This is a genomic window from Streptomyces sp. NPDC025793, from assembly GCF_055558375.1.
In genome coordinates, this window is sequence record NZ_JBVHMR010000032.1 from 1 (window position 1) to 56,364 (window position 56,364).

A 56,364-nucleotide genomic window follows, 5' to 3' on the forward strand; every position below is an offset into this window, starting at 1 on the left:
AACCGAAGAGACAGCCCTGCCCGCCGAACTCAGCGCATAGCCTCAAAGCGAGATCACCGAGTGGCCGTCGATACACCACTCCCGCGGACATGACCACAGGCTGATCGTGATGTCCATGCTGGGAGGTCTGCGAAATGCAGGACACTGAAACAGTCCTGGGCGTCATCCGGGAACGCGGCAGGCGTGGCCTGCCGCTGGAGAGGTTGTATCGGCAGTTGTTCAACCCGCAGTTGTTTCTCCTTGCCTACGGGCGCATCTACTCCAACAAGGGTGCGATGACGCCCGGGGTGACCAGGGAGACCGTGGACGACATGTCCCTGGCAGCCGATCTTTTCGAACATCTACCTGGACCGGCTTGACCGGTTCGTCGAGGAGTATCTGCTGCGCGAGTACAACCGGGGTGGCCCCCGTCGCAAGAACCCCGCTTGCCTGGCCAACAAGTCCCAGATTGAGAAGGCCGAACGGCGCGGCGACCTGGAAACCGTGCGACTGCTGAAGCAGCAGCGCCGCAGGCTGCCAAGCGACGACCCCAACAATCCGGGCTTCCGTCGGCTGAAGTACGTGCGATATTGCGACGACTGGCTGCTCGGCTTTGCCGGACCCAAGCGAGAGGCCGAGGAGATCAAGGCGAGGATTCGACAATTCCTACGCGAGAAACTCAAGTTGGAGCTGTCCGAGTCCAAGACACTGATCACGCATGCCACCAGCCAGGCGGCACGCTTCCTCGGCTACGACATACGGGTCCAGCGCCGTGACACGAAGATCACTCGCGGACGCCGGTCGGTCAACGGCGTCATGGGTCTATTCGTGCCCAATGCAGTGATCCGGGAGCGATGCGCCTGCCGGGCGATGTCACGCAGGGTCAGCTCGGGTCGGCGCAGCAACTGCTCGACCCGCTCGCGGCGCACTCCGTCGACGACCGCCTCGTACGTCGTGCCGCATTCGGCCAGCCGACGACGCAGCGTGCGCTCGCTGGAAGCGCGCCGACGGGCCTGTTCGACGAAGGACGGCACGTCAGGCAGGCTCTGCGCGATCGAGATCTCCAGCACCTCCAGCAGGTCCTGCTGATCGCGCCTCGACGCCACCTGATCCTCCAGCAGTTCCACGACGGTGGCATAGGTGACCTCGTCGCGTCCCGGCATCGGCCGCCCGGCCCATGCCGTGGGGAACACCAGACGGTTCCCTGTGGCGTCGAACCGCACCGGGCAGCGGAACAGGTCGGTGAACGGCCCGAAGTCTCGTGGGGCGGGGAAGACGAACTCGACGCTCCGCGGGGCGAACTCCTCCCCCGAACTCAGCCGGGTGAGGGTGACGACGCTGGCGAACGCCTCCTCGGCCAGGAAGACTGCGACCGGCGGATAGAGGGCCGGATCGGGCAGTTCGGCCCGCGACACATAGCCGGCCTCCTCCGGGCCGGCCGACCAGACCACCATCGCCCCGGACAGGTTCTGGAAGCGCACGCCCGTCTCGATGGCCTCCCGCAGCGTGTCGGCAGGGTGCTGCGCCGCACCCACGCGCAGGCCCAGGTGAGCGTCTCCGGTGAGCTCCAGCGCACGCCGGATGACGGCGCTGCCCTGACGGTAGGAGACGCGCAGCGCCGCCGAGCACATCATCGCCTCGTCCAGCCCCACGTGGCTCAGCTCGGGCCGGAGGTCGACTCCGTACCCGTCGGTGACCAGGGTGAGGTAGCGCAGGATGTTCGGCGGGATGGTCGCCGAGGTGCTGCGGCTGGTTCCCGGCGAGTGCGCCGGGGCCGGGCTGTCGGACATGGCGTTCCTTGTGACCGGGCGTCGCTCGCTGGGCACACAGGAGGAGGGTTCTAAATGCGTACACCTCACCTGCGGCGGCCGGAGAACCCGCCGCAGTCCGCGATGATCACGGCAGGGGGTCTGCCGCAGTAAATCCGGTATTCACCGCGACAGGCCCTGGGGTGGTGCGGAAGCCAGTCGTGCCGCTGGTGGTAGTGGTGCGTGCCGAGGGCAGGCTTCGAACGCCTGGATCACCAGCCCTGAAAAGCGTCGGGAGGCCTTGACCTGGGTGGCGGTCGATGTGGCGTGGATCCCCTTGTTGGCCATGAGTATGAGAATCAGGTCGTCCAGGACGAAGTCGGACCGCAGGTGCCCTGCTTCCTTGGCTCGCTGGGCCAGTTCGGCGACTGCTTTCACCGTGTACTCACGGCCTGCGGCAACGTCCTTCACCCCCGGATAGGCCGACAGGAAGGCTTCGGTGAAGCCCCGATCGCGGGCGTGCAGCTCACAGATCTTCTCGATCACCAGGCACAGGCCGCGCCACGGATCAGCATCTGTGCACCCCTCGTCGACAATGGCGCGGCATGCCTTCAGCTGGTCCGCGAAGGCATCGGCGACCAGCACCTGCTTGGTCGGGAAGTGACGGTACAAGGTGGCAGGTCCCACCCCGGCACGCCGCGCGACCTCACGCATCGGCACGTCCAGGCCATCGGCGGAGAACAGAGCTCGGGCTGCGTCGAGGATGCGTTCGCGATTGTCCAGCGCGTCGGAACGCAACGTATGAGGCAAACGGTCGGTCACCACTCTCACTTTACCTAAAGGGACGGGGGCGTCCGTTACCGTCCGAGACGTAGAAGCTCTCGCGCTTGAGCAGTCCGAAGACCTGGAGACCACATTGAAGGCAATCTCGATCCAGACGTTCGGAAGTCCTGACGGTCTGGCTGTTGTCGAACTGCCGGTACCCGCACCTGCTGCCGGGCAGGTGCTGATCGCCACCGAGGCGGTGGGCGTCGGTGGTGTCGACACCGTGATCCGAAGCGGGGCTCTGGCCGCCTACGGCTTCAAGGAGGGCCACATCCCGGGTGGCGAGGTGGCGGGCAGCGTGACCGCGGTCGGTGACGGCGTCGACGTGTCGTGGATCGGCCGGCGAGTGTGGGGCTTCACCGGCACCGGCGGAGGCTACGCCGAGCAGGCCGTCGCGCCGGTCGAGCAGATTCTTCCCCTGCCCGACTGCCTGTCGGCCGCCGCCGCGGTGACGCTCGGCAGCGCCGGTGCGGTGGCCCACTTCGGGCTTGGGCACGCCCATTTCGCTCCCGGCGAGACGGTCTTGGTGCGTGGCGCGGCCGGCAGTATCGGGATCATGGCAGTGCAGCTCGCGGCTCGCGGTGGTGCCGCCGCGGTGGCGGTCACGACATCATCATCCGAGCGCGGCGAGCGGCTGCGCCGTCTCGGCGCGACCCATGTGCTGGACCGCTCCGGCGGCGGAGGGGAAGCGGCTCCCGCGGGCTATGACGTCATCATCGACGTTGTGGCCGGTGAGGACATGCCGTCGTTCTTCGACAGGCTCAACCCGAACGGCCGCATGGTGGCCGTGGGCGCTGTCGCAGGTCAGCCGCCCGCGGACTTCGGCACGAAGATCATGGCGGCGTTCCAGAAGTCGATGTCCTTCGCCGCTTTCAGCACAGCTACCGTCACCCCAGCCGACCTGACTGCCGTACGCAGCGAGCAGTTCGGCGCAGCCAGCCGTGGCGAGATCGAAGCAGTGGTGCACGAACTGCTGCCGCTGGACGAAGCTGTGCTGGCACACCAGAAGATGGATGCAGGTGAAGTCTTCGGCAGGATCGTGCTGACACCGTAGCCTTCGCGCTCTCTCCTCGGTGGGGCGCCTGGGGCATCTGCACGCGGGACGGGCAGTCCCGGCCCGCGTCGAGGAGAGAGGCTTCAGGTGGACAATCGCAACCGCGCCCTTCCCCTGGTCGGGGCCGCCAGTGTCATCTCACCGGTCTTCCTGTCGCACAGCGGCGCCCCTTGGTGGGCGATTGCGCTGCTTGCCGCGCTGGCCGCCGGGTGGGCCGTGCTCAACGCCGCCTTCCCGCAGGCCTCCCACGATCGGTTGGAGTGGTGGCGGGACCGACGCCGCCACCAGCGTCTGCGAGTGGCCCGACGTGGCCCCCGCGCCCACTGAGTGTCCGGGGCGGCCGGACCTGTGTGGTCAAACTTCGCTGAGAATCGCTCAACCTTCCCTACGTTGTCTGCGGGACCGGGCAAGCCCTTCGTATGGTTAGCCCACCCAGGGGCGTCGGGTGTGGCTTTCAATCTTCTGCCGCTTGTGGCTTCCATCGATTGGCCGCCCGACGCCCCACGACGACTCGGCTGCCAATTAGGAATTGCGAATGATCGCTCCGTAGGGAATCGACAGCGAGGTCGTCCGTCGGGAGGCACCAGCACACCCCACCGCACGGAGGCACCATGGCCGCGATCTGGGCCGGCATCGACGCAGGCAAGACCCACCACCACTGCATCGCGATTGACGAGGGCGGCCGTCGGCTGCTGTCCCGACGCGTCGCCAACGACGAGCCCGAACTTCTTGAACTCCTCACCGATGTCCTGGCCCTGGGCGACGAGGGGACCTGGGGAATCGACCTGGCCGACGGCGGAGCCGCCCTGGCCATCACGATCCTTCTTAACCACGATCAGCCGGTCCACTACATCTCCGGCCGGGCCATCCACCGCGCCTCCGAGAGCTACCGCGGCGAAGGCAAGACCGACGCCAAGGACGCCACGGTCATCGCCGACCAGGTCCGCATCCGCCGAGACCTGCACCCCTTACGCGCCGGCGACGAGACCGTGACCGATCTCAAGATCCTCACTGGCCGGCGCATGGACCTGGTCGCCGACCGCACCCGCACTGTCAACCGGCTCCGTGCCCAACTCACCAGCATCTTCCCCGGCTTGGAGCGGGCCCTGGACCTCACCAATACCGGTCCACTCACCCTGCTGACCGGCTACCAGACACCGGCCGCTATTCGCAGGCTCGGCGCCAAGCGGCTGGAGACCTGGCTCCGCAACCGCAAGGTCCGCAGCGCCGGTCAGCTCGCCGAGGCAGCCGTCCAGGCCGCCGATCGCCAGCACACCAGCCTGCCTGGCGAGAAGCTGACCGCGCAGCTGGTGCATACGCTGGCGAAGGAGGTGATGGCCCTCAACCAGCAGGTCGCCGAGCTCGACAAGCTGATCGAGGTCCGGTTTCGCGACCACCACGCCTTCGAAGTGATCACCAGCATGCCCGGCCTGGGCGTCATCCTCGGCGCCGAGTTCCTGGCCGCCACCGGCGGCGACATGAGCGTCTTCGGCACCCCTGACCGCCTCGCTGGCTTCGGTGGCGTCGCTCCGGTCCCGCGCGACTCCGGCAAGATCAGCGGAAACCTGCGGCGTCCACAGCGATACAGCCGCAGGCTCCAGCGTGTCTTCTACACCTCCGCGCTGTTCAGTATCCGAAAGTGCGATGAGTCCCGTCGCTTTTACGATCGCAAGCGTGCCGAGGGCAAGCGCCACACGCAGGCCGTCCTCGCGCTCGCCCGTCGTCGCGTCAACGTCCTCTGGGCTCTTCTGCGCGATGAGCGGTGCTACGAGCTGACGCCACCCAACCCGCTCGCGGCTTGACAAACGGCATTAGGAATCGGTGAGACGGAACATTGGTGGCTGGTTCTCACGAACGTGCACCGGCCCGAGCCGCTGGTCACTACCGTCGTGACATGGCGAATGTGCCAGCCGCCCAGCGGGTGCACGCCGAACGTGCCCTTGCACGTGGCCGCGGCCCCTTCTTTCCTGGACGCGCTGGTGATGACGGTGGCGTCCAGGTCGACGACGATCCAGCCCGTCAGCCTGCGTCCGGCGACCGTGAGCCAGGAGAAGCCGCCGGGCCGCAGGTGGAGAAGCATCCACTCATGCCGGCGCACCCGCCGTCGCACCATCGCGATCCTCATCAGGGTCTTGTCGTCCAGTTCGGCCAGCAGGCGGCGCGTCGTCGAGTCCGAGGCCGCAAGGCCGAAGAGGCCCTGGTGCTGGAGCTGGAGCTGCTCGGCCTCCAGCAGGCTGCGCGCCCCGAGCGCCATCGCGACGGCGAGCTGGACGAGCACCCCCGCCCGCTCCCGCCACCCGGCATTCGTGCTGGCGGGAAGCACCCCGGCGAGCTCTCGCGTCAGCCCCACCCGGTCCGACAGCCGGCGCAGCAGCACCGCCCCCGCATGCCCGACCAGCCGCTTCCCGTCGGCTGCCACGGACAGCCCACGATCCCACCCTCTACGCTCAGTGAGGTTTTCTCAGAGGCTGAGTTCAACGTCTCTGCGGACCAGGCGTGGACCACTTCGAGTATGCGCGGCCTTCGCCGGTAGCGAGTCACACCGGGTCCGGCAGGTCCATGAGCGCGAGTTTGGCCGGGTCGACCACAGCGGTGATCTCGGTGATGTGGCCGTCGGCGACGGTGAAGAAGAGGAGGGAAAGCGGGGTGCCGTCCTCGCTCCAGGAGATAACGCCGGGGCGGCCGTTGATGCTTGCCGCATGTCCTCGTGCCGCGCTGCCGGCCACTCGCGCGCGGGTAGCGACTTCGGTGGCCCCGAGCGTGACGAACGTGCCGTTCGGGGTGTGGACGGTGAACTTCACTTCGGGGTGGAGGACCTGCAGCAGCTGCTCGAACCGGCCGTCGCGGGCGGCTGCCCGGAAGGCTTGGACCACCTCGCGTTGCTGTCGTCCGGCGCTTGCCGGCTGCTGGGCGGCTCGTACCTTCCTGCGGGCGCGGCTGGCGAGCATTTTGGTCGCGTCGGCAGATTTGCCGAGAATGGTGCCGATCTCCGCGAAGGGCACGGCGAACACGTCGTGCAGCACGAACGCCAGTCGTTCGTCAGGGCGCAGCGAGTCGAGGACCGTGAGGAGCGCGAGGCTGACGGAGTCCCCGATTGCCGCGAGATCTTCCGGAGCGGGAGCGTCGTCGAGCGTCACGGTGAATTCCGGTAGCTGGTCGTCGAAGGAGACTTCCGGGCGCGTCCGGCCCGACCTCAGGACGTCGAGGCTGATGCGGCCGACCACGGTGGTCAGCCAGCCGCCGAGGTTGTCGATGGTGTCGGTGTCCTGGCGGGACAGACGCAGCCACGCCTCTTGGACCACGTCTTCCGCGTCAGCATGTGATCCGAGCATGCGGTAGGCGACGGCGCGGAGCCGATCACGGTGGGACTCGAAGGCATCGGCGATCGGGTCCGCGGGGTGGGTGCCGGCCATGGTGTTACCTCTCTGGAAGCTGCTCCGTCATGGGGATGACGCGCACAGGCGCCGCCACGTAACCCGATGAAGGAGAGCACTCCCACATGGAAAACCGGCTCAAGAACGAGAACACGAACAACCCCGATGTGTGGACCGCGATCCAGCACCTCCAGAAGGCGATCGCCGCCGGCGGTGTCGACCCGAAGCTGCTCGCGCTGGTACACCTCCGCGCCAGCCAGATCAACAGCTGCTCGGCGTGCATCTACGCCAGTGTCGCCGGGGGGAAGAAGGCCGGTGACACCGACGAGCGGCTGCACAACGTAGCGGCGTGGCGTGAGGCGCCGTTCTACACCGACGCGGAACGGGCGGCACTTGCGCTGGCCGAGGCCGCCACCCGGCTGCAGGACGGTGCGCCGGGCGTCACCGACGAGATCTGGGAAGAGGTCAACGCCCATTTCGCCGAGGAGCAGATCGGAGCGATCAACCTGGAGATCGCGCTGACCAACTTCTTCAACCGGATCAACCGCACCATCAAGGAACCGGCCGGCAAGACCTGGGGCTGAGCCCAGCGTGGCTCTTACCCACTGAGGCGTCGCCAGCGAAATGATCTTCGGGTGAGGCCGCGAAGCAGGGCAGGCGTGAAGCCCTGGTAGGACTGGTTTACCGAGATCATGTCCGCTCGAACCAGAGGCTTCACGTTGGTTACCTGTGCTGCCGTGCTCGACGTCCCACGCCACATCGTGGAGTTCCTCGCCCGGTTGCTGGCCGCCCACCGGCGCGGGATCGGCACGCCGAAGGGCTCTCGCGCCCTGGGCCCGTTCCGCCAGGCGGTACTGGTGCTGCGCTGGTTCCGAGAACACGGCTGCGTGCACTGCCTGGCCCGGGACGCCGGGCTCTCGCAGGCCACCGGCTACCGCTACCTCCATGAGGGCATCAGCGTGCTGGCCGCCGAAGCTCCTGATCCGCACGAGGTGTTGGACCTCTGCCGCGCCCAGGGGATGACACACGTAGTGCCGGACGGCACGCTGATCGCCTGCGACCGGCTGGCCGGGGTCCGGGAGAACGGCAACGACCTGTGGTTCTCCCAGAAACACAAGAGCTTTGGCGGCAACATTCAGTTCCTGGCCGCACCAGACGTACCTCGGGCATCAACGCGTACCGGCCGAACGGGTCGAACACCATCATGGCCGCGGCCAACGGCGCGCTCGCGTCACTGGCGTGCGGGCTGGCGATCGAACTGGCGCCCGTGCGAGTGAACGTCATCTCCCCCGGCTGGGTGGACACCCCCATCCGGGACCAACTCGGCATGGACAAACAGGCAGCCTTCGCCGAGCTGGCCGCGCGACTCCCGGCCCGCCGCGTCGGCACCCCCGACGACATCGCCCAGACATTCTTGTCGGTGATACACAACGGATTCATCACCGGAACCGTCCTGCACGTCGATGGAGGACACCGCATCACCTGATCCGGTACCCAGACGCCAAGCACCCGCGCCACTCACCCGCTCCTCACGCGCAACGATCTCCACCAACGTGGGAATCCCGCCGCCGCCAAAGACCAACACCCGTAGGTGAAGGCGTTTCGTCGGTGCCCCAGAACCTGACCCGACATCGGCGCGTGGTGCGAGGTACGGGACCGATCAACGAGGTACATGTGGCGGAGCCGGGGTGCGATCGAAACATCTCGCGGGCTGCTGGTCGCGGCCCTGCGGACCGGCAACGGAAGGTGTTCGCGATCAACCCGCTGGCCGCGGCCCGGTACCGCGACCGGTACTCCGTCTCACGCAAGAAGTCCGACCCAGGAGACTGAGGTCACCCGCGGCGCCGGCTCGCGCGCCGCTGCGCTCGCGATGGTCTTCAAGCTCGTCGAGTCTGCACAGGCCCGCTGGCGGGCCGTGAACGCACCCCACCTCGTCGCCCTCGTCCGGGCCGGAGCCCGCTTCGAACGCGGCCGGCTCGTCGAACGTGCCGAGGCGGGGGCCGCATGAGCCGGCCGTCGCACGGCACGCTGCATCACGTCGAGCTGTGGGTGCCGGACCTCCATCGCGCGCTCGCCTCGCTCGGCAGGCTGCTGGAGGCGCTGACTTTGTTCTGCCTGCGCCAGTACGTGATGGAGTCGGGCACACTGGCCGGGGTCGGGTCCCGCCGTTCTATCTCCAACCTCTGTTGTTCCTAGAATGGCCGGGTGGAGGACATCGACGCGATTGCGGCGTTGCAGGATCCGGTGCGGCGCCGTCTGTACGAATACGTGGCGGCGCAGGGCCGCGAGGTCGGCCGCAACGAGGCCGCCGAGGCGGCCGGGGTGGCGCGCACGCTCGCTGCGCACCATCTGGACAGGCTGGCCGAGGCCGGGCTGCTGGAGAGCGGCAGCCGCCGCCTGACGGGCCGCTCGGGGCCGGGGGCGGGCCGTCCCGCCAAGGTGTATACGCGGGCGCGGGCCGAGCGGTCGGTTTCGCTGCCCGCCCGCGATTACCGCACCGCCGCCGAGCTGCTGGCCGAGGCCGCCGAGCAGGCCGGGCTGGACGCCGAGCTCTGCGCGGCCGCGCGGCGCCGGGGCGAGGCCCTGCGCGACTCGGCTGCGCCCTGCGGCGGCCTCGAACAGGCCGTGGAGATGCTGGCCGCCCGCGGCTACGAACCGCGCCTGGAAGGCACCGAAGGGGCGACCGGGGCAGCCGCACGCGTTGTCCGTATGCGCAACTGCCCCTTCCATGCAGTCGCCGAACGCTTCCCACCGCTCGTCTGCGGCATGAATCTCGCGCTGCTGGAAGGGTTGCTCGGCACGGACGGTCCCGTCCACGCTCGCATGGACGCCCGGCCGGGTGACTGCTGCGTGGTGGTCGAGACTTCTAAAAACAATGGCGATTGACATAGAAAAGTCGGGCGTGCTGGGATGAGGCCATGACCGCATCCACGCATGCCGCCCATCTCGCCCACCTCAACGTCGCCACGCTCCGCCACCCCCTCGACGACCCGCGCACGGCGCCGTTCGTCGAGATGCTCGGCCCGGTCAACGCCTCCGCCGACGCCGCGCCCGGCTTCGTGTGGCGACTCGTGGAGGAGGGGGCGGCCGACGCCACCGGCCTGCGCCCCGCGGGCGAGAACGTCATCGTCACCCTGTCGGTGTGGGAGACCCAGGAAGCCCTGTGGCACTTCACCTACCGCAGCGGGCACCTAGGGGCGATGCAGCGGCGCCGCGAATGGTTTGAACGGCACGTCGAGGCGCACCTGGTGCTCTGGTGGGTCCCCGCCGGTCACCTCCCGACCGTCGACGAGGCCCTGGAGCGGCTGGCCGACCTGCGGGCGCACGGGCCGTCCCCCCGCGCGTTCACCTTCGCCTCCTCCTACACCGCAGCCGAGGCCGTCCAGCACCTTCAGGCCGCGCCGCCCACGCAGCCTGAAGCAATCAACTGATCCACAGGTCTTGACGGTTACTCGCGTCGTTTGGCGGCGGCGAACAACGGGGGACGGTTGTTCGCCGGCTCACCGGTTGCGGTCATGCTCTAATCGCCGGATGACGAAGATCGAATCAGGGCTAATACGACGTTGGCTGGACGGCTGGACCGTCGCCCGCTCTCTGCCCGAGGCCGAGCCTGTCGAGCCCGCCGGGGACGGCCTGCGGTCCAAGTGCGACCAACCGGGCCGGGACGTAGAGGTGTTCGCGCTGCGTGCGGACGAGGAGCCCGAGTCCGTAGCACGGCTGGCGGCAGCCGTCGCCGCCGCACGGCAGATCACCTGGCTCACTGTGCCTACGCTGCGCCCAGACACAGTCGAAGCCATCGTCGGCGCCGCCGGACTGGAGTTGCTCAAGCGGTCAGAGTGGTTCATGACGACCGATCTGATCGGGCACCCGCAGTACGCGCCTGCCGCGCCGTACGAGCGCGAGGTGCGCACGGAGGGACCAGTCACGGTCGTCTCCCTCCATGCCCCCTCCGGAGAGGTGGCAGCGCGCGGCTCCATTGCCGTGGTCGGCGGTGATGCGATCGCCGATCGCATCGAGACGGACACAGCGCACCGTCGACGCGGCCTGGGCCGCGCGATGATGAGTGCTCTGGCGGAGGCGGCCGTGTCCCAGGGTGCCCGTACTGGTCTTCTCATTGCCAGCGAGGAAGGACAGCGTCTCTACCTTTCCCTCGGCTGGCACCACAAAGCCGACGTCCTGATCGCCCGGGGGCCGGTGGTTCCCTCCACCTGGTAGAACGTGTCTCGTTGTGCGGAGGCCCATGCATGACCGGCCGGAATTGGACCACTGAGCCTCTTCAGCGGTGACTCTCCAGGGCGAGGACCGCTTTGGTCATTGACGTGAGGCGGTTGGGGCTGCAGCGGGCGCGGCGGAAGATCCGCCAGGCCTTGAGTCGGGCGAAGGCCCGCTCGACCGGGCTGCGGAGACGGGAATGCGCTCGGTTGACGTTCTTCTGGTGCATGGTCAGCTCGCGGCCGCAGTGCCGTTTGAACGGTGTGCAGACGGTTCCGCTGGCTCCTTCGTAGGCTTTGTCCGCCAGGACGGGAACCTTCAGCCGTTCACACACGGTGATGAGTGGTGGGTGCGTGCAGCGGTGATGTCCACCGTGCGGCCCGGCAGGGCGGGCGAGCACCAGATGAGCTCGCCGGCCGGGCCTGTGACGGCCTGAATGTTCACTCCGTGCCGTCTGGCCTTGCCGGAATGGTCATGTTCACCGTCGCCGACCCGGTCGCACTCGGCGATGGTGCCGTCCAGCAGGACGTGCTCCGGCTTGGCCCGTCGCAAGGCGCGGGTAAGCGACGGGGCCTTGTCCGCCAGCAGTGAGGTCACGCTGTGTACGTATGCATGGGCGGTGGCTTCGCTGATGCGGAAGCCCGCGGCGATCTTGGCGAGGGTGGTGTGCTCGCGCAGGTACACCAAGGCCACCAGAGCCCGCTGGGAGGGGCGGAGCTTGCACCGCCTGTCACCCTCGCGGGTGACGATCAGCATCGTGACCCACTCAACGAGGGCATGCGGGAGGTCCAGTGCGCAAGGATAGGTGACCAACAGGGCTCCCTGGTCAGGTGGTTGAGACGTCAGACATCTCGCCCAACAGCCAGGGAGCCCTGCTCGTTACGGCCCCACAGCCATCCCCCGATCGGTGGCCAGGCTGAAGAAGCTCACTGAGGCGTCGGGTGGTGGGGCGGCCGTCCCAGCGGTAGCGGCTCGTTGCCCGGCGGATCAGCATGCGGAGCGTGATGAGAGCGGCGGCGAGGTAGACGTAGAAGTCCACGACGCTGCCGCTCTTCTCTGTGCGGCGCCGGAGCTTGCCGTAGCCGTTCATGAGTGCGTGCGCTCGACGACCCAGCGCCTGCTGGCCTGAATCGGGGCTGGCGCTCCCTTACGCGCGATCTCGGCCGTGAGTCCCAACTCGGCCATCAGGGCACGGGTCTTACCACTGTCGTATCCGCGGTCGAGGTTGACATTGACCGTTTCCGGCAGCGGGCCGAGCTGCGCCTTCGCCGCTTGCAGGGTTGGTGCGTGGGCCCCGGTCCGACGACCCGCGAGTCGTTCCGGTTGGCTCCGTCGGAGACGATTCCGAGCGGAACACCGTAGGCGTCGGAGGCGACGGAGCGCTTCCGTCCCCGCTTACCCCGGTCGACCGGCGATCGCCCCGCCTTCTCTCCGCCGGTGGGGGCCTTGGTGATGCAGCCATCCACCAAGATCTCATACAGTCCGAGGCCGACCAAACGGTCGTACGCTTTCAGGGCGAGGGCGTGGACCTGTTCCGAAAACCCCTGGTCAGACCACTCCTTGACACGACGTCGAATGGTCCGGTCGCGAAGTTTCGGGTGGATCATGATGCACCGCCGCCTCGCCCGTGACTACGAAACCAAACCCGAACACTCCGAGAGCATGATCCGCCTCGCAGCGATCTCCGCCCTCGCCAAACGCGCAACCGGCGAAACCACCCCAACCTGGCGAGACGCATACGCAATCACCCGCGAACTACACGAACCAGACGTCCTCTTAGAACTCCTAACGAAATGATCTTTGTGGTGGTTGGAACCCTCCAATGCTGGGTGCTGGGTCGAGGGCGCCCGGTAGCATCAGGAGCAAGCGGATTCACGTTCCAACGCTGCTCTCGATCCTCTCACCCAGAAGCCGATGAAGCGCACCGTACGCACTCCTTGAAGGCTGTCCACGAGCCCGAAGGCGGTGCGTCGATCTTTCGGGGTACCGGCGCCCAACTTCGCACTATGCCACACACACGACCATACCCAACTGAGTTCATAGGAGAACATTCCCTTGGCGGGGTACATAGAAGACCGCTGGCTCAAGAAGAAGCCCGACAAGGACACCGGTAAGCGGGAGCGAACTGCCCTCTGGGGTCAGGGCAAGCGCTATCGGGTGAAGGGCATCCCGGGCGTCCGGGACCGCTCGTTCGACACGAGCGAAGACGCGAAGCAGTGGCTCGCCAAGGCGCAGACCGACACCACACGGGGCGAATTCGTCGACCCCCGCGACGGGGCGATCTCCCTCGCCCCGTACATCGAGGAGCACTGGTGGCCAGGCCGATCGGACGAACCGTCGACCGCCGCCCCCCCATGCGCAGCAAGATCTGGAACCACATCATCCCGTTCCTGGGTACAACCGCGCTCCGGGACATCGACGCTACCGTGCTGCGCACCTGGAAGGCCCAACTGCTGACACGGGTCGAGGCGTCCACGGCCCAGGTGATCTGGATCCACCTTTCCACGATCCTCGAAGCCGCCGTCGACGACGGCCGCCTGGTCAAGAACCCCTGCAAGGCCCGCCGGACTGTCAAGGCGCCCAAACCCGCGAAGAGGAAGGCCAAGGCATGGGCGAGGCCGACCGTGGAGGCCGTCCGGGCGGGCTTCCAGGAGCGATACCGAATCGCGGTGGACCTCGGTGTCGGCCTCGGCCTGCGCCAAGGCGAGGCGTTCGGCCTCGGCGAGGAGGATGTGGACTTCGATGCCGGTGTCGTACACGTCCGCCGACAGCTGCGGTGGGACTCCAAGGGAAGGCCGTACTTCTGCCTGCCCAAGGGCAGTAAAACGCGAGATGTTCCCCTCTCCCCCAACCTCGCCAAGCGTGTCCGGGACCATCTGCGCCGCTTTCCTTCGGTCGCCTGCACGGTGCCGTGGCGCAACCCTGAGCCGTCGACGACCGAGCTGGAAGCACGACAGCGCAAACCGATCAGCGTCCGGCTGGTCCTGACCACCTCGCAGGACCATCGAATCAACTACTCGATGTGGAACAGGCTGAGCTGGCGGCCCGCACTCGCGACGGCCGGTGTCCTGAAGAAGGTCGGCGAGAAGGTCAGGACGTACGGAGGCCGCAGCCGTCGGTACCCCATCTACGAACTCTCCGGGGAGGACATGTTCCAAGTCCTCCGGCACACGTACGTCAGTACCCAGCTTGAGGCCGGCGAGTCGATCGTGAGCGTCTCGGCGCGGCTCGGGCATGCTTCGCCACAGACCACACTGACGTACTACGCCCACTTCATGCCCGGGGCGGGCAAGCGGGGCCTCGCCGCCATGGACGAGCGGTTCGGTCAAGATCCACAACCATGTCCCTGAGAAGTCCCTGGGCACCCCGCAGGCCCGCAACAGGCCCGCAACAGGCCCGCAACAGGCCCGCAACAGGCTATGAAACCGCAGGTGAGGGTAGTAGTCGCGCACACTGACAACGTGTACGCCGAGTACATGGTGTGGTGGTACCACAGTGCGACGTCGTGAAGCTGATGGTGGAGGCGGTGCCGACCTCTCGCTCCTCAGGGCATCCTCGGGTGTAAGCGGATCCCGGGGTCGGCGACCGTCGGCCCGGGAACCCGTGAAGCGGTAATGCAGGAGCGGGCGGTCATGCAGGCCGTCCCTCGACTGCTACCAGGTCTGCTCGCTGGCTCGTACGAGGACCTCGTTGACGGCGACCCGGCGGTCCCGGGTGACGATGTAGGACACGGTGTCGGCGATGTCCTCGGGGCGCAGCAGTTCCACTCGCGGTCCTTGCCCTCGCCGCAATATTCGCCGGCACACCCACCCGCCGGGCCGACGCCCGCAAGGTCCTCGGCCTTCTCCTTCGACGAGGTGCGCGGTCGACACACCAACAGGCCGCAGCAGTGATCCGCAGCCGGCACTTGGCGGTCGGGTCCTCACAGGTCGAGACGTACGAGGCCGCCAGGAACGGCATGCCGGCCTCCACAACGTCAGGTTGCCCGTCGCGAACATCGGCCGGCGGCCGAATCTCCGCCGACGACACGGCAGGCCCCATCAGGTCGAGGTCGTTGGGAAGCTGTTCGGGCAGCCGGCCGGAGAGCAACAGACGCCCTGTGCCTCAGCCCTGCGGCTGCCGATCGGGAACCTTCCCTCGCCCACCTGATCACAATTTTGTCTGACGAGCCTGCCGTAGGAGCATGTCCGCGTCACAATGGCTCCAGCAGAAAGTCAGCGGCCATATGAAACACGCTGCACGTCACAGATGGGTGGCATTCGTGCTGCCGGCCGCGGCCCTGGCCGCCGCAGTCCCGTTTGTCATCCCCTCACTCGCGGGCGCCTCTCCCACGCCGGCCACACAGGCAGCCGCGCGGATCGACGAACGCCAGCAGGTCCTCGACGCCATTGCCGGCCGGATCACCGAAGGGCTCTCCGAGTCCGGCCGGGCGCACATACCCGGCTTCGCTGAGGTGGAGGTCGACCCCGACCATAACCACCTGCGCCTGTACTGGAAAGGCGCCCCGCCCCAGCGGGTCAAGAGTATCCTCGCCCACCTCCCCCACGGAGTGACCGCCGAGGTCGACCCCGCCCGCTATTCCAGGGCCGAACTTCACGCGGCCCGCGTGAAGTTGCTGAACAGCCTGGCCGCCATGAAGCTGCGAGTCGAGGGGACGGCGGACCCTGTCCGCGTCACCAGCATCGCACCGGCGGTGGACGGCAGCGGTCTGGAGGTCGGCTACGACAACGCCGCCCACACGGCGAGTAGCCTCCTGACGAGCGGACACGGCAAGACGTTGCAGCAGGTCGCCACGGCAGCCGGCCGCCTGTCGGGAGTGCACGTCGCCGCGATCCACCGGCTGCAGAGCGTGGATCTGTCCTCCCGGCAGCATGACAGCTCCCCCTGGACCGGAGCCTCGGCGCTGAAAAACCCACTCGGCGGCATCTGCTCCGGCTCTTACGGCGTGAAGAACGCCCAGGGCCAGTACATGCTGACGTCGGCCTACCACTGCGGCCCCGGCCCTGAAGGCCGGTGGACCACCTGGTGGGGCGGCGACCTCATCGGCACCACCGACGCCACCCAGCGCTCCCCGCAAGACGACGTGGTCGGCATCAAGCTGCCCTCACAGCGCGTGAGCGGCCGGCTCTACGACGGCCCCGCAAGCCGCACCGACGGCTACGCCAAGCCCGTCATAGGCTGGGGGCACAACAACGTCGGCGACTACGTGTGCACCGACGGCGCCAACGGCGGCGTGCACTGCGGTGTGCGCATTGCCCAGACCGACATCGGCGTCACCGGGCCCAACGGCATCTACCGCCCCGACGTCGACCTCGCCTACGCCACCGCTGCCACGCCTGGCGGCGTCGCAGCCGTCAACGGCGACAGCGGCGGCCCAGTCTTCGCCAGCGTCCGCAACCACACAGCCGATGAGGCACGCGGAATCATCACCGCACTCGACCGGACCATCACCTGCCCGCCTGCGTACAACCCCGGCACCGTCCTCGACGGTCATAGCAGGACACCCTGGTGCCTGGCGGGCGTCTACTACGTACCCATCGGAAAGACCCTCAACGACATGCACTGGACCCTGGTCACCGGGTGACCCTTCACAGGCCCAGAGCCGTACCAGAGGCGTCCAGAGCCGCAGCGGGGCCGAAAACGAGACAGCCGACACCGACCGCAGCGACCGGCTGTCCGTGCCGGCCCGAGCACCGCTGAAGTCCAGTACCCCACGCGCCCGGCCCCTCGGCCGCCTTCATCAACGCGGCCTCCACCCCGAGCCGAACACCGGCGGCCCGGTGTGGAGGCCGCCCTCATCGAGGCGGGAAGCCGAGGGATGGCGGGACAGGCGAGTTCGCAGTCCGTCAAGCGAAGAGGTCGGCTCCGCCATCCGTCTGGTCAGGTCCGGTGCGGCGGCACCCACACGGTGACGTCGAACAAGATCTCGCAATAGCGCGCCGGACGCCGCACGCAGCACGGCTTTCACCCAAGGGACAGGGGAAGGCCGTGGGCACCGTCAGCGGTGGGTACGACAGCGTCTCCTGCGCCAAGAGCGGCGACCCCAATGCCACGCCCGTCTGCTGGAACCACCTCGACTTCGCCGACCTCAACTCAAACCTCAGCCGCTGGAGCGTACACCTACCCTGACTCCAAGAGCAGCCTCCGGCCCGCGGTCACCGGCCGGAGGCCCATGCCGCTGCCCGGTGCCAGAACGCGCAGTTCCTTGACGGTTTCCTGGCCGGTCTTGGTGTTGATCCGATGATCAGTTGCCTGCACAGCAGGCGCAGCTGGGTGGCGTGGGCCGGGAAGACGGGCAGCAGGTCCAGCTGTCGGGTGGCCGGCTCGTAGTGCACCGGCTTGACCTTGCCGACCAGTTCGGGGGCGATGTCGGCCCAGCGGTCGATGACGCTGCCGGCAGCGGCCGGGGCCTCCCAGGCCCGCTCGGTCACCAGGTTGTCGATCGTCGCGGCGAACGTGATCGGGTCACAGCCACCCGGTGCTCCGCGACGGCCGGGCGCGCCGGGTGGCAGCACCGCCTCCTGCCGCGTCGACGGGCCGGGCAGCGGGCCGAACTGGAGACCGCAATGGCTGCCGCAGGAGCACGGCTGATCCAGGTCGAGGCGAGGCTCCGAGCGATCGAGAGTGAGGGGCACATGCCCACGAACGACGTTGTCATCAAGAGCGTCCCTTCCGTCCGGGTGGCGGAGCTGACCGCAACGGCCGCGAGCTTCGAGCCCGAGGACATCGGCCCGGTCATCGGGCCGCTCTATGACGAGCTGTTCCGGTGCCTGGGCTCAGCGGGTATCACTCCCACGGGTCCCGGCATCGCGTACTACGAGGATGCCCGGGAGGGCGGAGGCAGGATCAGCGTCCACGCCGCCGTCCTGCGCGACTTCAGTCTTGAGAGCTTCTTGTGGCAGGTCAGGGGGGCAGCGAGGCCGAGAAGGGCGAGGAAGTGCGAGCCGGTTCGCTCGTATCGGACGGTGAGGCGGCGGGAGCCGAACAGCCAGGCGATCGACCGCTCGGTCTTCCAACGGTGCCGGCCGAGCCGTTCGCCCGATTCGATCCCCGGGCGCGCGATGCGCGGGATGAGCCCGCGTTCGCGCAGCCAGGTGAGGTGGTCGGCGGAGAAGTACGCCTTATCCGCGCGAAGCTTGCCGGGACAGCGCCGACGCGGTCCGCGGCGGGAGCGGACCGCCGGAATGCCACGGATCAGTGGCTTGAACGCCTGGCTGTCGTGCAGGTTCGCCCGGACACCGCGACGGCCAGCGGGATGCCCTGGGCGTCGGGCAGGGCGTGCAGTTTGCTGCCCTTCTCGCCGCGGTCAACCGGATTCGGCCCGGTGAGGCCCCCCCTTTTTCGCCCGGGCCGAGGCGGCGCCAATGATCGCCGAGGTCAAGTCGACTTGGCCCCTGGCGTCGAGTTCGTCCAGAACCGCCCGGTGAAGCCGGCGCGACAGGCCTGCCTCGGTCCACTCAGTGAACCGGCGATGCACCGTCGCGGGAGACGTACCGAACGTCGGCGGCAGATGCCGCCAGGCACAACCGCTGGTCAGCACGTACACCACGGCAGTGAACACGGCCCGCTCATCACGGAGCGGTCCCACCACCCGGCGGACGAGCAGTGAACGACGGCAGCAACGGGGCGACCAGCTCCCAGAGTTCATCAGGAACCAGACGCTGCGACAGATCAGCACCCACGACCGGCATCATGCCGCACAGGCTTCACACCACGTGAGACAGCCTCTATGTCGACTGCATGCCGGGTGACCACTGGAATCACTCAGACGGAGCAATGTGTACATGTCCCGTCACGTTGCGCCGTCAGCCATACGAGTGTTCCATGGCAGAGGAGCGAAGCGGCGTGAGAGCCCGGCCATGAAGGTCCTCGACCACGGAGATCAGACACATCCGACTGCCGGCCCCTGCCTCGGCGTCACGCCGTCTGTGGCCTGCCCGCGCCCTCCTCGAACAAGGAGATTCACCGATGGAAATGCGCGGACCCATGCGTAGCCGTCGTCAATTCCTCGGAGCCGCAGCCGCAACCGCCGTGACGGCCCAGTTCGCCATAGGGGACACTGCGCAGGCACAGTCGGAATCTCGAGAACATATGACTCATCCCGGGGTCGATCCTGCGAAACGGACGTCCTTTGGCCCGGTGAAGCAGATCCACGCCGGGGAACTCGACGTGGGGTACGTCGAAGCCGGACCGGCGAATGGGCAGGCGGTCCTGCTCATGCACGGCTGGCCCTACGACATTCACAGCTTCGAGGCGGTCACGCCGTTGCTCGCGGCCAAGGGGTACAGGGTGATCGTCCCCTATCTGCGCGGCCATGGCACCACGCGATTCCTGTCGAGCAAAACGCCCAGGAACGCACAACAGTCGGCGTTCGCCGTCGACATCGTCGCGCTGATGGACGCCCTGAAGATCGACAAGGCCGTTCTCGCCGGGTACGACTGGGGATCGCGGACGGGCGACATCATTGCGGCCCTCTGGCCGGAGCGCTGCAAAGCGCTGATCTCGGTGACCGGCTACCTCATTGTGAATGTCGAGGCCAACAAGATGCCGACGCCGCCGAAGAGCGAATGGGCCTGGTGGTATCAGTACTATTTCTCTACCGAAAGAGGCGTGCTCGGCCTCCAGGAGTACCGGCGCGATCTGGCCAAACTGGTCTGGAAGTTCAACTCCCCGACCTGGAACTTCGACGAGGCGACCTTCGATCGGACGGCAACGGCATTCGACAACCCCGATTACGTCAGTATCGTGATCGACAACTACCGCTGGCGCCTTGGGCTCGCGAAGGGGCAGCCGCGGTATGACGAGCTGGAAAAGCGTCTGGCCGCGGCGCCGGTCATCATGGTGCCGACGATCACCATCGACGGAGCGCACGATCCGTTCACCCCTCCGGGGAACGGGTCCGCGTATCGCAAGAAGTTCGCAGGCAAGTACGCGCACCGGACCTTGGACGTAGGACACAACGTTCCGCAGGAGGACCCGCAGGGGTTCGCGGCGGCTGTCGTGGAGGTCGACGGGTTCTGACCGGTGCGGCGCCGCGAGGGACCTACCAGGTCCGCTCGGAAGCACGGACGAGGACTTCGTTGACGGACACCTCGCGGTCGCGCGTGACGACGAAGGCGACCGCGTCCGCGACGTCCTCGGGGCGCAGCATCTCCATCCCGGCCGGCTGCCGGCCCAACGACGCTCTGATCTCGTCCCGCGAGTGCGTGACGAACTCGGTGTCCACCGTCCGGGGTTCGACCACGCTCACGCGCAGTCGCTGCCGCACGACCTCCTGGCGCAGGGCCTCGGTGAACCCGTTCACACCGAACGTGGCCATGCTGTAGACCGCCGTGCCCGGCCGTGCCACACGTCCCGCGGTGGAGCTGATGTTGACCAGGTCCGCGACCCGGCGGGGCGAGTCCGCCGCCGCGCTCAGCAGGTGCGGCAGCGCCGCGTGGGTGACGTGGAGCAGGGCCTGGAGGCTCACCGTTAGCATGCGCTCTCATTCCTGGGCCGGCGCGTTCAGGACCGGTCCGGCCATGCCCACATCAGCGTTGTTGACGAGGATGTCCAGGCGGCCAAGTTCGACCACCACACGTTCCACGGCGGCCGTCGCCTCCTCCGGCTTCGTGATGTCGGCATCCACCCCGAGGGCAGCCCCGCCCTCGGCGCGTATCTTCCCGGCCAACTCCCCGAGCCAGTCACGACACCGGGCGACCAGGGCGACGGCGGCGCCCTCCGCGGCGAGGCTCAGGGCGGTTGCCTCGCCGATGCCGCTGCCGGCGCCGGTCACCGGGGCAACGGTGTTCTGCAGACGTGCGGACACGGCTGTCTCCTTGATCTGGATCGAGACCGAAACCGGGGGTGGGAATGCGTGACGGCGGCGCTGCGGTGGTGGACGCCCGGTGCCTGTTGCGGACCCGCGGCTGCTGGTGCTGGACGGTGCCGTCAGGCGGCCGTGGAGACGGTCGTGAGCATGTCGAGGGAGACCTGCCACAGGCGGGCCGCGTTGTGAACGTCCACCGCGTGGGCGGCGACTCCCCGGCGCACACCAGGCCGGTGCGGGCCGGCCTCGTTGCAGTCCTCGAAGTAGCGGCCGGTCACGCCCTCGGCCGACGGAGAGGCGGCGAGCAGCACCGAGGTCGCGGCACCCTGCTCGATGTTCTTCCAGGACACGTCGGTGCTCGTGGGGTCGAACGAGGCCGGGCTGTTGGAGATGTCCCCGATGTGGCGGCCGAGCCGGGTGCTGGTGATGCGGCCCGGGTTGAGGGCGTTGACGGCGATGAGGTCGGTCGCCCAGCGGCGGGCCGCCTCGACTGCGAACAGGACATTGGCGGTCTTGGACTGGCTGTAGGCAGCCCATGGGTCGTAGGGGCGCTGCTCGAAGTTGATGTCGTCGAAGATCACGCCGCCGTTGACGTGGCCGACCGAGCTGACGGCGACCACGCGTGCACCGTGGGCTGCTGTCAGGGCGCTGTGCAGGCCGGTGGCGAGAGCGAAGTGGCCGAGGTGGTTGGTGGCGAACTGCATTTCCCAGCCTTCCTTCGTCCGCTCCAGCGGCGAGGCCATCACGCCGGCGTTGAGGACCAGGATGTGCAGCGGCCCCCGCCACGCCGCCACCAAGGCGTGAACCGATTTCTGATCGGCGAGGTCGAGCGGCGCGGCGTCGACCGTTCCCGGACCGTTTGCCGGTGCGATCTCTTCCGCGGCCCGCACGCCGGCGGCCAGGTCGCGGACGCCGATGGTCACCTCGGCGCCGGCGGCGGCCAGGACCCGGGCGGTTTCACGTCCGATGCCGGAAGCGCCCCCGGTGACGATGGCGCGCTGGCCGCTCAGGCCGATGCCTGCCAGTACCTCGGCGGCGGTGGTCTGCGCCCCGAACGGGGTCGTGAGGAGGTTGTCGGTCATTGGTTCTCCAGGAAGGCGACGTGAACGGGAGGCGAGTGCGCGTCCGATGGCGCGCGGCCAGGGGGTGTCGTACCCTCATATCCGGAACTGGTTCCGGTTACGCCATCGAGAGTAAGCGGAACTGGTTCCGGTTGCAAGTGTGACGAGGAAGGGAGTCGACGGTGACCGGCATCGAGGGGGGTTCGGCGCGGCCCGGCAGGCCGCTGCGCGCCGACGCGCAACGCAATGAGGACCGACTGCTGGAGGCGGCAGCGGACGCCTTCGCCCGTGAGGGAGCGGGCGCCTCGGTCAAGGACATCGCCCGTGCGGCAGGTGTCGGCGTCGGCACCCTCTACCGCCGGTTCCCCTCCAAGGAACTGCTGATCGAGGCGATCTACCGGCAAGAAGTACAGCAGCTGTGCGAGGCGGCACAGCACCTCACCGCCAGACAGCCACCGGTGGACGCGCTGCGGACCTGGATGGAGCGCTTCATCGACTTCATGGCCGCCAAGCAGGGCATGGCCGACGCGCTGGCCGTGGTCCTCACCGACGAGAGCGAGAAGGTACACACCCGGTCACTGCTCGCCGACGCCATCGCCCACCTGCTCGGCGCCGCGGAGGGGCAGTCGGTGGCACGGCCAGGGGTCGAGGCGCAAGACGTGCTGATGGCCCTCGGCGGAATCAGCCTCATGGCCGCCAGCGAAGAACGACGCGACCTGGCCACCAGACTCATCGACCTGCTCCTGCACGGCGTCGTGGCGAGCTGACGCGATCCGCGCGACTGCCGCCCCCGTCGATTCCCTCGACGCCGCGATGGCCATGACGCCGGGCGGACCAGTGGGCAGTCGATGTGGGCGCGCCCCTGAACGCGGGAAGCGGCCTGGGCGGCCTCGGTGGCGTCCAGGCTGGGTGGTCCGACGACTCCACTCACCGCAGCCACCGAGCAGGAGCTGCGGCAGGCCGTACCGGCACGGCTCGCCGCGGCCTTGGGCGGTACCGGTGCCTTGCCGGTGCCGGTCGGCGAAGGGCGACTGCGCGTCTCCTTCAACGGCGGGATCCCGCTGCGGCGGGCCGACGCCGCCCACGGCACGTCGGTGCGCTGAGCACCCTCTCCGACGCCCTCCGCACCGGCAAGGCGCAGTACGTTCCGCATCGACAGGAATGCATCCGCCGTCCGCGTCAGAACGTCAGTGTGTCCCCGGTACAGCCATGCCCTCGCCATGCCGGTCTTTCCCCTCGCCCGGTCGGAGGCCGCAGCGCGACAGCAAGCCGGCGGATGGTCACCGCCGTTGGCGTCGAGGGCCCGGGTCCGTCGCTCGACGGGCCCGGGCTGGAGCGGGCCGGACGGCGGATGCTGAGCTGTTCCAGCACCGTGATGGTGGCGCGCTGTCCCCACTCAGTGATCTCGGTGATGGTCCGTGCGCCGGAGACGACTGCGGAGGCGCAGACCAGCAGCAGGCCGACCAGGGGGTACACACCGCCCGCGACGCGAACGCGGGTCGGGCACGCGCTGGAGGTGGGCGCGCAGGCGGCTGGCGTCCTGCTGGTGGAAGGGGCCCAGTTTCGCCTCGGCGGCAGGGATCGGGGAGGATGGAGCGGCAGGCACGGGACCTCCATGTGATCAGCGGGCGTAGACACCCTGATGATCATCGATCTCGCGCCTGTGCTGTTGTCGCGTCAACTCCCGCTGAGCACAGACGATCTACGCGATCCCGGAACTTGCAACCACCCTGGACGAAGCTGGACCGGGAGGCGTCCGCCTCCACCGGGGCTATTCCGTTGTTGTCCGGGATCTTCCGGACACGGGCTGGGTGAGCAGTTGACGCTTGTCAACTGGCATAAGCCTGCGAGACCTTGAGGGTGTCCTCATAGAGGTGGAACTTGACGATCTTGTCGCCCTCCACCTGGAAGTGCATCGCGACAGGCATTTCGTAAACCTTGCCGGTGCTCCTGGCCTCGCGCGTGAACCGACCCAGCATGACTGCGTGATCGCCGTCGACCAGCAGGGCCTCGACCTGGTCCACGTTTTTCTCCGGGACGATGTTGTCCACGAGGGTCCGCAGGTAGTCCGCCACGTCGCTGCCCTTGGAGCGGTGTCCGGTCCAGGGCAGGGAGGGCGAGCCGGGAACGTACCAGTCGATGTCTTCCGCGAACGCTGCGGCCACCGCGTCCGGGTTTCCAGCGGCGAGCAATCCGAAGAACTTCTCCACAACCTCACGCGTGGCCATGATCAGGAACCTTTCAGAGCGGTGAGCTGGAGCGTCGCCCCAAGATGAGGAGCCGCATGAATCGCCGGTTCTGAAAGCGCGCGGGAAACAGCGGAACCCGTCGAAGGATCAGGAGGGAAATTCATGTGCAGGCCAAGTAGAACAGTTATGGACCGGGCGGTCAAGAATTGTGTCCGAACGCCTTGCGGAGGGTATGGATGGCCTGCTCGATGGCGGCCGTCGCCGCCTGGGTGGGACGGACGGGGTTGAGCATCATGAAGTCGTGGATGATGCCGTTGTAGCGGACGCTGGTCGTGGGCACGCCGGCCTGGATCAGGCGGCGCGCATAGGCTTCACCTTCGTCGCGCAGTACGTCGTTCTCATCCACGATCACCAGCGCCGGCGGCAGCCCAGACAGCTCCTCCGGGCTGGCCCGCAGCGGTGAGGCGGTGGCTTCCGCGCGCTGCGCGGGGTCGGTGGTGTAGGCGTCCCAGAACCAGGCCATGGACCTGGCGGTCAGAAACGGCCCGCCTGCGAACTCCCGGTAGCTTGCGGTGTCCTGGGCGGCGTCGGTCACGGGGTAGTACAGCGACTGGTGGACGAACCTGACATCGCCGCGCTGCTTGGCCATGATGGCCAACGCGGCGGCCATGTTGCCGCCTACGGAGTCCCCGGCGACGGGCATGCGGGAGGCGTCCAGGCCCTCGGCCACGCCGTTCGCGGTCAGCCGGCGTGCGGTCGCGTAGGCCTGCTCGATCGCCATCGGGTACCGGGCCTCGGGGGAACGGTCGTACTCGACGAAGGCGATCGCGGCGCCGGTGCCGACGGCCGGCTCCCGTACGATCCTGTCGTGTGTCCCGGCGTTGCCCAGGATCCAGCCTCCGCCGTGAATGTAGAGGATGACCGGCAGGCCCGCGGCTGCACCGACGGGTTTGACGATGCGGACCTGGACGTCGCCCACCTCGGCGGGCACCGTGATCCACGTGTCCTCCACGTCAGGCTTTTCGACCGGTGCCGCCTGGATGTCGTCCAGTACCTTGCGGGCGCCTTCCGGGCCGAGTTCATAGAGGAACGGCGGTTTCGCCGACGCGTCCGCGACCTCTTGGGTGGCTGGCTCGAGGACGGGCTTGGTCATGGCGGGTCCCTGCCGTTGTGCACAGATCACACCCTCACCCCTGGGCCGGTCCGGCCGGGGGGGCGCCTCTTCCCTCCAGCCTGACTCCCGCCCCAGGAACCCGCACGCCGGAGTCGATGCCTTCGCCTGCCGGACAGGGAACCACGTCGTGAACCGCGCGTCTTCCTGGTTGTCTGCTTACGCGTCGTCAGGGCTGGGAAGCTGACGCAGCGCGGTACATCCGATCTGCAGGAGGGCCGCGGTGTCCATGTTGGTCTTCGCGAGGAACTCGATGCCCTGCAGCGCGGCGAGCAGCAGTCGGCCCAGCTCGCGTGCGTCAGCGCCCGGGTCCAGCGCACCCGCTTGCTGCGCCTCCTTCACGCGGTCCACAAGAAGGTCCTCGACACGCTGGTACGTCGCCCGAGCCAGGGCGACCACGTCGGGATCCTGCCCACGGAGCTCCGAGGCGCTGTTGACCATGAAACAGCCTCGGCGCTGGGCATCTGTGCCGTAGCTGTGCGCGACGTCCTCGAACAGGCGCGCCAGGCGCTCCATGGCGGTGCCGGAGCCGGCAAGGACCTGCTGGATGTGACTGATCTGCTCGGTGCAGTAGCTGTTCAGCAGCTTCAGGAAGAGCTGGCGCTTGTCGCCGAACGCGCCGTACAGGCTGCCCTTGCCGAGGCCGGTGGCGGCGACCAGATCGCTCAGCGACGTGGCGGCGTAGCCACGGTTCCAGAACTGCTCACGCGCCAAATCGAGCACCCTGTTCTCGTCGAAGCTCCGTGGACGCGCCATCCGCACAGTCTAGCCATTCTTGACTCATCGTTCCATATCGTCTGGGGTCCTGAGTGGCCACTGCCGGAGGCCGGGTCTAGCGTGGGCAACGTGCGGCAGGCCCCCCGCGGGCCGTAGAAGTGGAATCCCTGGGGAGGGAGGCCGGCATGCTCCCTACGTACCACCGGACCACGACGATCGCCGGCCAACAGGTGTTCTACCGCGAGGCGGGCCCGAGCGAAGCGCCGGTGGTTCTCTTGCACGGATTTCCCAGCAGTTCCCACATGTTCCGCCATCTCATTCCCGCGCTCGCCGATCGGTATCACGTGCTCGCCACCGACCACATCGGGTACGGCCAGTCCTCGATGCCCACAGTCGAGGATTTCGGCTACACCTTCGACAACCTGGCCGACATCACCGCGGGGCTGCTCAATGAGTTGGGGATCAATCGCTTCTCGCTCTCCGTGCACGACTACGGTGCCCCGATCGGCTGGCGGTTGGCCTTGAACCCGGCCTACGAGGTGACGGCCGTCATCTCGCAGAGCGGTGACGCATACATGGAGGGCTTCGCCACGCCCTTCTGGGACGACCTGTTCGCATACGCCACGTCACCGAGGCCTGACACCGAGCCCGGTGCGCGGCCGAAGTTCGGCGCCAAGACCACGCGCTGGCAGTTCGAGAACGGGGCTGAGGACGTGAGTCTGGTCAGCCCGGACACCTGGCTGCACGACCAGACCTTGCTGGACCGGCCGGGCAACGACCAGGTGCAGCTGGCGCTGTTCCGGAACTACCCGACCAACATCGAGGGCTGTCCGCAGCTCCAGGAGTACTTCCGTACCAGCAAGGTGCCGCTGCTCGCGGTCTGGGGCGAACGCGACGAGCTCTTCGGACCGGACGGCGCTCGGGCCTTCTCCCGTGACCTGCCGGACGCCGAAGTCCATCTGCTGCCGGCTGGTCACTTCGCCATGGAGACGCATCTCGACGCCATCAGCGGCTACATCCACGGATTCCTCGGCCGCGTCCTCAGCTGAGGCGCGCCAGAAGCGGGGGCACAAGGAGGGCGGCGATCGGATGGCGACCTTGATCGCGGTCAACGTGGGGATGCCCAGAGACGTGCCCTGGCACGGCAGGACTGTGTACACCGGGGTGTACAAGCAGACCGTGTCGGGGCCGCGGATGGTGCGGCGGCTGAACATCGACGGCGACGGTCAGGGGGACCTGGGCGGGCACGGTGGGGAGATGCGGGCCGTGCTGGTCTACCAGCTCGAGTCCTACCGCTTCTGGTCGCGGAAGCTGGGACGCGACGACCTGACGCCCGGAAGTTTCGGTGAGAACTTCACCGTCGACGGGCTCCCCGACAATGAGGTGTGCATCGGTGACCGGTACCGCATCGGCGGGGCCCTCTTCGAGGTCTCACAGCCCAGGGTGACGTGTTACCGGGTCGGCCTGCGCATGGGAGAGCCGCAGATGGCGGCGCTGCTGGTGGCCCATCACCGGCCCGGTTTCTACCTGCGTGTCATAGAGGAAGGAGAGGTGGAGGCCGGGCAGGAGATCGTCAAGGTCTCCACCGGCCCGGAAGCGATGACCGTCGAGGAGATCGACTCGGTCCTCTACCTCCCCGGGCACACGCGCGAGCAGGTGGAGCGGGCCCTGCGGATCCCCGTCCTCAGCCCGGGCTGGCAGGGGTCGATGCGCACGCTTCTGGAGCAGGCCGAAACGGGGTCGGGCTCGTCGTCGGGCAGTGCCGGCCTCACGGCGGCATCCAGCGCCCCGCCCCCTGCGTGGACCGGCTTCCGCCCCCTGACGATCACGGACGTCCGGCCCGAGAGCGAGAGTGTGATCAGCCTGTCCCTGGCCGCAGCCGAGGGCCATGCCCTGCCGGCTGCCCTGCCGGGGCAGTTTCTGACCGTGAGAATACGACCTCAGGGTGATGGGCCACCGCTGATCCGCAGCTACTCGCTGTCCGGCCGGCCCGGCACAGGGGCATACCGGATCAGCGTGAAGGTGGAACCACATGGTGTGGCGAGCAACTATCTGCGCGCACACGCCCGCGCCGGTGACAGCCTGGACATCGCCGCGCCCCGCGGCACGTTCTGCCTGTCCGACGGGGACAGCCCGGTGGTTCTGGTGTCCGCCGGGGTAGGCGTGACGCCCGTGCTCGCCATGCTGCATTCGCTGGTGAGCGCCGGCTCCCGACGGCAGGTGTGGTGGCTGCACAGCGCCCGCAACGGCACGGAGCATCCCTTCGCCCAGGAGGCACGCAGCCTGGTGGAGCGCCTGGACCACGCACGGTCGATCATTTACTACAGCAGGCCGAACACCGAAGACCGGCAGGGCGAGGACTACGCGCAGGCGGGTCGCATGACGAGCGAGCGGCTCCTCGGCCTGGGCCTGCCCACCGATGCCGATGCCTACGTGTGCGGGCCGGTGACCTTCATGGACGATGTCACCGACGCCCTGGTCAAGGCCGGCCTGCAAGCATCGCGCGTGCACACCGAGAACTTCAGCGCCGGTCCCTCGATCACCCCGGGGATCAAGGGCGCGCCGCCGCCAAGGGCGCCGCACCAGCCCCCGGGCCCTGCCGGCACCGGCCCTTCCGTCTCGTTCACACGCAGTGGGCTGACCGTTTCGTGGGACGACGCCCGCAACTCCCTGCTCGAACTCGCCGAAGCCTGCGACGTCCCGGTCCAGTGGTCGTGCCGCACCGGCGTGTGCCACACATGCGAGCTCGCCCTGATGTCGGGGAGCGTTGACTACTCACCCGATCCCGTCGAGCCGCCGGGCGACGGAAACATCCTCATCTGCTGCTCCAAACCCGCTCAGGACGTTGTCCTGGACCTTTAACGCCGCCCTATGGGCGACTCCCTGGCGTGATCACGAAGAGCGGTCGCTGAGTACGGCGGCCGACACCTGACCCGCCAGCCACTCTTCGGTTTCGTTCCACGACCAGCCGCAGTCCGCCACGTACACCCGCCAAGACTGATGTCCGAGATAGAACCACAGGATGTCGGTCCCGCGGTCGATGGTCAGGCCCTCCTTGAGGACTTCCAGATCTTCCAGCCGTGCGGCGACTTTCGCCAGAGCCTCGCGGTAGACACAGTCGGCACGGGTGAGGGTTTCCACCGCGGTTGCCTCGAGTGCAGCGGCAGTGACCAACCTGCAGGAGGGCGAAGTGCCGCTCGTTGTCCACCCGCACCCCGTGGGTGGTCACCGCCACGACCTCGCGGGGATCGCGGGTAGCGCCTGCCGCCGCGAGTGTGTCCTCGGCGACCGATGCGCTCATGCCCTCGCTGATGAGATGGGACAGGATCGAAGACTTGCCTCCGGTGCTCGCATACACCGTAGGAACGGCTGTCTCCGCCTCACGCGCTATGTCACTGACGGTGACTCTCCCGTAACCGTGTTGGACGAACGAGCGCAAGGCGGCGTCCTGGATGGCCGCCCGAGTCTCCTGGACGTTGTCCCGACCGCATGCCCGAACTGCCAGGCGCCCGGCGACGCGGTCCGGCCGCCTACGCCGACGCCGCGGACATGCGCAGGGCGCTCGAGGGCGCGTCGACCCTCATCCTGGTCTCCGGACACCGTACGGGTCGCCGGCTGGAAGAACACGCCACCGCGGTCGAGGCCGCGATCGCGGTCGGCGTGGGCCGGGTCCTGTATGTGTCCCTCGTCAGCGCGGCGCCCACCGCCACCTACCTCAACGCCCGCGACCAGTGGCTGACCGAACAGTTCCTGGCAGGGGCCGGGATCCGCCACACAGTGCTCCGGGTGGGCTTCTACGCGTCGACGCCTGCGGCCCTCGCCAACGAGCAATTTGTCGTGAGCGGTCCTGCGACGACTGGCCGGGCCGCCTTCGTCACCCATGAGGACATCGCCGACGTGATCACGGCCGTCGCCCTCGAGGACGGTCCGCACTCCGAGCACGACGGCGCGACCCTTGAGATCACCGGGCCCGAGGCCCTGACTCTCGACGAAGCGGTCACCCGGATCGCCGCAGCCACCGGTCGGCCCTACCGCTACGAACCCGAGACCCTCGAGGAAGCCCTCGCACGGCGATGGCGACTGGGCATGAGCGGAGAGCAGATCGAGACCTGGATCTCGTGGTATCAGGCGATCGAGAGGGGCGAGGTTTCCGTGGTCACCGACGTGGTTCCCCGGCTCACCGGCTCACCGGCGACCCCGATCTCGAACGCAGCCTGGTGGCCCGCGCCGAACACCGCCCGGGTACCGCTGAGTTGAGACGGAAGCAAAGCTAAGACGGTGCCCCGTGGGGTGAGGCGGTCGTGGGGCGGTGCATGGGACGGGGTGAGTCGCATCGAGGACCGCGATTCCGTGTCCGGCCGGCTCCCCGGCAGATCCGGGCGGCCGCCAACCAGTCCTTGCCGCACGCGCAGAGGCGAATACGGCGTACGCCCAATGCGGCCTCTCAGAAAGGCCCAGGCGAGCCTCGGGAGCGATGTCCATCAGTGCGTCCAGGCATGCTGCAGTACGAGAACAAGGCTGACACCGAGGACGAGTGCGATCACTCCCAGGACCATCACTTTCGTCTGATCGCTCATCTGCGGCCGTTCATTCGTGCGGAGGGCTCGGTTCCTACCGGCGACTCGAAGTCCTTGACGGCCCGGACAGCGAGCCGGCCGTCACCCGCACTGCAGGCCCGCAAGACCTGCCGGGCACACCCGACATCCGCGCGGGCGAGGGAAACGTGGCTACTGGTTTTCTGCCTGGTCAGAATGGCATGGCAAGGAACTGAGGCGCATCACATGATCTGGCGATGGGTCCGACCGTTCCCTCCCCTGTCGCGAGTAACTCCTCCTTACTGGTGACCGTGCGATGGCGACGACATACTCGACGACGCACACAGGGATCTCCCTGACTCGATCTTTCTGCGGTCAAGCCCGAAAGGGACGCCTTGAAGAAGGGCGGCGGGTCGCACTCCGACCAATCACTCGATCGTGCGATGCTCCCCGCTCTTTTCCGATCCATAGTGATTCCTGTGAGCGATCGATAAAACAAGGAGAAATGACCATGGAAAAGATCGCACATCGCATCGGGATCGCGACCGCGTCTCTTGCGGTCGCCACAGGTGCTCTCTTCGCTGCCGGCGGTTCCGCGAGTGCGGCCGCTTTTCCGGCGGACACGCCCACCCCCGCCCAATCAGGTGTGGTTGCGGGGACGGGAGCCACCGGCTGGAACCACGGCGGGTACGGCGGAGTCAGGAGTGAGGGCTACCGCCACCGCGGGAACCCCTCGGACGGGCACTGCGGCCGCTGCGCCTACGACCGCTTCGACCGCTTCTACCCCTGGGTCTGGGACCAGCTCACGGAGCTCAGACACGTCAACGGGAACCCCTCGGACGGGCACCACGGCCGCTACGCCTACGACCGCTTCGACCGCTTCTACCCCTGGGTCTGGGACCAGCTCACGGAGCTCAGACACGTCAACTGACCCTGGGTGTCCGTCAACGCGAACTCCCCGCCCCAGCATCACAGCCCGAGCAACCGGCAGCGCCAAAAGCAGCCCAGCCCTCCACCCCTCGCCGACGAACGCATCCAGCGCATATCTGCCGCACCAACGCCTGCCCCGTCGGCCTCGCCACCCAGGACCCGCGCCGCGCCAGCGCATTGAACGTCCACGGAACATCGGCTCGGGTCCACCGCTTCCAGTCCGCCACGGCGTGCAAGATCATCGCTTCGCCGGCCGCATGTGAACCCGCTCAGTGTGCCAGCGCACGCTGCGCCGGCGTGTAGACCCGGTCACTGCCCAGTCCATGCGGAGGAGAGGGAGTCTCATCGTGGCCAGAACCTCGCCCCCGTCATTGACGGCTGAAGGAGCGGCACCAGCTTGCGGTGGGCCGCAAGCTCCTCATCCAGGCCTACCGCGTGCTGCGCGAACTCGACGCGGCACACCAGGGAGAAAGCCCAGCTCACGACTTGATGACCCTCGGCACACGGCCTTGACGACTAATTGGCGAGAGCATCACCCTGCGTCATTAGATCTCTCGCGATGCCCACAGAGAGCTCCACGCCAGGAGTGCTGACTGCGCAAGGACCGCTCACTAGATTATGCGATGCACAGCGAACACTGATGGTGTTGGTATTTAGTTCCTGATAGAAGTCGGGGGTGTTTTGCACGATGAGCGGTACTGACGGCGCCCTGAGCTCCACGCCAGCTGGGTCCCAACCTTCCTCGTCTTGTCACACCCGCATTTCGGAGTGCGCCACCACCGATCTCGACTCTCCGAAGTATGAGGCAGGCCAAACATTCACGGATGGACTGGAGCCCTGGCTTTCAGCGTGGCTGGCAGTCGGCCAGGAGAATCACTGACACAGTGTGCCATTCCCCCATCCCCTAGTTGAAGCTGATGAGCCGACAATGATTGACACCGTCATCTGGTTGATCGGATTCCGCTACCACATTGCCCCCGATCGTACAATTCGGTGCTTCTACCTGGTCGACAACGCCAGGAACCAGCAACAGGCTCGGCGGATCGCCGCCGAACGGGCGGAGACACCCGCCGAACGTGGACGACGCAAGCACCTCGTTCTTGACCAGGCTTGGACCGAAATACGGCGCCTGCGCTGTGACTCCATCGGCAGATGGAAATTTGAGCTCTCGGAGGATTCCCGCTGAACGTCGTCCGTCACGGCCCAGTATGGGAGCGCCAAACCGGGGATGGTGCAGTAGCGGTGAGCCAGTCAGAGCTGGGGAGCGTAGCGAGGGTTTGACATGGGTGGGACGGTCTTGGACGGGCTGTCCCACCAACGTGTGTCCGCGCCGCATCCAGTGGCAGCGGCGGACACGTACTTGGCGGCTACGCCGCCGTCCCGACCAGTTCACCGCGTGGTCGCGGCATGCAGGAGGGTGGCGGGCTTCAGCTGCCGGCAGACGATGGATTTCAGCTGGTGTGAGGTCCACGAGGTCGGGTGCGTCGGCCGGGTCACCCCATTTTTTTTCACTTCTGGACGGCCTTCACCGCGAGGAACGCGTGGGCGAGCATGGTGGGCGTGATGTGCTGGCACCATCCCATGTTGCGGCGGACCTCGTACGTCTACGACAGTGGCCGCCAGCGGGACGCAGGCGAGGTAGTACGCGATTTCGTCGGGCTCGCTCATGCTGCGGCGGGCCAGCATCCGCCGCTGCCGGGTCGGCTCGTCGCCGTCGAACTCCCACACTGCGGGCAAGCGGGCGGCTGCCCAGTCGTAGAACCGTTCGCCCTTGGCTCCCGCACCCGCCGACAGATGCCGCCATGCCTCGGGCGGGGCCTGGGCGAGGACGGGGTCGATGCGCGGGCCGTGCACGGGCTGCGACTTGGACACGGCGAAGAGCGACGGGGCGCCGGCGTCGATGGCGCACCCCGCCCGCTCACCGCGGCAAGACCAGTCAAGCGGCGAAGCGATCAGGATCTGCGGCCTTCCAGTCCACCGCCCAGGACTCCGGCGGCTCGATCAGCAATTGCCCCGGGTCCAGCCATTCATAGAGCTCCGCGTAGGAGCGGACCGTGACCGGATCCACGCGCCGACGCAGCATGTGCGGGCGCAGCTCGGCCGGTCCGTTCACGCCCAGCGAGGCGATGATCTTCAGGGAGCTGTTCACCGTGGCGGACTGGAAGCGCTGGACCCGGACCGACTTGTCGTCGACGTGCAACGCGCGGGCGCGGCGCGGGTCTTGTGTGGCGACTCCGGCGGGGCAGGTGTTGGTGTGGCAGCTCTGCGCCTGGATGCAGCCGATCGCGAACATCATGGCGCGAGCCGCGTTGGTGAAATCGGCGCCTTGCACCATGCGCTTGACGATGTCGGCTCCGGTGGCCACCTTGCCGCTGGCGCCGATCCTGATCCGGTCCCGCAAGCCGGCGCCGACCAGAGCGTTGTGGACGGTGATGAGTCCCTCGGTGAGGGGGCTGCCCAGATGGTCGGCGAACTCCAGCGGGGCGGCTCCGGTGCCGCCCTCCGCTCCGTCGACGATGATGAAGTCCGGCGCGGTGCCCTCCTCGATCATGGCCTTGCACACCGCCAGGAACTCCCGCCGGGAGCCCACACAGAGCTTGAAGCCGACCGGCTTGCCCCCGGACAACTCGCGCATCTCGGCGAGGAACCGGATCAGTTCCCGCGGAGTACTGAAGACCTCGTGGTACGGGGGCGAGATGACGGTCCGGCCTTCAGGGACTTCGCGTACCCGGGCTATCTCGGCGGTGACCTTCTCTCCGGGCAGCACTCCTCCGATGCCGGGCTTGGCCCCCTGGGAGAGCTTCAGGGACACGCACTTCACGCTGTCGTGAGCGGCCTTGTCCGCGAACCGCGCCCGGTCGAAACGGCCGTCCGTGGTGCGGCAGCCGAAGTATCCGGTGCCGATCTCCCACACCAGGTCCCCGCCGTGCCGCAGATGGTATTCCGACAGGCCGCCCTCACCGGTGTCGTGAGCGAATCCGCCGAGGGCGGCGCCCCGGTTCAGGGCGAGGATGGCATTGGCGGACAGCGAACCAAAACTCATTGCCGAGACGTTGAGCAACGCCATGTCGTAGGGCTTGGTGCAGTCTGGACCGCCGATGCGGACCCTCGGCTGCTCCGCCTGCACCGGGCGTGGCCTCATCGACGACTCGAAGTACTCGTAGCCTTCGGCATAGACGTTCCGTTCGGTCCCGAACGGTTGCTCCGCCTCCAAGCCCTTGGCGCGCTGATAGACGAGACTGCGCACATCCCGGTCGTAGGGACGGCCGTCGTAATTGCGCTCGATGAAATACTGCTGCAACTCCGGCCGGATCGACTCCAGCATGAAGCGCACATGTCCCAGCACGGGGTAGTTGCGCAGCACCGAGTGGCGCTTTTGGAGGAGATCATAGGCACCCACACCCGCCAACACCGCGAAGAGCAAGGCGGCCGGCCACCACCAGGCAGACACGGTCGACGCGAAGGCTCCGAATGTGACTGCCACAGCCCCAATGAATACGATCGCTGAAATTCTCATCACCTGTGAAACGTACAGCCGTCGAAGTCCGCGTCACAATGTGTCATTGATGCGATATGCGGCACATTCGGCGGACGGAAGTCCTATCAGCTCGGCGTGTGCGAATTCCGTCACGCCGGCCCGGCCTGGACCGAACCGTGTGCGTAACGGCCGGCCCATGCGGCCAGCATCGTCGCGACATAGCGCGCGTCGGCACGATCGGTGAGCAGATGGTCGGCCCCGTCGATCGCGACGAAGGACTTGGGATGCCGTGCCGCGTCGAGGATCTGCTGGGCGTTCTCCACACTCACCGTCTCGTCGATCGGCGAGTGCAGCACCAGGAGCGCGTGACGCAGCCGGCGGATGCGCTCGGCCTGAGGCTGCGTGCCGATGTCGTCGAGGAATTCCCGACGGATGTGGAACACGCGGCCTCCGAGACTCACCTCGGCCTCCCCGTTCCGCTCGATCTCGTCCCGCCTGCCGCCGAAAGCGCGCACGACGTGCTCCGGGTCCGCAGGCGCAGCGATCGTGGCCACCGCCGCCGTCTCGGGTATCCGGTGTGCGGCGGCCAGCACGGCCGCGCCGCCCAGCGAATGCCCGATGAGGATCGACGGAGCCGTGAAGTGCTCACGCAGGTGGTCGGCGGCACGCACGAGATCGTCCACATCGGAACTGAACGTACTGTCGGCGAAGTCACCCCCGGACTCGCCGATGCCGGCGAAGTCCACACTGAGGACCGCGATTCCGCGTTCGGCCAACTCCCGGCAGATCCGAGCGGCTGCCAACCAGTCCTTGCCGCATGTGAAGCAGGGGGCGAATACGGCGTACGCCCAAGGCGTCCCCTCCGGCAGGTCCAGGCGTGCCACCAGCGGGACGCCCTGCGAGCCTACGAACTCGATTTTGCTACTGCGCCTGGACATCCTGGCCCTCCACGCCCCCGACCCCGATCTGGTTTCGTATGGCACTTTTCTTCTGCAGACGGCCGCCGAGCCAAGATGACTCAAGCGATATCAACTCCCTGGGCAGAGTGAACCGGAAAGGAACTGAAGACATCGCGCAATCTAGTGATTCATGCGACTACCAGATCTCAGGTGAAGCCCACGATGCATACCCGCGGCATGGGCCCACCTGGGCAGCAGTCAGTCACCAGATCATGCGATGCATTGCGCGCCTTCCCGCTCGACACTGGTCGCGCTGGCAGTTACTACTCCTCGGGAAATTACGGAGTGATTATTTTGCGCACCAAGAACAAGCTGGTACGGCACATCGCGACCGCCGCGGCTTCTCTGGCGTTCGCCGGAGGCGTCCTCCTCACCGCGGGGGGTTCCGCGAACGCGGCTGCTTTTCCGGCCGACGCGCGCCTCCCTGCCCGGGTGGGTGCGGTGGCGGAGACGGGAACCGCCGGTGGGCACCACGGCGAACACCGTGGACACGCCTGGGACCGCGCCACGTACGACCGCTTCTACCCGTGGATCTGGGAGCAGCTGAAGACGTTCGGGGTGGCGTAGTGGGGCGGCGTCGGCATCGCCCGGTCCCGGATGTTCCGTGGCACACCGCGGGGAGGTCCGGAACGACGTCCACGGCTGTGCCCCTGTGGAATCCGGGAAACCTGCCGGTGTCGGAGGAAGTGCGTGAGGACGGACCGCAAGTGACCAAGGAACACACCGGCCGCCGCGGCCTCACGCCGGACCGTCGCAGGAGGCACACCGCTGAGCTGCTCGCCGCGTGCGCCGCCTGTCTCATACCGTGGACCGTGATGCTGGGTCTGACGCTGCCGTCGTCCCACCACGTGCACGAATGGCGCCTGACCTGGGTCGGATTCGACGCGCTGCTCATCATGGCGTTGGCATCCACGGCGTTGCTGGCCTGGCGCCGCCGCCGTTCGGCCATCCTGTACGCGCATGCCACCGCGGTCCTGCTGATCTGCGACACCTGGTTCGACATCTCGCTCGACGCCGGCACCGAGGACGTCTGGATGGCGGGAGGCCTTGCCCTGGCCACCGAACTGCCGCTCGCCGCCTTCCTCATCCATCGGGCACACTCCCTGATCGCCCTGCTGCAGTGGCCGCCCACACACACCACCGCCGGCGACACTGTCGGGGGCCGGACGGAACCTACGTGATCCGGCGAACTGCGGAGCAGCGGAACTGGGCGCTGACAGCGAGCAGATGGAGGGGGGAGCCGCCCTACGCGACAACACACAGCCCGACGAAGGCGAGCGTCGCACCGGCGAGGAGTGCCAGGACTTCGGCCGTCCCTGGGACGCCGCGATCGGACGACGTCACGGCGGTGGCGGTCCACAGCGCCAGGGTGTATCCGTGCGGAGCCGCGCTCGTGGCCCCGGCTGCACCGAACCGGCCGCGGTTGACCATCCGTCCGCGACACGGGGGAAAGTCCTGCCACGCCGGTGCCCCTCCTCGAGTGCCTGGTACCCGGCCCGGTCTGCGCCGGGGGAACGACCCGGTCGGTCTCCGGGCTCAGCCGTCCGCTTGTGATCGGCTCGCTGACGGCGCCGTGCCTGGGGCACCGTCGCGACCAGCATCACTCGTACGTCAGGCGCCGGCATCGCCCATTCACGGGATCCTCGCCGCCGCGCCCCGCCGCCGCAGGCGTCGCTCAGTGCGCCCCGTCGGAGATGCCGCCCCGTTCGATCGCCAGCCGGGTCAGCTCGACTCGTGTGTTGATGCCGAGTTTGGTGAAGATGTGCTTCATATGCGTGTTGACGGTGTGCACGGACACGTAGAGCCGGTCGGCGATGGCCCGGTTGGTCAGGCCCTCCACGACGAGCGGAATGAGCTTCCGCTCGGACTCGGTCAGGCTCTCCCATCCCGGTGCGCCGGTCGTGTGGTGCCGTGGGGCAGCTGTGCGCACGCCGAACTGTCTGAGGCGCCGCATGATCCGTTCGTGATCGCGCAGGGCTCCGGAAGCCGACGCCAGCTCACCCGCCTCTTCGAAGTACGGGATCGCCGACGTGGTGTCGCCCGACGCGGCCACGAGATCCCCGAGGTCCTCGCAGACCGCGGCCAGGGCCAGCAGCCTGCCGGTGCTCCGGTAACCGGTGACGGCGGACTCAAGTGCACCCCGGTCGTTGTGGAGCAGGCCGTCCGCATGGGCACGGACGGTCCCGATGATCTGCTGGCTGTCGTCCTGTTCGGCGAGGGTGCGCAACGCGTCGGACACGGCCTGCGCGAGCGACCGGTCCTCGCCGCGGAGCGCCATGCGCGCGATCCCGGGCCAGTGGGACGGCGGCACCGCAAGCAGCTGTGTCGGCTCGGCGTCCGTGAAGCTGCCGCCCAGCGCCGCTGCCGCTGCGGCGTTCCGGCCCTCCGCGTCGGCCAGGCAGGCGCGCGCGATCGACACCCACAGGCCGAACCGCTGGGCGCTTGTGCCGGAACCGGCTTCGGCGGCGCGGAGCTGGTCCCTGGCTTTGGCGAGGTCACCGCGTCTGATCTCCACCAACGCCAGCACAGAGAGGGCCTGGGGATTCAGCTGGGTGATCTCGAGTTCGTCGGCCACCATGAGACTGGACTCGGCCTCCACGGCCGCGTCGTCCAGCGCCCCCTGTTCGAACAGCGTGCAGGCACGGCTCGCATGCCAGTGGGGAAGTGACCAGCCCAGGCCCAGCGCCTCCGCTTCGCGCTGCCCCTCCCGCAGCACCCGCTCGGTGTCCGCGAGCCGGTCGGTGGCGGTCAGCACCGTGGCCAGCCACAGCGCGGGAATCCGCGGAGGCCGCAGGTGGAGTACGCCGGACTCCGTGCCGGCGCGTGCCGTGGCCTCCTCGGCGAGCTCGAGGGCGCGGGCGAGACGCCCACGGTAGAAGAACGTCTGTGACTGGAACACCATGGCGCTGACGACGACGGCCGGGTCCTTGCTGCGGTAGGAGGCCTCGACCAGCCCGATGTCGGTCTGCTCGGCAGCGGTGATGTCCCCGAGGTACACGTGGCCCGTCGCCTTGGTCTTCAGCAGCCGTACCCGCAGGTCGGCCGGCAGCCCGGGAAGGGCCAGAGCCTGCTGGAGATGCGTCATCGCGGCGGCGTCGTCCCCCGCGGCCTGGTGGATCTCGGCGGCCACCAGGCGCAGACGCGCATCCTGGAGCGGCTCCAGCCGGTCCGACAGGGTGGCGTCGACCAGGTCGAGCGCCTGGTGGACCCGGCGGGTCCGGCCGAGGTACTCGGCGGCGTCGGTCAGCAGGGCGATGCGCCGCCGGTCGTGCAGGGGCAGCAGTCCGGCGATCTGCTGAGCCAGGTCCGCGGCCGCGTCGGGGGCGGACGAGGACAGTTCCCGTACCGCGGTGGTCAATGTGGTCACGGCGTCGTCGTCGACCGGGCCGCCCGACAGGACGACGTGCCAGGCCACCTCGGCCGATCGTGCCCCGATGCCACGCAGGATGTCGGCGGCCTCCCGGTGCAGAGCGGCCCGTACGGCCGGCGCCAGATTCTCGTGGACGGCCTGCCGCATGAGGTCGTGGCGGAACGCCAGTCGCGGGCCGTCGCCCGAGAGCAGACCGGCGTTCAGGGCCGCCTCGACGCCTGACAGCAGGCTGCCGACCGGCCTGCCGAGCATGCGGGCGGCCGTACCGAGGTCGAACTCCCGGCCGAGGACGGACCCGATCTGGAGCAGGCGCACGGCATCCTCCGGGAGCCGGTCCAGACGCGCGGCGACGCTCCGCCGGAAACCGACGGGAATGCCGTCGTGCAGCAGGCTCGCCACGCCCGCCTCCACTTTGACGGCGTCCGTGTCGGCGAAGGCGCGCACCAGTTCGATCGCCAGGAACGGATTGCCCGCGACGCCCCCCAGGAGCCGGGCCAGCCCGGGTGACGATTTCGCCCCGAGGACGTCGGCCGCGATGTGCTGCAGCTCCTGCTGCGGCAGGGGGCCGAGGGTCAGCCACCGGGCCCCGAGGTGTTCGAGGTCCTCCCGCACCCTGGCGACGGTCGGCCGCTCGGTCTCCGACCGTACCGCCAGCACCCACAGGATCCGCGAAGCCGCCAGTCTCCGGGGCAGGGTGCGGAGCAGCAGGAGCGTGGCCGGATCCGCCCACTGCGCATCGTCCACCAGCACGGCCACCGGGGCGCGCTGGGCACGGGTCTCCAGAGCGTCCGTGATGCTGTCCAGCAGCCACAGCCGCTGGTCGTCGGTGGCCGCGGCCGCTTGTTCGGAACCGTCGGATGGCTGCAGTGCGGACTGCAGGGCGGCTCCAGCGGCGTACTGGTCGAGTTCGTCGGCCCGTACGGACACCACGTCGAACCCGGACCGCCGTGCCATGTCGTCCAGCTCCGCGAGCAGCCGGCTCTTGCCGACGCCGGGTGCGCCTTCCACGACGACGCAGGCACCCCGTCCGCCACGCACCGCGTCCAGGGCCTCACGGGCAGCGGCCATCTCTCGGCCCCGTCCCCTGAGGCGCAGCCCGTTCATGGCCTGGTTCCCACGCCCGCCGGGCCGGTCGCCCGCGGGGTCTGTGCTGCGCATGGGGCCAGCATGCCGCACGGCCACATCCCCCTCAACGCCGGTTCCCGTGTGCTCGGCGCTTTCACCCGGGTGATTGTCGGTTCCGCGCCGTCCGCTCACCCCGTCGCGACGCATGGTTCGGGGCGTCCAGATCTGTTGCCCCCGAGAGGAACATGACGTGCGTACAGGCAAGGAATACCTGGCGGCACTGAACGACGGCCGCACGGTGTGGGTGGGTGACGAGCTCGTCGACAACGTGGCGACGCACCCCAGGACGAGGGCGTACGCCCGGAGCATCGCCGACTTCTACGATCTGCACCACCGTCCCGACCTCCAGGACGTCATGACGTTCCTGGACGAGGACGGTGTCCGGCGGTCCATGACGTGGTTCCAGCACCGCTCCAAGGAGGACCTGCTGCGCAAGCGGCGCTACCTGGAGACGGTGCAGCGGGAACTGGGCGGCGGGGCGATCCCGCGCACGCCGGATGTCAACAACTACGTCCTGCTGACCTACGTCGACGACCCGGAGCCCTGGAGCAGCCAGTCCGTCGGGACCGACGGGCGGGACCTCACCGGGGGGATCCTCGACTTCTGGAACGAGGTGCGGGACGGCGACCTCAACGCGACGCCGGCCTTCGTCGACCCGCAGGCGGACCGCTCGCGCGACTCCGCGCAGGCCCAGTCCCCCGCGCTGCGGGTGGTCGCCACCTCGGACGAGGGCATCACCGTGCGGGGTGTGAAGGCGATCAGCACCGGCGCGGCCTTCGGGGACTGGATCCACATCGGCGTCTTCTACCGCCCTGGCATCGTGTCGGAGCAGATCATCTACGGGGCGGTGAAGCCCAACACCCCCGGGGTCACCATCATCTGCCGCGAGAGCAACGTCCGCGACGGCGAGGAGGTGGAGCACCCGCTCGCCTCGCAGGGTGACGAGCTGGACAGCATCATCGTGTTCGAGGACGTACTCATCCCCTGGAACCGCGTCTTCCACATCGGCAACCCCGAGCACGCCTCGCTGTACCCGCAGCGCGTCTTCGACTGGCTGCACTACCACTCGCTGGTGCGTGCCATGGTGAAGGCCGAGCTGATGCTCGGTCTGGCCCTGCTGATCACCGAGCACATCGGCACCTATCAACTGCCCCCCGTCCAGGCCCGGGTCGCCCGATTCGCCGGCTTCCTCCAGACGCTCAAGGCACATGTGATCGCCTCGGAGGACGAAGGGTTCTTCACTCCTGGCGGCATCTACAAGCCGAACGTCCTGATGTTCGACTTCGGGCGGGCGTACTACATCGAGCACATCACCGACCTGACCCACGAGCTCATCGACCTGTCCGGTCGTGCCGCGCTCATCTATCCCACCGAGGGACAGTGGGAGCGGCCCGAACTGCGGCCGTGGCTGGCGGCGCTGCAGACCGGACCGGTCGGCAGGCCGCACGACCGGCTGAAGATCAGCCGCGTGATCCGCGACATGTTCCTGTCCGACTGGGGCGACCGCATCAGCGTCTTCGAGAACTTCAACGGCACGCCCCTGCTGGCCATTCGAAGCCTCACGATGAAGCGTGCCGAGATGTCCCCCACCGGCAGCATGGCGGACCTCGCGCGCAAGGTCTGCGGCATCGAGAGCGTGAGCAGCGACGGGCAGCCGGAGACCGCGTACCTGGCCCAGGCGGACTACGCCCGACGCCAGGACGCCTCTCGTCAGAACGCCTCGTAGCAGGATGCCGGGGCCCGGGTCAGAGCATGCCGCACTCCCGGGCCCTGGCGACCGCTGCGCTCCGGTCGTGCGCGCCGAGTTTGCGGAAGATCGCCCGTACCTGTGTCTTGACGGTGTTGTGGGACACATAGAACTCGGAAGCGATCTCACGCAGTGTCAGCGGACCGCACAGGGCACGGAGCACTCGGCGCTCCCCTAGCGACAGCTCCTGGGGGCCGGACACGACCAGCGGCACGACGGTGTCCTCGCCGACTCGCCGGAGCAGTTTCGTCAGTGCTCCTGGTGACTCGCACCGGGCCGCTACCCGCTCGGCCGCCGCACGGGCCTCCCCTGCGGCGGCCGTGTTGTGCCGAGCAGTGGCAAGTCGTGCCCGTGTGACGTGGTACCAGGCGTGCATCTGGGGTTCGCTGCCGGTCCCGGACGAGTCCGCCAGCGCCGCTTCCGCGTCGGCCAGGGTCCGGTCGGCCTCGTCGGCCCGTCCCTCATCGAGGAGCAGGCCGGCCCTGCCGATGTAGGCCGGCGCCGCGACGAAGTGCCGCTCCAAGCCGGCCGCCCCGGCCGCGTCCAGGGCTTCGTCGCTCAGCAAGCGCGCCGGATCGTGGCGTCCGGCCAGCAGGGCGCACAGCGCCCGCAGACCCAGCGCGCGGACGAGCGTCAGGCCGTGCCCGGCGGCATGCGCGTCACGGGTCGCCTCGCCGAGCAGCGCCTCGGCCTCCTCGTACCGCGAGGTCCACAGCAGAGCGGTACCGCGGGCCGTACAGGCCAGGGCACGCCAGGAAGTCAACGGGACCGTGCCGGCGAGGACGGTTTCGGCGACGCGGTCACCGGTCATGATCTCCCCCTGGAGCCAGCAGGCCACGGCCTGGGCGACGGCTGCCGCATCGGACACCGTGCTGCCCTCGCCGACCGTCTCCGCTCCCGGCTCCCTGAGCCGGACCACGTCCAGCCAGCGCCGGGCTGTTTCCGGAGCGCCCCTTGAGAGGTCCGCCATCGCCGCCACCACGCACAGTCTTGCGTCGGCGGCGACCGTGCGGGGCGGCAAGAGCTCAAGCCACCCCGCGACCTCCCGGCTGCGGCCTGCCGAGATCGCCTGTTCCCAGTCCTGGAGTATCGACGCGACGGCGGCGGCCTCGTCACCGCCCCGCACCCAGTGCCGTACGGCCGCGGTCGTCTCGCCATGCCGTGAGTACCACCGAGCCGCCGATCGGTGCAACGGTACGGCGGTCTCCGGCCCTTCGGATCCGAGGAGGTCGCAGAGCAGCGCGGACAGTGCGCGGTGACGCCGGTATACCGAGGGATCGGCGGCTGCCGGGACGAGCAGTTGGACGGTCCGTACGAGCTCACGCAGCAGTGCGCCCGCCCGGTCCCCGGCGAGGGCCCGGCACGGCCCGGCGCTCAGCTCCTCGAGCACGCTGGTGCGGAGCAGGAACCGGCGCTGTTCGGTGGTGAGCCGGTGGAGCACTTCGGCGGCCAGGTACTCGGTGACCGCTCGCCTGCCACGGGCCAGGCCGGCCCTCGTGTCGGCGTCGTCCGACGAGCGGGCGAGGGTACGGCCCATGATGCACACTCCCGCCGCCCACCCCTCGGTGGCCTCGTACAGCGCGCTCGACGTGTCCGGGGCCGGAGCGGACCCGAGCAGATCGGTGAGCACGGCGTGCGCCTCCTCGGGAGTGAAGGCCAGGTCGTGCTGGTCGAGTTCCGCGACCGCGCCCCGAACGCGCAGGGTCGGTACGGGTCCACCCGGTACGTGACGGGTCGACAGAATGACGCGGAAGCCCGGCGGAAGCCTTGCCAGGAAGTCCGAAAGGCTGCGGACCGCGTCGACGTCCGTGATCGATTCCACTCCGTCGAGGATCAGCGCGAGCGGTCCCTGTCCGTCCAGTCCGGTCACGAGGCTCGGCAGGATCTCCTCGAGCCACGCGTCGAGTGTCCACTCGCCGCAGTGGGGGTGGACGGGCAGTTCCGGTCGTACGTGCTGCAGTGCCCGCAGGATGCCGGCCCAGAGCCGGCCCGGGGCGTTGTCATACGCGTCCAGGCTGAGCCAGGCGCACACGCCACGAGTTCCGAGGCTTCGCGCCCACTCGGTCAGGAGCACCGTCTTTCCGGCACCGGCGGGCGCGGAGACCACCACCACGGGCTCGGCCGACGCGTCCAGCCGGCGCAGCAGCCGGGGGCGGGTCAGCAGGTGTGGGGGCTGGTCCGCAGGACGCAGCTTGAAGGTCGGCACGGAGCTGGTCATGGCACCTTCGGTGGAGTCGTCGGGAGGAGCGGAGCCCCCGGCGTCCGTGGCTCGCCTGCAGGAGCCGGACGCCGGGGGCCGTAGTGGGCCGGGTCAGGGGTACGGCAGCCTCCGTCGCGCCGCTGTCACCAGCGCTAGCAGGGGGGCCTGAGCGTGCCGAAGTCTCCGCCGAAGTGGAGCAGCGGCCGGCCTTCCACCCGGTGTTCGAAGTGGCGGACGTCGCCCACGAATATGGTGTGATCGCCGCCGGGCAGTGCCGCGGCGACGTCGCACACGACAGCCGCGATGGCGTCCTTCAGCACCGGCACGCCGTGGTCGTCGACGGTCTCCACATCCGCGAACTTGTCCGGCTTGGAAACGGCGAAGTTCCGCGCAAGGTGCTCGCTGTCCTCGCCGAGGACGTTGACGGCGAAGCGACCGTGCTCCGCGATCGCGGTTCGCGTGTACAGCTGGTTGCCGATACACACGATCAGTTGGAGCGGCTCGAGGGACAGCGCGGAGACGGCGCTCGCCGTCATGCCGATGGCCGTGCTGCCCGAGCGTGTGGTGATCACGCTGACGCCCGTGGCGAGTCGGCTCATCGTGGCGCGGAAGCCGAAGACCTTGTCGAGGGTTTCACTCATCTGAGGACCTCCGTGAATGCGGGGCCGAACCCCGCGGTGTGATGGAGTGTTCGACGTCGGCCGTCCTCGTGGATGACCGGCTCTCGTCGTGGTGGCGCCGTGGGGATCAGTCCGTGCCGAGGGGTTCGAGGACGAAGGTGTGACGCAGCAGGGTGTACGGCACCTCGGTCCTTCCCCGGTAGGGCCCGGCGTCGGCCGCGTACGTGTCGTAGCGCGCGATCAGCGACTGCCTTACGCCGAACACCGGATCGGTGTCCAGGTGCGGGTCGTTCGAGGGGAAGAGCATGGTGGTCACGCGCTGGAATCCCGGAGCCGCGATCAACAGGTGCACATGGGCGGGACGCATGAGCGACCTGCTGGTCGCGCTCATGAGTTCACCGACCGGGCCGTCACCGGGTATCGGGTAGCTGGACGGGCGAATGGAACGGAAACCGAAGTGCCCCGTCCCGTCGGTGCGGAACAGCGCGCGCATGGCCGGCTCGTCCAGGCCGGGCACCTCCATGTCGTAATGGCCGTCCGAGTCGCTGTGCCAGACGTCAACCGCCGCATCTGCGATCGGCGCTCCCTCGTGGTCCACGACCCGTCCCTCGAAGAACAGCGGGGTACCGGGCAGACCTCCGGAGATATCGGCGGCGTCTTCCTGCTGCGGCCGGTCCTCCCTGAAGTACGGGCCCAGCACGCTGTTCTGCGTGGCCTGGCTGGGGCGTCGGTTGGTCAGGGCGTCGACCAGCATGGTGACGCCGAGCACGTCGGACAGCAGGATGAACTCCTGACGCGTCGGGGTGCACGTCTGCCCGGTGCGCGTCAGGAAGTCGACTCCCCGGGACCATTCGTCCTGCGTCAGTTCGACGTCGCGGACGAAGGCGTGCAGGTGCCGCACCAGTGATTCCAGGATCTCGGCGACGCGAGAGTCCTTGGTCTCCCGCATGGTCGAGATCACGGCCTCGGTGATGGTGTCGCTGGTCAGATCACGCATGACGCGCTCCCGTGGTGGTCGAGTGGTCGGTCGCGGAATCGGTCCGGGGATGTCCGTCGCCGGGTGATGTGCACGGCTGCTGCCCTGCCCAGGCGCGGGCCAGGAGGGCGCGTACCGCCGTCCGTTCGACCGGTCGCGGGTTCCAGTAGCCGTCCCGCACGATGAGTTCGGCCGCCTGCTCGATGCCCGATTCCGGCATGCCGAGGTCCCGCAGTGCCCGGGGGACGCCGAGCCTTCCCGCGAAGTCGAAGAGACCGCTAGCGGCATCAACCGCCGACAGTGCCTTCGCGATGCGTGCCATTGCCTCGGGCGCCGCCGATGCGTTGTAGGCGACCACGTGCGGCAGGACGACAGCGTGGGTTTCGGCGTGCGGAAGCCCGAACGTGCCGCCCAGCACATGGCACACCTTGTGATGCAGGGCCATGCCCACCGTGCCCAGGCACGTGCCGGCCAGCCACGCCCCGTGCAGGGCGTCGGCCCGCGCCTCGCGGTCGTCCGGACGTTGTGCGACGACCGGGAGGGAGCGGATGAGAGATTCGAGCGCTTCACCGGCCATCAGAAAGGCGAGCGGGTCCCGGTCCTGTGCGTAGAGGGCCTCCACGGCGTGCGCCATCGCGTTGATGCCGCTGACCACCGATGCCGCCGGAGGAAACGTGAACGTCAGGTCGACGTCGTACACCACGGTCTTCGGCAGCACTTCCGGCAGTCGGCGGGTCGACTTCCGGCGCCCTTCGGTCTCTCCGAGGATCGGCGTCATCTCCGAGCCGGCGTACGTGGTGGGCAGCGCCAGCTGTGGCAACCCGGTCCGCAGGGCGACCGCCTTGCCGAGGCCGATCGTCGAGCCACCGCCGATGGCGAGGACCGAGTCCGCTCCCACGGTCCTGGCATACGCGACCGCCTTCTGCGTGACCTCGACGGGGGTGTGCGGAGCAGCTTCCGTGAAGGTTCCCACCGCCACCGTACCCAGTACGTCGTGTACCTCCGCTGCCTGGCCCGCTTGACCGGGTGTGCACAGAATGAGCACCCGACGGCATCCGAGGGCATCAGCCTCTTCAGGGATACGGCTGCGCGTACCGCTGCCGAAGACCACCTTGGTGATCTGTCCCCGATGCACGAATGTCTTCATGAGTATTTCCCCAGTCCCGCCGTCTGATTGGAAACAAGACTCTCGATGCTTGAATGACGGGGGTCAACGGAATCCGCGAGGGATAACGAGCACCGGCGGTGAAATACCTTGTTCGCGGGACAGGCGCCGCGCGTGGGCCTCCGGCTCTCGACGGATATCACCCATCTGCGGGATGCCGGAGGTGCCCAGGAACTGGGATGGTGCATCCGGAAGTCTGCCAGGCAGCCTATGCCTGTCGAAATCACCGAAACGACGTCCGATGGGTCCGCATTGACGCGCGGCGAGGGCTCACGCAAGGGAGCGTGCAAACCCAGGAATCCGGGCGCTTTTCGTGCGTTTCCCAGGCCAGGTGCCGGCAGTCCGGCACGCACCTGATCCACGGCTGAGATCCGGCCGTCGCCCCCACCCCGGGAAGCCGCCACTCGAGAGATCGCCGACATCGCGCAGACAGCCGTCGGCACAGTACTGCGCGAGTCCTCACCACGGCTGGTGATCGAGGTCACCCGGGACGACGGCGGCAGACGGGATGCACGCAGGGGCCATCGGTGTTCCAGGAGCGCATTGCACCCCCATTGACAGCCCTCCGACCCGGCGTCCGGGACAGCCCCGGGCCGGAGGGCGCGAGATCTTCACGCAGGGCCCTGAACGACACAGAGCGATCGATCATCGATCAATGCACTCGCCGACGGGAGACAACGATGCTGACCGTGCTGTCGCCGATCTTCGCTCTCCTCGCAGCTGCAACCAACGCTCTGGGAACGGTGATGCAGCGCCGGGCCGCCACCCTCGTCCCGCAGTCCAACGCTCTGCGCATCGGCCTCATGTGGGACCTGCTGCGCACCCCGGTCTGGCTGCTCGGCATAGGCGGCGTCGTCCTCTCGGCGATGTTCCAGGGCGCCGCGCTGGCCACCGGTGCGCTGGCGATCGTGCAGCCGCTCTTCATGCTGGAGTTGCCGTTCGTGCTGCTGCTCGCGAGCGTCGTCTTCGGGCGCCCGTTGCCCAGGGCCGGCTGGCTGCCCGTGGGCAGTATCGCCGTCGGCCTTGGCCTGGCGCTGTTCGCGGCAGCGCCGACCGGTGGCACTCTCCGGGTCCCTGCGGCCCGGTGGACGGCGGTGGGAACCTGCTGCCTGCTCGCCGTGGCGGTGCTGTGCAGCGTCGCGGTCAAGCTGCCCAACGGCCCTGGCCGCGCCGCATGCCTGGGATCGGCCGCCGCCGTCTCCTACTCCCTCACCGCCGCGCTCATGAAGTCCTCGACCATCGTCCTCAGCCGCCAGGGTATGAGTGCCTTCTTCGCCGCATGGCAGACCTATGCGTTCGCCGCTCTCGGCGTGTGCGCCCTGTTCCTGCTGGAGAACGCCATGCAGTCCGGACCACTGGTCGCCTCCCAGCCGGCCCTGACCCTCGGCGACACACTGGTGAGCCTGGCTCTCGGTGTCACGCTCTACGGGGAAAGGCTCCGTGGTGGCTGGTGGCTGACCCTGCAGGTATTCGGGCTCGCGCTGGTGGCGTACGGGGTGACCCGCCTGTCACGTCAGCATCTCATTCCCGCAAGGACGTGAAATACGTGTTCGGTGCGACAAAGGCCGGCAGCACAACCCTGGGATCGCAGCCAATATCGCCGATCTGCGGGATGGCCAAGTGCACCGTGGCCTCGGACCGTGGAATCAGGTCTGCAGAATTCACGCGAACATTTGAGGATCCGAAGCACATGGACAAATTGGTCAATACGGCCCTGGAGGCTGTGGCGGATGTGCCGGATGACGCGTCGTTGGCCGTGGGTGGGTTCGGGTTGAGTGGTGTGCCGAACGTGCTGATCCAGGCACTGTACGAGCGGGGCGTCGGCGGGTTGTCGGTCGTCTCGAACAACTGCGGGGCAATGGATTCGGGCCTGGCGGTACTGCTCTCGGCGGGCCGGATCGGACGGGTGACGGGATCGTATGTCGGGGCGAACAAGGAATTCGCGCGGCAGTACCTGGCCGGGGAGCTGGAGGTGGAGCTGATCCCGCAGGGCACGCTCGCCGAACGGCTGCGCGCCGGGGGTGCCGGCATTCCCGCGTTCTACACCCCGGCCGGGGTGGGCACGCAGGTCGCCGAGGGCGGACTGCCCTGGCGCTACGACGGCTCCGGCGGGGTCGCGCTGGCCTCGCCGGCCAAGGAGGTGCGGGACTTCGACGGCACCGAGTACGTGCTCGAGCACGGCATCCGCACCGATTTCGCACTGGTGCGGGCCGCGAAGGGCGACCGGCACGGGAACCTGGTGTTCCGCAAGTCCGCCCGCAACTTCAACCCCCTCGCGGCCATGGCCAGCAAGGTCACGATCGCGGAGGTGGAAGAACTGGTCGAGCCCGGCGAGATCGAGCCGGACGCGGTGCATCTGCCCGGCATCTTCGTCCAGCGGGTGCTGGTCCTTACCCCGGAGCAGGCGACGGACAAGAAGATCGAGCGGCGGACGGTGAGCAGCTGATGGCCTGGACTCGTGAGGAGATGGCTGCCCGCGCCGCGCGTGAGCTGTGCGACGGCCAGTACGTCAATCTCGGCATCGGCCTGCCCACGCTGATCCCGAACTACCTGCCGCCAGGGGTGGAGGTGATCCTGGAGTCGGAGAACGGCATCCTGGGCACCGGCCCCTACCCGGGTGAGGACGAGGTCGACCCGGATCTCGTCAACGCCGGGAAGGAGACCGTCACGGTCCTGCCAGGTGCTTCCTTCTTCGACTCGGCGCTGTCATTCTCGATGATCCGCGGCGGCCACATCGACGTCGCGGTGCTGGGTGCCATGCAGGTCTCCGAGCAAGGAGACCTGGCGAACTGGGCGATCCCCGGAAAGATGATCACGGGGATCGGCGGCGCCATGGACCTGGTCCACGGTGCCCGCACGGTCATCGTCGTCATGACCCACACCGCCAAGGACGGCTCGCCGAAGATCCTCACCGAGTGCGCGCTGCCGCTGACCGGAAGGCGCTGCGTGAACCGGATCATCACCGACCTCGGTGTCCTCGACGTCACCGACGAGGGGCTTGTGCTGGTCGAGTGCGCACCGGCCGTCGACGTCGAGGAGATCATCGCCAGGACCGACGCCAAGTTGACCGTCACGGAGGGCCTGCTATGAATCCCGTTTACATCGTCGACGCCGTGCGCACGCCGATCGGACGCTACAACGGCGGCCTGGCCTCCGTACGCCCCGACGACCTGGCCGCCCAAGTCGTCCGCGAACTTCTGGCCCGCATACCCCAGTTGGATCCCAAGCGTATCGAGGACGTGTACTTCGGCAACGCCAACGGCGCCGGCGAGGAGAACCGCAACGTCGCCCGCATGGCGGCGCTGCTCGCCGGCCTGCCCACCAGCGTGCCCGGGGCGACAGTCAACCGGCTGTGCGCCTCCGGACTCGAAGCCGTGATCCAGGCCGCCCGCGCCATCGCCGTCGGCGACGCCTCCATCGCCATCGCCGGCGGCGTCGAGTCCATGACCCGCGCCCCCTACGTGCTGCCCAAGAACGACAGGCCGTTCCCGGCGGCCCACGCCGAGCTGTACTCCACCACGCTGGGCTGGCGGATGGTGAACCCGGCGATGAACCCGCAATGGACCATCCCTCTGGGGGAGTCGGCTGAGCTGATCGCCGAAAAGCACGGGATCAGCCGAGAGCAGCAGGACGGGTTCGCCCTGCACAGCCATCAGAAGGCCGCCGCCGCCCAGGAAGAGGGCCTGTTCGAAGCCGAGTTGGCGGCCGTCCCCGTCCCGCAGCACAAGGGCGACCCCCAGCTGTTCGCGGCCGACGAGTGCGTGCGCCCCGACGCCTCCCTCGCCGCGATGGCGAAGCTGAAGCCGGCCTTCCGTACCAAAGACGGCACAGTGACGGCTGGTAACGCCTCCCCGCTCAACGACGGAGCCGCCGCCCTGCTGCTGGCCGACGAGGAGGGCGTGAAGGCCATCGGCCGCGAGCCGCTGGCCCGCGTCTGTGCGACCGGAGTGTCCGCGATCGACCCCGACTACTTCGGCCTCGCCCCCGTCGAAGCCGTCAACCGGGCCCTGGCCAAAGCCGGCCGGGCCTTCGCCGACCTCGACGTACTGGAGCTGAACGAAGCCTTCGCCGCCCAGGTCCTCGGCTGCCTCGCCGAGTGGCCCGAGTTCGACACGGCGATCCTCAACCCGCAGGGCGGCGCGATCGCGCTCGGCCACCCCCTCGGCGCCTCCGGCGCCCGCCTCGCCGGCACCGTCGCCCACCAGCTCGCCCGCCGCGGCACCGGCACCGGCGTGGCCACCCTCTGCATCGGCGTCGGCCAGGGACTCGCCCTCGTCCTCGAACGCTGACACGCACGGGACGGGCAGACCGTCGTGGGGAACAGCGGCCGTGACCGGGATCGGCAGCGGCTTCCGCGCGGGGGCGGCAGGTGCGGACGTACGGTACTGGTATGTGCGCCATGCGGGAAGGCGGCGCGGCGCAGCCCTACGGGCCCCACCCCCCTTCGCCCAGCCCCGGGTCGCTGCGCCGGGCCGAGCTGGACCGGCTGCTGGAGCTCGCCGTGCGCGACACGGGCGTGCACGCGGGAGCGGTCTTCCTGCTGGCGTCCGACGGGCAGACCCTGCGGCTGGAGGTGACCGCAGGGATGCCGGCGGAGTATCTCGCGCCCTGGTTCGGGGTGGCGCTGTCGAGCCGCTTTCCCGTGACCGACGCGGTGCGCGAGCGGCGGCTCGTCTGGCTCGGCGACCCGGAGGAGCTCGCCCGTCGCTACCCCCGCACGGCGATCGCCCTGCCCTACCACCATGCGGTGGCCGTGGCGCCGCTCCTCACCGGCACGACGGTCTGGGGCGCACTGCTGCTGTTCTGGCCCGGCGCCGGCTCCACCCGTGCCGACGGCCCGAGCCCTGAACGGGTCCGTGCCGCCGGTCGGCGTCTGGGACGGTTCCTGCGCGACGCCGCCGGCACCGGCCATGCCGTCGGTCCGGGACCCACACCCCGCACCCTGACGCAGCCGCCCGCCCGCAAGCGGGGGCCCGCCGAGGCGCTCGCCGCGGCCGACTTCGTCGAACGGCTGCCCTGGGGCAGCTGCTCCCTCGACCTCGAAGGCACGTTCACCTACGTCAGCGCCACAGCCGCCGCCCTGCTGGGCGCGAGCAGCCCCGACGAACTGATCGGCACTCGCCCATGGCGGTCCTTGCCCTGGTGCGCCGACCCGGCCTTCGAGGACCACTTCCGCGCTGCCGTGGTCAGCCGGAAGCCCGGCCACTACACCGCCATGCACCCGCCGGACCAATGGCTCGCATTCGAGCTCTACCCCGACGACTCGGGGGTGAGCGTCCGTATATCGCCCACCGGTCCGGGCGGGGACTCGCAGCCGGCGCCCACCGGGACGGAGACGTTCCGGGGCGAGCCGATCCGCCTGGGCGAGGTCTACCGGGTACTGCACCTGGCCGCCGCCCTCTCCGAAACCGTGGGCGTCTCAGACGTGGTCGATCTCGTCACCGAGGAAATGCTGCCGGCGTTCGGAGCCCGGACCGTCGCCCTGCTCGCGGCCGAGGACGGCAGAATGCGGGTCATCGGCCGCAGGGGCTACAACCCCTCGCTGCTCCAGCACTTCGACGGGGTGCCGCTGACCCACCCGGCCCCCGCGGTCCGGGTCCTCGCCACCGGCGTGCCCAGCTTCTACGCCTCCTTCGACGAGCTGTCCCGGGCCTACCCGCCCGCCCCGCACCAGAAGGGTCTGCATGCCTGGGCGTTTCTGCCGCTGATCGCCTCCGGGCGCCCGGTGGGCTCGTGCGTGTTCGCCTTCGACCGGCCCCACCCCTTTCCCGACCAGCAGCGGGTCGTCTTCATCGCGCTCGCGGGCCTGATCGCGCAGGCGCTGGAACGGGCCCGCCTGTACGACACCAGCAACGAACTCGCCAAGACCCTGCAGGCGTCCCTGCTCCCCGACTCGCTGCCCGACCTTCCCGGACTGGATGTGGCGGCCCGATATCTGCCCAGCGTCCGCGGCATGGACATCGGCGGCGACTTCTACGACTTGGTCCGGGTCGACGACACCACCGCCGCCGCGGTCATCGGAGACGTCCAGGGCCACAACGTCAACGCCGCCGCGCTCATGGGCCGGGTGCGCCCCGCCATCCGCTCGCACGCCGCGTCGGGGGCCACGCCGTCACAGGCCCTCGCACAGGCCAACCGCCAGCTGGTCGCCATGGACCCGGGACGCTTCGTCAGTTGCCTCTACGCCCATCTCGACCTCGCACACCGCCGAGCCGTCCTCGCCACCGCCGGCCATCCCCCGCCCGTTCTGCGTCGCCCGGACGGCCACGCCGAGATCCTTCGGCTCTCACCCGGCGTGCTGCTCGGCATCGACCCCGACGCGGACTATCCCGCCACCGAGATCCCGCTGACCCCCGGCACCGTCCTCGCCCTGTACACCGACGGCCTCGTCGAGACTCCCGGGGTCGACATGGACGACGCCATGTCAGGGCTCGCCACCCAGCTCGCCCGGGCCTCGGCCCAACCCATGGACCGACTCGCCACGACCCTGATCGACCATGCACGGCAGACCGCGCCCCGGACGGACGACATCGCGCTGCTGCTCATCGGGCTTGCCACCGCCGGATAGCGCGCGCCTCCGGCTGGGCTTGCACGGCAGGCACTGCGGGCGCACGGCCTGCCTTGACAGCGCAGGGACCGAGGGCAACGATGGGAACCATGGAAACGAATTCAGTTTCTTCAGTTTCCCCCAGTGACGAGCGGCGTGCGGACCTGATCGTGGAGGCGGCCGGCCGGCTGTTCTTCGGGTCGGGTTTCGCGCGGGTGAGCATGGACGATCTCGCTCGTGAGCTCGGGATGAGCAAGAAGACGATCTACCGTCATTTCCCGGACAAGCGCAGCCTGCTGGCCGCGGTGCTGGACCGCCAGTTCGCCGCGGTGGAGCGCACGCTGGTGGCGGCGACCGAGGACGCAGCAGGGCAGCCGTTCGCTGTGCGGGTGCAGCGGTTCCTGATCGCGGCGGGCGGTGAGCTCGGACGGATCGGCGCGCCTCAGCTCGCGACCGGGCGGGGCGACGCGATGCTGCGCCAGTACGTGGAGCAGCGTGTGGACGCGGTGGTCTACCAGCGGCTCGACGAGCTGTTCCGGGAGGGACACCGGCAGGGCTTGCTGCCGGCGCCACCCGAGCTGCTGAGTGAGATCACCCGCGGCGCGTTGGAGCGGCTGCTCATGTCGGAGTTGCCGCGCGATCTGGAGTGGACCGCGGCCGATCTGCTGCGGGCGACCGTCGACACCGTGCTGTACGGGGCGATCCGCCCGACAGGCCAGGGCGTCGACGACGAACAACCCCGGGCGGTCATCCCGACGGCCCGCGACGACGAGCAGGAGGTGGGCCCATGACCGGGACAACCGGCAGGGTGGCATTGGTGACGGGGGCCAGCAGCGGAATCGGCGCGGCCACGGCGCGACTTCTGGCCGCGCGAGGAATGCGCGTGGTGGTCAACTACCTCCGCAACACCAAGGCGGCCGAGGAGGTCGTGGCCGACATCGAGGCCGCAGGCGGCCAGGCCATGGCCCTTCAGGCCGACGTGCGCGAGGAGGCGGCCGTCGAGAGCATGGTCGGACAGGTCCAGGCGGTTTGGGGCGGCATCGACGTGCTCGTGCACAACGCGCTCATCCCGTATGCGGTCAAGCCGTTCCAGGACATGACGTGGGAAGAACTGGGCGGCAAGATCGACGCCGAGATGCATGCGGCATTCGCGGTCACCAAAGCCGCACTGCCCACGATGACCGAACGAGGGTGGGGACGCCTCATCTACATCGGCACCGGACTCAGCCGCCTGCCTCGGGCGGGCATGATCGCGCTGGGCGTTTCCAAGGCCGCACTCGAGCAGTTCGCCCGGTATCTCGCCCAGGAACTCGGCCCGCAGGGCATCACGGTCAACGTCGTCTCGCCCGGCCCGGTGGAGTCCCGCACCGCCGATGCCGTGCTCGACGACGCGACGAGGCAGCGGCAGGTGGCCGCCACCCCCTTGGGCCGCCTGGCTCACCCGGCCGACGTCGCCCAAGCGGTCGCCTTCTACGCCGCCGAGGACAACTCCTTCATGACCGGTACCACGGCCGCGGTCAACGGCGGCATGGCCATGTACTGACGCCCCGCTGACCTCCGCACACGCGGCCGAACCCTTAAACGATCAAGGAAAGACGTTCATGCACACGATCGACCTGGCCTACGTCGGACGGGGCCTACACGAAGAACTCGCCGCCTACATCGCCGACCAGCAGGACTACTACGCCGAGGAAGGTGTCCACGTCGCGCTGCGCGACGGCTGCACCTGGGACGTGGAACGGCTGCGCCGCTGCGCCACCATCGGGCTCGGCCGGGCACTGCTGTCGCGACTGACCGACGGCACCCCGTGGGTCGCACTCAGTGTCAACACCCAACGCCCGCTGTTCTGGTTCCTCGCCCGCCCCGGCCTGACCTCCCTGGCCGACCTGGCCGGGCGACGGCTGGCGGTCCACGCCCCGCACACCCCGCCCGGCGCATTCGCCCGGATCGTGCTGCGAAAGGCCGGCCTCGACCCGGACCGCGACGTGAAGACCATCGTCCGCTCGCCCGGCGACTACGGCATGGACCTGCGCCGGCTCAACGACGGCAGTATCGACGCCGCCTACGTCGGCAGCACCATGGCACCGGAGGCGGTGGCCGCCGAGCACGGCTGGCAGGTGCTGGCCTGGGTCGGCGACCACTTCCAGATTCCCACCGTGGGCGTGGCCGTCGACCCGACCTTCATCTCACCGGACGACCCCGCGGTCCAGGCGGTCGTACGAGCCCACCGGCGCGCCCTTCAGGTGATTCACGACGACCCCGACACCACGGTGCGCCACATGCAGACGTTCCTCGGCGGACAGACCGCGGAAGAAGCCCGAGCCCACTACGACACGTTCATCGCGCCGTACTTCACCACGGACGGCCAAGCCGACCTCGCTGTCGGCGACAAGGCGATCACCGCGGTCGCCGCCGAACTCGGCGTTCCCGCCGGCGTCAGCGCGGCCGATTTCTACCACACCGGGGCCACCACAGCCTAGGCATCAGGACCTGTGGAACGACACCGGCGGCGCCTATGCGGCAGTTATGGCACGTGATCCTATCCATCGGAGCTCTCCCGGCGCCTTGGCTTTG

The 56,364-nt window shown here is 68.6% G+C and carries 48 protein-coding genes and 12 pseudogenes; 37 read left to right on the plus strand and 23 right to left on the minus strand.

Annotated elements, in window-relative coordinates:
• Positions 1–134: 134 nt before the first annotated feature.
• Positions 135–840 (plus strand): annotated as a pseudogene (locus ACZ4MF_RS37135) (RNA-dependent RNA polymerase family protein); the annotation flags it as partial.
• Here the strand turns inward: ACZ4MF_RS37135 and ACZ4MF_RS37140 are convergent.
• Positions 729–1,769 carry an AraC family transcriptional regulator ligand-binding domain-containing protein gene (locus ACZ4MF_RS37140; RefSeq protein WP_467497171.1) on the minus strand — a complete coding sequence of 347 codons (1,041 nt, stop codon included), beginning with the start codon at positions 1,767–1,769 and terminating at the stop codon, positions 729–731. The pseudogene ACZ4MF_RS37135 and the gene ACZ4MF_RS37140 sit on opposite strands and share 112 nt — an antisense overlap.
• A 141-nt stretch (positions 1,770–1,910) precedes the next feature.
• A complete protein-coding gene (locus tag ACZ4MF_RS37145; protein WP_467497173.1) occupies positions 1,911–2,549 on the minus strand; it encodes a TetR/AcrR family transcriptional regulator in 639 nt (212 codons plus the stop codon).
• A 94-nt stretch (positions 2,550–2,643) separates the two neighbouring features.
• Between ACZ4MF_RS37145 and ACZ4MF_RS37150 the strand changes: the two genes are divergently transcribed.
• From ACZ4MF_RS37150 to ACZ4MF_RS37160, 3 genes are all read left to right on the plus strand, one after another.
• Positions 2,644–3,606 carry a zinc-binding dehydrogenase gene (locus tag ACZ4MF_RS37150; protein WP_467497175.1) on the plus strand — a complete coding sequence of 321 codons (963 nt, stop codon included), beginning with the start codon at positions 2,644–2,646 and terminating at the stop codon, positions 3,604–3,606.
• Between the two features lie 87 nt (positions 3,607–3,693).
• On the plus strand, positions 3,694–3,933 hold the full coding sequence (locus ACZ4MF_RS37155; RefSeq protein WP_467497177.1) for a hypothetical protein: 240 nt from the start codon (positions 3,694–3,696) through the stop codon (positions 3,931–3,933).
• Between the two features lie 284 nt (positions 3,934–4,217).
• Complete coding sequence (locus ACZ4MF_RS37160) at positions 4,218–5,408, plus strand: IS110 family RNA-guided transposase (protein WP_467497179.1); 1,191 nt, start codon at positions 4,218–4,220, stop codon at positions 5,406–5,408.
• Here ACZ4MF_RS37160 and ACZ4MF_RS37165 read toward each other — a convergent pair.
• Together ACZ4MF_RS37165 and ACZ4MF_RS37170 are read right to left on the minus strand one after the other, a co-directional pair.
• Positions 5,372–6,025, minus strand: coding sequence for a transposase (locus ACZ4MF_RS37165; protein WP_467497180.1), 654 nt, complete (start codon positions 6,023–6,025; stop codon positions 5,372–5,374). The two genes, ACZ4MF_RS37160 and ACZ4MF_RS37165, sit on opposite strands and share 37 nt — an antisense overlap.
• Before the next feature lie 118 nt (positions 6,026–6,143).
• Positions 6,144–7,019 (minus strand): sigma-70 family RNA polymerase sigma factor, encoded by an 876-nt coding sequence (locus tag ACZ4MF_RS37170; protein ID WP_467497182.1) that lies wholly within the window; start codon positions 7,017–7,019, stop codon positions 6,144–6,146.
• 86 nt (positions 7,020–7,105) lie between these two features.
• On the opposite strand from ACZ4MF_RS37170, the gene ACZ4MF_RS37175 reads away from it, so the two are divergent.
• The 9 genes and pseudogenes from ACZ4MF_RS37175 to ACZ4MF_RS37215 all read left to right on the plus strand — a co-directional run bounded on the left by ACZ4MF_RS37175 (position 7,106) and on the right by ACZ4MF_RS37215 (position 11,195).
• Positions 7,106–7,564: a carboxymuconolactone decarboxylase family protein gene (locus ACZ4MF_RS37175; protein ID WP_467497184.1), complete on the plus strand. Its 459-nt coding sequence runs from the start codon at positions 7,106–7,108 to the stop codon at positions 7,562–7,564.
• Positions 7,565–7,741: 177 nt separating this feature from the next.
• The gene (locus tag ACZ4MF_RS37180) at positions 7,742–8,257 is read left to right on the plus strand and encodes a hypothetical protein (RefSeq protein WP_467497278.1); all 516 of its coding nucleotides are present in this window, start codon (positions 7,742–7,744) and stop codon (positions 8,255–8,257) included.
• Positions 8,185–8,466 (plus strand): SDR family oxidoreductase, encoded by a 282-nt coding sequence (locus ACZ4MF_RS37185; protein ID WP_467497186.1) that lies wholly within the window; start codon positions 8,185–8,187, stop codon positions 8,464–8,466. The genes ACZ4MF_RS37180 and ACZ4MF_RS37185 overlap by 73 nt, the downstream gene beginning before the upstream one ends.
• A gap of 207 nt (positions 8,467–8,673) precedes the next feature.
• Positions 8,674–8,807: pseudogene (locus ACZ4MF_RS37190) on the plus strand (IS110 family transposase); the annotation flags it as partial.
• A pseudogene (locus ACZ4MF_RS37195) lies at positions 8,806–8,988 on the plus strand (IS256 family transposase); the annotation flags it as partial. The pseudogenes ACZ4MF_RS37190 and ACZ4MF_RS37195, both read left to right, overlap by 2 nt.
• Positions 8,985–9,083: pseudogene (locus tag ACZ4MF_RS37200) on the plus strand (VOC family protein); the annotation flags it as partial. The pseudogenes ACZ4MF_RS37195 and ACZ4MF_RS37200, both read left to right, overlap by 4 nt.
• 102 nt (positions 9,084–9,185) lie before the next feature.
• On the plus strand, positions 9,186–9,866 hold the full coding sequence (locus ACZ4MF_RS37205) for a helix-turn-helix transcriptional regulator (RefSeq protein ID WP_467497188.1): 681 nt from the start codon (positions 9,186–9,188) through the stop codon (positions 9,864–9,866).
• A 32-nt stretch (positions 9,867–9,898) separates the two neighbouring features.
• A complete protein-coding gene (locus ACZ4MF_RS37210) occupies positions 9,899–10,411 on the plus strand; it encodes a DUF3291 domain-containing protein (RefSeq protein WP_467497190.1) in 513 nt (170 codons plus the stop codon).
• Between the two features lie 100 nt (positions 10,412–10,511).
• Positions 10,512–11,195: a GNAT family N-acetyltransferase gene (locus ACZ4MF_RS37215; RefSeq protein ID WP_467497192.1), complete on the plus strand. Its 684-nt coding sequence runs from the start codon at positions 10,512–10,514 to the stop codon at positions 11,193–11,195.
• Positions 11,196–11,256: 61 nt separating this feature from the next.
• Here ACZ4MF_RS37215 and ACZ4MF_RS37220 read toward each other — a convergent pair.
• Both ACZ4MF_RS37220 and ACZ4MF_RS37225 read right to left on the minus strand, forming a co-directional pair.
• A pseudogene (locus ACZ4MF_RS37220) lies at positions 11,257–12,005 on the minus strand (transposase family protein).
• 118 nt (positions 12,006–12,123) lie between these two features.
• Positions 12,124–12,790 (minus strand): annotated as a pseudogene (locus ACZ4MF_RS37225) (transposase); the annotation flags it as partial.
• Between ACZ4MF_RS37225 and ACZ4MF_RS37230 the strand changes: the two are divergent.
• The 3 genes and pseudogenes from ACZ4MF_RS37230 to ACZ4MF_RS37240 form a co-directional block, all read left to right on the plus strand.
• A pseudogene (locus ACZ4MF_RS37230) lies at positions 12,753–12,989 on the plus strand (hypothetical protein); the annotation flags it as partial. The pseudogenes ACZ4MF_RS37225 and ACZ4MF_RS37230 sit on opposite strands and share 38 nt — an antisense overlap.
• A gap of 557 nt (positions 12,990–13,546) precedes the next feature.
• A complete protein-coding gene (locus ACZ4MF_RS37235) occupies positions 13,547–14,542 on the plus strand; it encodes a tyrosine-type recombinase/integrase (protein ID WP_467497194.1) in 996 nt (331 codons plus the stop codon).
• A 902-nt stretch (positions 14,543–15,444) separates the two neighbouring features.
• Positions 15,445–16,776, plus strand: a complete 1,332-nt coding sequence (locus tag ACZ4MF_RS37240; RefSeq protein WP_467497196.1) for a trypsin-like serine protease — start codon at positions 15,445–15,447, stop codon at positions 16,774–16,776.
• A gap of 571 nt (positions 16,777–17,347) precedes the next feature.
• Here ACZ4MF_RS37240 and ACZ4MF_RS37245 read toward each other — a convergent pair.
• Complete coding sequence (locus ACZ4MF_RS37245) at positions 17,348–17,707, minus strand: DciA family protein (RefSeq protein ID WP_467497198.1); 360 nt, start codon at positions 17,705–17,707, stop codon at positions 17,348–17,350.
• A 27-nt stretch (positions 17,708–17,734) separates the two neighbouring features.
• Here ACZ4MF_RS37245 and ACZ4MF_RS37250 point away from each other — a divergent pair.
• Positions 17,735–18,058: pseudogene (locus ACZ4MF_RS37250) on the plus strand (GyrI-like domain-containing protein); the annotation flags it as partial.
• Here ACZ4MF_RS37250 and ACZ4MF_RS37255 read toward each other — a convergent pair.
• Positions 18,007–18,874, minus strand: a pseudogene (locus tag ACZ4MF_RS37255) (IS5 family transposase). The pseudogenes ACZ4MF_RS37250 and ACZ4MF_RS37255 overlap by 52 nt on opposite strands.
• Positions 18,875–19,178: 304 nt before the next feature.
• Here ACZ4MF_RS37255 and ACZ4MF_RS37260 point away from each other — a divergent pair.
• Positions 19,179–20,213, plus strand: a complete 1,035-nt coding sequence (locus tag ACZ4MF_RS37260; protein WP_467497266.1) for an alpha/beta fold hydrolase — start codon at positions 19,179–19,181, stop codon at positions 20,211–20,213.
• Positions 20,214–20,235: 22 nt separating this feature from the next.
• On the opposite strand, the pseudogene ACZ4MF_RS37265 reads toward ACZ4MF_RS37260, so the two are convergent.
• Positions 20,236–21,171: pseudogene (locus tag ACZ4MF_RS37265) on the minus strand (SDR family NAD(P)-dependent oxidoreductase).
• On the minus strand, positions 21,123–22,082 hold the full coding sequence (locus tag ACZ4MF_RS37270) for an SDR family NAD(P)-dependent oxidoreductase (protein ID WP_467497200.1): 960 nt from the start codon (positions 22,080–22,082) through the stop codon (positions 21,123–21,125). The pseudogene ACZ4MF_RS37265 and the gene ACZ4MF_RS37270 overlap by 49 nt, the downstream one beginning before the upstream one ends.
• Positions 22,083–22,243: 161 nt before the next feature.
• Between ACZ4MF_RS37270 and ACZ4MF_RS37275 the strand changes: the two genes are divergently transcribed.
• Both ACZ4MF_RS37275 and ACZ4MF_RS37280 read left to right on the plus strand, forming a co-directional pair.
• Positions 22,244–22,828, plus strand: coding sequence for a TetR/AcrR family transcriptional regulator (locus tag ACZ4MF_RS37275; RefSeq protein ID WP_467497202.1), 585 nt, complete (start codon positions 22,244–22,246; stop codon positions 22,826–22,828).
• Between the two features lie 126 nt (positions 22,829–22,954).
• Entirely contained in the window at positions 22,955–23,164 is a 210-nt protein-coding gene (locus ACZ4MF_RS37280; protein ID WP_467497204.1) for a hypothetical protein, read from the plus strand.
• 726 nt (positions 23,165–23,890) lie between these two features.
• Here the strand turns inward: ACZ4MF_RS37280 and ACZ4MF_RS37285 are convergent.
• From ACZ4MF_RS37285 to ACZ4MF_RS37295, 3 genes are all read right to left on the minus strand, one after another.
• Positions 23,891–24,289, minus strand: coding sequence for a nuclear transport factor 2 family protein (locus tag ACZ4MF_RS37285; RefSeq protein WP_467497206.1), 399 nt, complete (start codon positions 24,287–24,289; stop codon positions 23,891–23,893).
• 160 nt (positions 24,290–24,449) lie between these two features.
• The gene (locus ACZ4MF_RS37290; protein ID WP_467497208.1) at positions 24,450–25,403 is read right to left on the minus strand and encodes an alpha/beta hydrolase; all 954 of its coding nucleotides are present in this window, start codon (positions 25,401–25,403) and stop codon (positions 24,450–24,452) included.
• Positions 25,404–25,580: 177 nt separating this feature from the next.
• Positions 25,581–26,177 (minus strand): TetR/AcrR family transcriptional regulator, encoded by a 597-nt coding sequence (locus tag ACZ4MF_RS37295; RefSeq protein ID WP_467497210.1) that lies wholly within the window; start codon positions 26,175–26,177, stop codon positions 25,581–25,583.
• A gap of 146 nt (positions 26,178–26,323) precedes the next feature.
• Between ACZ4MF_RS37295 and ACZ4MF_RS37300 the strand changes: the two genes are divergently transcribed.
• Complete coding sequence (locus ACZ4MF_RS37300) at positions 26,324–27,187, plus strand: alpha/beta fold hydrolase (RefSeq protein ID WP_467497212.1); 864 nt, start codon at positions 26,324–26,326, stop codon at positions 27,185–27,187.
• A 40-nt stretch (positions 27,188–27,227) separates the two neighbouring features.
• On the plus strand, positions 27,228–29,000 hold the full coding sequence (locus ACZ4MF_RS37305; RefSeq protein ID WP_467497213.1) for an MOSC domain-containing protein: 1,773 nt from the start codon (positions 27,228–27,230) through the stop codon (positions 28,998–29,000).
• Between the two features lie 30 nt (positions 29,001–29,030).
• On the opposite strand, the gene ACZ4MF_RS37310 is transcribed toward ACZ4MF_RS37305, so the two are convergent.
• Together ACZ4MF_RS37310 and ACZ4MF_RS37315 are read right to left on the minus strand one after the other, a co-directional pair.
• Positions 29,031–29,279 (minus strand): hypothetical protein, encoded by a 249-nt coding sequence (locus tag ACZ4MF_RS37310; protein WP_467497280.1) that lies wholly within the window; start codon positions 29,277–29,279, stop codon positions 29,031–29,033.
• Positions 29,280–29,472: 193 nt separating this feature from the next.
• Positions 29,473–29,577: pseudogene (locus ACZ4MF_RS37315) on the minus strand (helix-turn-helix domain-containing protein); the annotation flags it as partial.
• Positions 29,578–29,627: 50 nt separating this feature from the next.
• On the opposite strand from ACZ4MF_RS37315, the gene ACZ4MF_RS37320 reads away from it, so the two are divergent.
• The 4 genes from ACZ4MF_RS37320 (at position 29,628) to ACZ4MF_RS37335 (ending at position 32,789) form a co-directional block, all read left to right on the plus strand.
• The gene (locus tag ACZ4MF_RS37320) at positions 29,628–30,395 is read left to right on the plus strand and encodes an NAD(P)H-binding protein (protein WP_467497215.1); all 768 of its coding nucleotides are present in this window, start codon (positions 29,628–29,630) and stop codon (positions 30,393–30,395) included.
• 789 nt (positions 30,396–31,184) lie between these two features.
• A complete protein-coding gene (locus tag ACZ4MF_RS37325) occupies positions 31,185–31,604 on the plus strand; it encodes a hypothetical protein (protein WP_467497216.1) in 420 nt (139 codons plus the stop codon).
• A gap of 113 nt (positions 31,605–31,717) precedes the next feature.
• Positions 31,718–31,906 carry a glutamate synthase-related protein gene (locus ACZ4MF_RS37330; protein WP_467497268.1) on the plus strand — a complete coding sequence of 63 codons (189 nt, stop codon included), beginning with the start codon at positions 31,718–31,720 and terminating at the stop codon, positions 31,904–31,906.
• 625 nt (positions 31,907–32,531) lie between these two features.
• A complete protein-coding gene (locus ACZ4MF_RS37335) occupies positions 32,532–32,789 on the plus strand; it encodes a hypothetical protein (RefSeq protein WP_467497217.1) in 258 nt (85 codons plus the stop codon).
• A gap of 203 nt (positions 32,790–32,992) precedes the next feature.
• On the opposite strand, the pseudogene ACZ4MF_RS37340 reads toward ACZ4MF_RS37335, so the two are convergent.
• The 3 genes and pseudogenes from ACZ4MF_RS37340 to ACZ4MF_RS37350 form a co-directional block, all read right to left on the minus strand.
• Positions 32,993–33,502, minus strand: a pseudogene (locus ACZ4MF_RS37340) (IS701 family transposase); the annotation flags it as partial.
• Between the two features lie 37 nt (positions 33,503–33,539).
• Entirely contained in the window at positions 33,540–35,120 is a 1,581-nt protein-coding gene (locus ACZ4MF_RS37345) for an FMN-binding glutamate synthase family protein (protein ID WP_467497269.1), read from the minus strand.
• A 110-nt stretch (positions 35,121–35,230) separates the two neighbouring features.
• Complete coding sequence (locus ACZ4MF_RS37350) at positions 35,231–36,064, minus strand: alpha/beta hydrolase family protein (RefSeq protein ID WP_467497270.1); 834 nt, start codon at positions 36,062–36,064, stop codon at positions 35,231–35,233.
• Between the two features lie 270 nt (positions 36,065–36,334).
• Between ACZ4MF_RS37350 and ACZ4MF_RS37355 the strand changes: the two genes are divergently transcribed.
• Both ACZ4MF_RS37355 and ACZ4MF_RS37360 read left to right on the plus strand, forming a co-directional pair.
• Entirely contained in the window at positions 36,335–36,607 is a 273-nt protein-coding gene (locus ACZ4MF_RS37355) for a hypothetical protein (RefSeq protein ID WP_467497218.1), read from the plus strand.
• Between the two features lie 140 nt (positions 36,608–36,747).
• Positions 36,748–37,221: a hypothetical protein gene (locus ACZ4MF_RS37360; RefSeq protein WP_467497220.1), complete on the plus strand. Its 474-nt coding sequence runs from the start codon at positions 36,748–36,750 to the stop codon at positions 37,219–37,221.
• Between the two features lie 494 nt (positions 37,222–37,715).
• Here the strand turns inward: ACZ4MF_RS37360 and ACZ4MF_RS37365 are convergent, their stop codons facing one another.
• A complete protein-coding gene (locus ACZ4MF_RS37365) occupies positions 37,716–40,568 on the minus strand; it encodes a helix-turn-helix transcriptional regulator (RefSeq protein ID WP_467497221.1) in 2,853 nt (950 codons plus the stop codon).
• A 157-nt stretch (positions 40,569–40,725) separates the two neighbouring features.
• On the opposite strand from ACZ4MF_RS37365, the gene ACZ4MF_RS37370 reads away from it, so the two are divergent.
• Entirely contained in the window at positions 40,726–42,261 is a 1,536-nt protein-coding gene (locus ACZ4MF_RS37370) for a 4-hydroxyphenylacetate 3-hydroxylase family protein (protein WP_467497223.1), read from the plus strand.
• A gap of 19 nt (positions 42,262–42,280) precedes the next feature.
• Here ACZ4MF_RS37370 and ACZ4MF_RS37375 read toward each other — a convergent pair whose 3' ends face one another.
• From ACZ4MF_RS37375 to ACZ4MF_RS37390, 4 genes are all read right to left on the minus strand, one after another.
• Positions 42,281–44,500, minus strand: a complete 2,220-nt coding sequence (locus tag ACZ4MF_RS37375) for a winged helix-turn-helix domain-containing protein (protein WP_467497224.1) — start codon at positions 44,498–44,500, stop codon at positions 42,281–42,283.
• Positions 44,501–44,634: 134 nt separating this feature from the next.
• Positions 44,635–45,123, minus strand: coding sequence for a flavin reductase family protein (locus ACZ4MF_RS37380; protein WP_467497226.1), 489 nt, complete (start codon positions 45,121–45,123; stop codon positions 44,635–44,637).
• Between the two features lie 106 nt (positions 45,124–45,229).
• Positions 45,230–46,099 (minus strand): dioxygenase family protein, encoded by an 870-nt coding sequence (locus ACZ4MF_RS37385; protein ID WP_467497228.1) that lies wholly within the window; start codon positions 46,097–46,099, stop codon positions 45,230–45,232.
• Complete coding sequence (locus ACZ4MF_RS37390) at positions 46,092–47,225, minus strand: maleylacetate reductase (protein WP_467497230.1); 1,134 nt, start codon at positions 47,223–47,225, stop codon at positions 46,092–46,094. Before ACZ4MF_RS37390 ends, ACZ4MF_RS37385 begins: the two co-directional genes overlap by 8 nt.
• Positions 47,226–47,923: 698 nt before the next feature.
• On the opposite strand from ACZ4MF_RS37390, the gene ACZ4MF_RS37395 reads away from it, so the two are divergent.
• The 8 genes from ACZ4MF_RS37395 to ACZ4MF_RS37430 all read left to right on the plus strand — a co-directional run bounded on the left by ACZ4MF_RS37395 (position 47,924) and on the right by ACZ4MF_RS37430 (position 56,270).
• Positions 47,924–48,784: a DMT family transporter gene (locus ACZ4MF_RS37395; protein WP_467497232.1), complete on the plus strand. Its 861-nt coding sequence runs from the start codon at positions 47,924–47,926 to the stop codon at positions 48,782–48,784.
• Positions 48,785–48,933: 149 nt separating this feature from the next.
• Positions 48,934–49,689 carry a CoA transferase subunit A gene (locus tag ACZ4MF_RS37400; protein ID WP_467497272.1) on the plus strand — a complete coding sequence of 252 codons (756 nt, stop codon included), beginning with the start codon at positions 48,934–48,936 and terminating at the stop codon, positions 49,687–49,689.
• Complete coding sequence (locus ACZ4MF_RS37405) at positions 49,689–50,333, plus strand: CoA transferase subunit B (protein ID WP_467497234.1); 645 nt, start codon at positions 49,689–49,691, stop codon at positions 50,331–50,333. The genes ACZ4MF_RS37400 and ACZ4MF_RS37405 overlap by 1 nt, the downstream gene beginning before the upstream one ends.
• Positions 50,330–51,532: a thiolase family protein gene (locus ACZ4MF_RS37410; protein ID WP_467497236.1), complete on the plus strand. Its 1,203-nt coding sequence runs from the start codon at positions 50,330–50,332 to the stop codon at positions 51,530–51,532. Before ACZ4MF_RS37405 ends, ACZ4MF_RS37410 begins: the two co-directional genes overlap by 4 nt.
• 110 nt (positions 51,533–51,642) lie before the next feature.
• A complete protein-coding gene (locus ACZ4MF_RS37415) occupies positions 51,643–53,811 on the plus strand; it encodes a SpoIIE family protein phosphatase (RefSeq protein ID WP_467497274.1) in 2,169 nt (722 codons plus the stop codon).
• 149 nt (positions 53,812–53,960) lie between these two features.
• Complete coding sequence (locus tag ACZ4MF_RS37420) at positions 53,961–54,581, plus strand: TetR/AcrR family transcriptional regulator (protein ID WP_467497238.1); 621 nt, start codon at positions 53,961–53,963, stop codon at positions 54,579–54,581.
• The gene (locus tag ACZ4MF_RS37425; RefSeq protein ID WP_467497239.1) at positions 54,578–55,333 is read left to right on the plus strand and encodes an SDR family NAD(P)-dependent oxidoreductase; all 756 of its coding nucleotides are present in this window, start codon (positions 54,578–54,580) and stop codon (positions 55,331–55,333) included. The genes ACZ4MF_RS37420 and ACZ4MF_RS37425 overlap by 4 nt, the downstream gene beginning before the upstream one ends.
• Before the next feature lie 58 nt (positions 55,334–55,391).
• A complete protein-coding gene (locus ACZ4MF_RS37430; protein ID WP_467497241.1) occupies positions 55,392–56,270 on the plus strand; it encodes an ABC transporter substrate-binding protein in 879 nt (292 codons plus the stop codon).
• Positions 56,271–56,364 lie beyond the last annotated feature (94 nt).

Bases quoted from the DNA above. Each gene is read 5' to 3' on its own strand.
- ACZ4MF_RS37410 (WP_467497236.1), top strand. From the start codon at position 50,330: ATGAATCCCGTTTACATCGTCGACGCCGTGCGCACGCCGATCGGACGC.
- ACZ4MF_RS37140 (WP_467497171.1), bottom strand. From the start codon at position 1,769: ATGTCCGACAGCCCGGCCCCGGCGCACTCGCCGGGAACCAGCCGCAGC.
- ACZ4MF_RS37175 (WP_467497184.1), top strand. From the start codon at position 7,106: ATGGAAAACCGGCTCAAGAACGAGAACACGAACAACCCCGATGTGTGG.
- ACZ4MF_RS37325 (WP_467497216.1), top strand. From the start codon at position 31,185: ATGGAAAAGATCGCACATCGCATCGGGATCGCGACCGCGTCTCTTGCG.
- ACZ4MF_RS37430 (WP_467497241.1), top strand. From the start codon at position 55,392: ATGCACACGATCGACCTGGCCTACGTCGGACGGGGCCTACACGAAGAA.
- ACZ4MF_RS37375 (WP_467497224.1), bottom strand. From the start codon at position 44,500: ATGACCAGCTCCGTGCCGACCTTCAAGCTGCGTCCTGCGGACCAGCCC.
- ACZ4MF_RS37415 (WP_467497274.1), top strand. From the start codon at position 51,643: ATGCGGGAAGGCGGCGCGGCGCAGCCCTACGGGCCCCACCCCCCTTCG.
- ACZ4MF_RS37390 (WP_467497230.1), bottom strand. From the start codon at position 47,225: ATGAAGACATTCGTGCATCGGGGACAGATCACCAAGGTGGTCTTCGGC.
- ACZ4MF_RS37300 (WP_467497212.1), top strand. From the start codon at position 26,324: ATGCTCCCTACGTACCACCGGACCACGACGATCGCCGGCCAACAGGTG.
- ACZ4MF_RS37400 (WP_467497272.1), top strand. From the start codon at position 48,934: ATGGACAAATTGGTCAATACGGCCCTGGAGGCTGTGGCGGATGTGCCG.
- ACZ4MF_RS37335 (WP_467497217.1), top strand. From the start codon at position 32,532: ATGATTGACACCGTCATCTGGTTGATCGGATTCCGCTACCACATTGCC.
- ACZ4MF_RS37290 (WP_467497208.1), bottom strand. From the start codon at position 25,403: ATGACCAAGCCCGTCCTCGAGCCAGCCACCCAAGAGGTCGCGGACGCG.
- ACZ4MF_RS37285 (WP_467497206.1), bottom strand. From the start codon at position 24,289: ATGGCCACGCGTGAGGTTGTGGAGAAGTTCTTCGGATTGCTCGCCGCT.
- ACZ4MF_RS37210 (WP_467497190.1), top strand. From the start codon at position 9,899: ATGACCGCATCCACGCATGCCGCCCATCTCGCCCACCTCAACGTCGCC.
- ACZ4MF_RS37345 (WP_467497269.1), bottom strand. From the start codon at position 35,120: ATGAGAATTTCAGCGATCGTATTCATTGGGGCTGTGGCAGTCACATTC.
- ACZ4MF_RS37365 (WP_467497221.1), bottom strand. From the start codon at position 40,568: ATGCGCAGCACAGACCCCGCGGGCGACCGGCCCGGCGGGCGTGGGAAC.
- ACZ4MF_RS37260 (WP_467497266.1), top strand. From the start codon at position 19,179: ATGCGTAGCCGTCGTCAATTCCTCGGAGCCGCAGCCGCAACCGCCGTG.
- ACZ4MF_RS37215 (WP_467497192.1), top strand. From the start codon at position 10,512: ATGACGAAGATCGAATCAGGGCTAATACGACGTTGGCTGGACGGCTGG.
- ACZ4MF_RS37405 (WP_467497234.1), top strand. From the start codon at position 49,689: ATGGCCTGGACTCGTGAGGAGATGGCTGCCCGCGCCGCGCGTGAGCTG.
- ACZ4MF_RS37295 (WP_467497210.1), bottom strand. From the start codon at position 26,177: ATGGCGCGTCCACGGAGCTTCGACGAGAACAGGGTGCTCGATTTGGCG.
- ACZ4MF_RS37160 (WP_467497179.1), top strand. From the start codon at position 4,218: ATGGCCGCGATCTGGGCCGGCATCGACGCAGGCAAGACCCACCACCAC.
- ACZ4MF_RS37385 (WP_467497228.1), bottom strand. From the start codon at position 46,099: ATGCGTGATCTGACCAGCGACACCATCACCGAGGCCGTGATCTCGACC.
- ACZ4MF_RS37320 (WP_467497215.1), top strand. From the start codon at position 29,628: ATGCCCGAACTGCCAGGCGCCCGGCGACGCGGTCCGGCCGCCTACGCC.
- ACZ4MF_RS37235 (WP_467497194.1), top strand. From the start codon at position 13,547: ATGCGCAGCAAGATCTGGAACCACATCATCCCGTTCCTGGGTACAACC.
- ACZ4MF_RS37185 (WP_467497186.1), top strand. From the start codon at position 8,185: ATGGCCGCGGCCAACGGCGCGCTCGCGTCACTGGCGTGCGGGCTGGCG.
- ACZ4MF_RS37305 (WP_467497213.1), top strand. From the start codon at position 27,228: ATGGCGACCTTGATCGCGGTCAACGTGGGGATGCCCAGAGACGTGCCC.
- ACZ4MF_RS37270 (WP_467497200.1), bottom strand. From the start codon at position 22,082: ATGACCGACAACCTCCTCACGACCCCGTTCGGGGCGCAGACCACCGCC.
- ACZ4MF_RS37380 (WP_467497226.1), bottom strand. From the start codon at position 45,123: ATGAGTGAAACCCTCGACAAGGTCTTCGGCTTCCGCGCCACGATGAGC.
- ACZ4MF_RS37395 (WP_467497232.1), top strand. From the start codon at position 47,924: ATGCTGACCGTGCTGTCGCCGATCTTCGCTCTCCTCGCAGCTGCAACC.
- ACZ4MF_RS37425 (WP_467497239.1), top strand. From the start codon at position 54,578: ATGACCGGGACAACCGGCAGGGTGGCATTGGTGACGGGGGCCAGCAGC.
- ACZ4MF_RS37170 (WP_467497182.1), bottom strand. From the start codon at position 7,019: ATGGCCGGCACCCACCCCGCGGACCCGATCGCCGATGCCTTCGAGTCC.